The sequence below is a fragment of the Lysinibacillus sp. RS10 genome, from assembly GCF_041956855.1.
GTDB lineage: Bacteria > Bacillota > Bacilli > Bacillales_A > Planococcaceae > Lysinibacillus > Lysinibacillus xylanilyticus_A.
The window spans coordinates 807,399-865,069 of record NZ_CP167122.1 but is presented as its reverse complement, the minus strand read 5'-3'; the positions used below and the strand labels follow the sequence as shown (position 1 = coordinate 865,069).

Genomic DNA, 57,671 nt, shown 5'->3' with positions numbered 1-57,671 from the left:
TTATGCCAGATGTGTTTGAACTAAGAATTGTGCCAGGTTTACGTACTGCATCAATTTTTTCATATAGGCTTTGTTTAATCGCTAAATTTTCAACGACAACTTCAATGATCCAATCTACATCTTTTAATTTCTCTAAATCGTCCTCAAAGTTACCAACCGTTAGTAGTGATAAATTTTTCTTAGAAGTAAGTGGTGCTGGCTTTTGCTTTAATAACTTTTGAAGAGCCCCGTTTACAATACGATTTCTTACCGCAGGATGCTCTAAAGAAAGACCCTTTGCTTCTTCCTCTTTTATTAGTTCCTTCGGTGCAATGTCTAATAATAATGTTGGAATACCGATGTTTGCTAAATGTGCTGCAATCCCAGAACCCATTACTCCAGAACCTAGAACAGCCGCTTTTTTAATGTTATAAGTCACAAGCAATTCCCCCTTATTCTCCCATTGAATGAATAGCCATTCATTTTTTGTTCAAAAAAATATCAAGTTTACCTTAGTGTATATTCGTCCAGGTTTTGCATTGATCTAGTTCAATTCAAGTTTAACGCGCTGGCGCCTTCTGTGACATACGACTGAGGCTTATCTTCGTTCAGCTACCATTTTTATATCAGAGGTAAATATTTTCCGCTGAATGAAAATAAAACTACTTTTTCTGATTTTAGTGTAGATTATTTTGTTTAATTTAGCAATCTTTTTTCATCATTATTTTTTACAATTTACAACTTTTTTTGTTTTTCACGAGCGAAAACGAAACAATAAGTAGATAACAATCATACCAAACAGAAAACTTTCAGGTTGTGCAAAAAATGTGTAGAATGGAAAGCAAGGAGAGTGAAACACTAATGAAAACAATTACAACTGCTGAACAATTTAATGAGCTAATTTCTGGTGACAAAAAGGTTCTAGTGAAATTTTACGCTGGCTGGTGCCCAGATTGCACACGCATGGATATGTTCATCGATCCAATTATCGAAGAGTACAGCCAATATGACTGGTACGACCTTAATCGCGATGAGCTTCCAGAAATTGCGGACAAATATGATGTAATGGGTATTCCAAGCCTACTAATTTTCCAAAACGGTGAAAAATTAGCGCACTTACATAGTGCCAATGCTAAATCACCTCAGCAAGTTATTGAGTTCTTATCTGCACAACAATAATCAAAAAAGGAGCTGCATTTCTTATTGAAATGCAGCTCTTTTTTAGAAAGGAAATTATGATGCGCAAACAATTATCACTGCTCGGAAAATCACAATATGATGCATCGATTTCGCCAAACTATCGTAATTCTGCCTGTGGACCTACAACTGTACACGTAGTCTTAAACTATTTAGAAGATCAAGCTCCTTCGGTAAATGAACTTTATAAACTTCTTGGCGGCACAAAAATCGGGTTATTTAAATGGCGTCTAATTCGCAATCTTCGCCGGCTTCGTCCAACATGGGATATTCGTGATTGTACATTAAAGGAGGCAATGCAGGAAATCGATGCAGGTCGCCCTGTCGCCATACGCTTCGACCGCTATTTTAGCCTAAATTGGGGCGATAAAAAATCGGCCTTCGCCTATCATTGGGTACCTCTTATTGGCTATGAAATACGAAATGATGAGCTATTGTTAATATTCCATGATAATGGTGGCCGTGATCGTGAAAGTAAAATTCGAACGGCTCCTTTTAAAGATAATAAAAAAGTATTGAGCTTCGTGAAAATTACACCGAACTAAGTGAGAGCGTGCCTGCAATGTCTAGACACGTTCTTCTTATAATTCAACGCTTATTTACTTTTCTCAAGAATATCCTTTAAAACTTGTGCCAAAATATCTGTTGTTCTATACATTTCTTCCATCGTATTTTCTATACCTCCCATTTCTAATAATACTGAATTATCATGGAGCTCTTGATTATAGGTATTTGGGGGATTGCCCTCTTTTTCTATTACACCTATTGATAGTCCCGGATATAATCCTTCTAATTGTTCATGAAGCTGAGTTGCAAATTTTTTATTCACTTCATAGTTTCCATTCGTTTTCGATACGACAAATTTAATTCTTGCGTACTCTTTCCCTTTAATTTCAATTGTGGAATCCCGTCTTTTATTAGAATCTCGATGTATATCAAAAACCATGCGAATACTGTCATTTTCAGCTAAGACTTTTTGTAAATTTTCCCGTGACACTTTATATGAATCAGGAAAATGTAAACCCTTTTGTTTTAAGATTCCGGCTATATCTGTCTCATCATGAATGGATGGAACCTGTATTTCCTTTAATGCTCTACTTAATTCTTTTCCTACCAATGTTACATTTTTCGTATCACTATACGTCTGCCCTCTATACACCTGCTCACTATCCACCTCCTGTGTAGGAAGCTCTGGAATAAATGATTCTATATTATGCGAATGATATATATATACAACAGGTTCTTTTTCGTCCATTGCGTAGGAAGATGACGCCCCTCCAAAACTATGGATGACCTCTGAAACTTTACCATTTCCATTAAAGAAGATTAACCATGAAAAAATAAATGCACACACTAGAACGCTGCTTGAAATCACAGAGAACTTTGTTAAGATTCTTTTTTTCCTCATACTTCGTGCTCGTTGCCTAAGCGTATTCTCAGTTGCAGAAACAAATTCCTTTCTAGGATGTTGAGGGTACATTTCTTTCAACATATCAAATAAATCTTTTTCATTTTGCATTTGTCAAAACCCCCTCTATTTCAATATTCAGTTTTCTTTTAAGCTCTTTCAGGGCTCTGTGATAATCAACTTTTACCTTCACTTCACTACATTGAAGAATTTCTGAAGTCTCGATAATGGTGAACTCATTAATACCTCGAAGAATGACTACTGCTCTGTAATTAGGTTTTAATTTAGCAATGGCATCATGTATAAGTCGTTTTAATTCTGTTACTTCAAATTCCTCATCAGGCTTCTTTTCATTCGATGTTAACTGATTAAAAAAACCGTCCTTGAATAGAGAGGTAAACCTTTTCTTCCTATAGTGATCTATTGCCACATGTTTTGCGATCGAAAAAATCCATGTTTTTAAGTTATATTTACCATCAAAGTTCGATAAACCTTTTAAGACACGAATGAACACTTCTTGGGTCAAATCTTCCGCATCATTTTGATTTCCCGTAAAACAAACAAGAAATCTATAAACGTCTAAGTAATACAAATTGTAGATTTCAACTATTCTTGATTCCAAGTTATTTGAATCAATCAATCTTTCCCCTCCTTTTACTTATTTGCTTATAATTCGTTTGAGGTTAGGAAAAGGTTACAAAAATTTGTATAAAAAAGCAGAGCATATTTCTATACTCTGCGTTGATGACCATGATGTTTGTTTTTAAATGAGTGAATACAGTGAGCGTGCCTGCTTGGCGATTAATGTGTAGCCATGTTGTTCTATTTCTTTGAACGTTTGAGGTTCGTAATTAGGTAATACTAAGCTCGCTAATTCTGCCTCGATTGGTACGTTTGTTTGAATGGTTGCAAGCTCGTGTGACAATTTTAGCATGTCTAGATTTTCTTTAATTTTTGTACGTTGACCTGGCTTTAATTCATCTATTGATGTAAGAACATTTTCAATAGAACCATACGTTTGAATTAATGTAAGTGCTTGCTTTGGTCCAATTCCTTTAACGCCTGGATAACCATCACTCGTATCCCCCATAAAAGCTTTAACCTGTGCAAATTGAACTGGTTCGATGCCATATTCTTCTGTAAAGCGTGTATGCGTATAAACGTCATACTCTGTGTAGCCTTTTTTTGTAAAAGCAATTTCCGTAGATGGTCTTAAAAGCTGTAGTAAATCCTTGTCGCCACTAATTACCGTAATGTCAGCCTCATCCTGCCATTTCGTAATCATCGAGCCAATTAAATCATCTGCCTCCATCCCTTTAACACCGAAATTTTGCCAGCCGATTTGTTCAGATAAATTTTTCGCCATATCAAATTGTGGCAGCATTTCCTCTGGTGGTGCTGGACGATTAGCCTTATAGCCATCAAATAATTCGTTACGGAATGTATGGGCACCCATATCCCAACAAACAGCAAGATGTGTTGGCTTCATGATAGATTGTGCCGTTAATACATGACGCACAAATCCTTGGGCACCATTGGTCGGTGTCCCATCCGCAAGGCGAATATAATGCCCCATCGCAGCTGACGCAAAAAACGAACGGAATAATAGCGCCATACCATCAACAATTAATAATTTTGGTTTTGTAGTCATGATAAATAATCCTCTCTATAACAATACAATGATTGTAGTAATTCATTATTAAGCATTGTTCTATTATAGCAAACTATCATTAAACTTCATTGTAAATATATACAAACCATTATTCCACGTCCCGCTTCATCACTACCTAATACCAGTCTTGCCTTTCTTTGAAATACATGTATTGTGGTGATGAGCAAAATTGAAGTCAATTGCCCTGTGTTACTTTATCATCCACTTGAAATTACCTAAAGAAATACCTTCAACATTAATAGGACCATTCCATTTACCCCTATAACATAAAAAGTAGCAAACTAGGCAATGTTCTAGTTTGCTACTTTTTTTGCTTGGATAAAGTGAACACTAATCTAATCCACTCCACTTCTTTGCTTTCGATGAATGTTGAGATGGGCGTCTTGTACCTGACGTATCTCTTTCGGTACAAATAAATTACTGTCCGTTAATGCGAGACAAGTTTTGGCAAAGCTCCGCGACCTCGTGCATCGTATAACTTTGAAAGTTATATTGATGACGTAATTCCTGATAATACTGTAAAATTTCTTCAAGCATAGCTAAATTTTTTTCAATATTTTTGCCAAAATTATGAGGATGCCACCATAGATGATAAAAAGCTTCAGACGTTGCAGCTGCATGCATGCCCTCTTTAATACGTTTAATCTTGAAGCCCTCAAAAAAACGTAATGGGCTACAATATGGCCTTAAAAATGCACTTGAACGAATGTTAATAAATGAATCCTTTTGCATTTCAGCTAATGTTACTAGATGATTTCCTGTTACATTAACATAGCTATCCAGCCATTTCTTCGCACCTAATAGCCGACCTTTTTTCGTAAATTTTCGAGGATCGTACAACGGGTGTTTTTCATTCCCTCTATAGCAAACAAACCCCACTTCCTGACAAGCTGTGAAATACGCTTCATTCACTTGATTTCGTGGAAATACAATCGACTTCATCGGTGCGATATACTCTTCACAAATCATGGCAGTAGCATGTAAATCTGCACGGAAATTCGCTTCAGTTTGGCCAGCTTCTAAACAATAAAAATGTGAAAATGTATGACTTCCTATTTCCTGATGTGGTGTACATTTAATCTTCTCAATTAAGGAGTTGCCAAAATGTAAGAGGTCCTCCTGCTCATTTTCTCCTACTTTTATAAGTTGTGTATGTGCTGCATAGCGCATGTTTTTATATTTTACCGGGATACCTCGTAAGTAATGAGCCATTTCTGCTTTTGTTTCTGCAAACAATAAACCAACTGTTGCCCAGGTTGCATGAATACCGTATTGTTCAAACAACGCCAGTATTTCAGGCAATGCCTCACGTACACCGTATAAGTTTTTATTGTATTGACCGTATTTAAATACATCGTGGACACCCCAATTTAGCTCAAAATCTAAAGATATGACAAGACCCCCACGGTTTACTTTGATTGCTACTTCCTCCATTTTTGCACGCCCAGTAACAGTGCACTTATTTTGGATTGAGTAATGTAGCCGGAATAAACATTGACAACCTGTCCACCGAAGCCCAGTTTAAACTCACGAACATTTTGGTCATCTGTTAGCTTCCCCATATCATATAAATCAAAGCCTTGCTCCTTTAAATGCAATAAATTATGCCATAGTAAGAAACGATTTGCATAACGAACTGGTCGTTGTAAATCATCTGGCATCATTTGTGAATGACAAGTCGCTGCATAGTAGGACATTGCTTTTTTAGCGTGTACAATATCGAGTCTATAGCATAATGTTTGTCCACAAATACTTCGAATCTCGGACAACCATAGTGCCCCTTGATCCTTTAAGAGCGTAATGGCTTCCATTTGAGACTTACTAATTAGCTCGAGTTTTTTCCTTTTGGCAAAATTATTATAAAACTGCTGAAAGGCTCGTAAATTTTCTTCTGATGGTTCCTTATAAATAAAAACTTGATAGGACTCTTTTTGTGCACGACGAAGTATTTTTCGATTACTTTCTGAAAGTGCAAGATATAATGATAACTCACTTTCTGTAAGGTGAATATGAACCGTTTCACTTTTAACAAGTTTACGGCTAGGTACAAGTGAATGTGTATAACCAACAACCTTCATTGATTTTCTAAAATTAGCTGGCTTTTCTACAAAATAAAAATGCTGCATTGCGATATTCCATCGCTTACTTTTAATGGACAGAATGAACATCGCCCCCACTCTCTGTGTATTTTTCTACATGATTTCGTTCATAACGAGCACATTTGAAATGTTTCATTCGAGAAATACGTTTATAACCTAGCTGCAATAGTCGTTTACGCTTTCGCCATTGCCAAAAGCTTGCTGTGACCCAAAGTGTTTGTGCAGGTTTCATTTTTTGGAAAAAAGCTGTTATAATATCGATATTTTTATAAACATCATAGGTTAAAAAATAGGTCTGCTTCGGCAATGCTTCAACAATTTGCAATTCATCTACACGCCAGTTCACAGCATGTAACGCAAACGCAATTTTATTTGTTTCAGCAAAGGAATCTTTAAAAATGGTATACCCCTTATAAAATAGAGAAATAATTTCTTCATCATCGAGTTGCATCGCCTCCTGTATTGACAACTCCTCAAACAAATCTCCTACAGGTCGATGCGGTGTGACACTATCTGATGGGGATAATTCATATAAATCCACTTGCTTAAAACGAATAAATTTTTCTACGAATAGTTGTCCATATTCTAGCCAATCTTTTACCTTTCCATACTTTACTAAGTACCGTAATTGACCGAGCGTATTGCGTTTCCATTCAACAACACGATAATTGCCTTTTAACAATTCCTTTATTCGTGCCTTCAGCGAATAATGACCTACTAATAGCTTTGCCCGCTTCGTTCCACTGCCTACAAGCATACGCCTTGTAAAATCAATACTAGAGCGCCAATCGAACTTATAAGGCTCATAACCAATACTCATATCGAATAAATGATAGTTTTCAGAAAAGGTGCGCTTGATAATTTCCTGATTAACTAATCTACCAGGCCCAAATATATTAAATGTCGGCTCATGCGCAAGGGCGTAAGTGACATAACGTCCTCGACAGCAAATTCCATAGGTAAAGGCAATCCATTGGTTTTCAAAAACAAGTGCGTCTACCTCGACTTGCAATGCCTCCCCTTTAAGAAGTGTTAGCCGTTCGAAAAAATCTCTTTTCTTTCCTTTTGTAAAATCACTCGTATCTAGCTTTTTGGCCCATCGCCGATCAAACAATCTAAACATTTGCCAAAGCTCGTCCTGCGAAGGTACTGCCCTCGTTAATGAACCTAAATTCCGCAGCTTTCGTTCCCTTCTATCCACACCATGCATTTTTCTACGTTGATTAAAATGCTTATGGAAATCTATATCGTGAAAGGCAAGATACGGTGTCACTACACGAAAAATACTCGGGTGTAACTGCCTTTCAACAAAATATTGTTCAATCACCTTTGTAGACTCTTTGCTTTCCAATAATCCATGAAACGAAAATATGACATGTTTATGCCGTTCGATGAGCTGATCAAATACAAAGGTTATAGCGGGCAACAGCCATTCCTTTTTCGCTACAACACCTGAATAATTTGCAATATTTTCTCCCGTAAAGGAATAAATTCGTATCCCCCATCGAAGTCGAACTGTGAATGGGAAAAAGGCAATGATATGACCATTTTCTTCAACAGCATAGAGCTCAACACGCGCTCTTCGCCCAACTATTTGCCACCAGTTATAAAACCAAGCAAATTCTATAAATGGATTATCATTAACCTCAGTTGCTAAAATTTCATCCCAAATATCCTTGTACCACATGAGCTCATCATCTGTTCGAATGCGAATTAATTGCAAATCAATCACCTTTCTTAGCCGACTTTGATACAGCCTGTTCGTAGACAAATAGCGTTTTCTGATACATTGGTAGAAACGTAAAATTCCTTAAAAAGCAACGTTCACTGGCGTCCCCCATTTTTTGACGCAAGTTCTCATCCATCAACAATTGTTTAAGCCTTTTCTTTAGTAAATCTGTATCATCTCGGTTCATTAAAAATCCATTCTCGTGATCAGAAACTAGCTCATTGACGCCACCTACATTCGTGGCGATAATCGGAAGTCCTGCCCGCATCGCCTCAATAATTGAGATCGGTAAGCCCTCCCAATCGGATAGCAAGACAAATAAATGACTGTCCTCAAGCAAAGATGTGACCTCTAATTGGTTGCCTAAAAATGTGACACGATCCGTTAAGCCTTTATTGGCTACAAATGTTTCTAAATTAGGACGCAGTGAGCCATCACCTATCAATTGAAGGCGCCAAGGGATATCAGAAAGCTCTGCTAAAGCCTCTAGCAGTAAATCCTGTCTTTTTGGCACTTCAAAGCGAGCAACCATCACAATTAGTGGATGCTCCTCGTTCTCTCGATTAGGTGCTACTCGCTTATCTATTTGGTCAATGCCATTATGAATTGTGAGCATTTTATGGGCAGGAGCAATTCTTTTTGTTAGTGCTAGCTTGCGATCATATTCAGATACCGTAATAATTTTAGCTGTTAACGTCTGAACTGATTTTTCCATCCGACTATACAAAATCTTTTTTTTATGCGGTACGCCTTCTGTAAAACTCCAGCTATGGGCTGTAAAAACAGTTGGAATGCCTAAAAGACTACCTACTACACGTCCAATTGCACCCGCTTTTGATGAATGTGCCGCAATAATATCGGGTTTTATTTTTTTAAAAGCGGCTCTCAATTGCCACAAGGATTGTAAATCTTTTTTTAAATGAATCGCTCGTTGCATGGCTGGGATACTGATAACATCAATTTTTTCTGCTTGTAAGCGCCACAGTGATGGATCGTATAGGCCTGTTACAATAGTTACCTCATGAGCGTCTTGCTTTAATTTTATGGCAAGTGCCTCCACATGCTTTTGCGCTCCGCCAATCTTATCCATACGTGTAATAAGCTGAACAATTCTCAGTACCTAACACTCCTTATTTTTATCAATTGTGCCTTGGCATAATTGCGTCTGGAATCGACTTTGTGCTTAGGCCTGCGTGATGCAGGTCAGTTAGCCGTTATCGCATGGATGCGATGATTTTAGGCTAACATCCTTTAAGAACTCCTTTCCGATTCCATGACATCCGCCGGAGGCTTTGGGCCAACACGATGTTGGTTACTCAGTCGTTGCCACAGGACGTGGCGTTCTTAGACTGAGTTCCTCTCTTTCAGCAGGCGTTTGGCCCCCCCTGAAAACAGCTTAAATTCGCATCCATCTCACCACTTATAGAGGTAGGGGACTTCTGCTGAAAGAAGTTAATAAGCACCTGTTCTCGCTAACACTACGTAAAATGTTTTGATGATAATTCTCAAATCCATCCAAAACGAATAATTTTCAACGTATTCTAGATCATATGAAATTTTTTGCCCATGAGAAATATTAGATCGACCGTTAATTTGAGCAAGCCCTGTTAATCCTGGCCTTACTTCTAATCGTCGAGCCTGGACAATGTTATAAGCATTTGTGATGGGTGGAACTTCAGGGCGTGGTCCAACAATACTCATATCTCCTTTTAAGACATTAATGAGCTGTGGAATTTCATCAATACTTAGCTTTCGAAGAACGGACCCAACCTTCGTGATTCGTGCATCCTGTTCAGTTTTAAAATAATAATCCTCCGGAATCCCGTCTGCACACACAGTAGGCATATTCACTGGAACTGCCTGTATGGTCATTGTCCGTAGCTTCAAAATAATAAAGCGTTGATGAGCCAATCCAGTACGGATTTGTTTAAAGAAAAAAGGGCGGCCTGTACTAATGAGTAAAATGAGGAATACAGGTAACATGAGAGGAATGGTTATGAAAAGTAATAGGAGTGCCCCAGTAATATCAAAAATTCTTTTGCCGTACTGACTATAAAATGTGATAGTCTGAGCTGATTGCTCGTGCAATACATCATCCTTTGCATTTTTTTTGCACTTAACTTTATATATTCATCTGGGACATTTATAGAACTACTTTCGAAAAGCATTTACATAATAAAATATAAAAAGGGATTTTGTTTCGATAAAAGCTCAAATAGTTTCGATAAAATGAGATTTTGTTTCGATAAACCCTCAAATAGTTTCGATAAAATGAGATTTTGCTTCGATAAACCCTCAAAGTGAATAACCCTTATCTGTTCAGCCATTTATTGATCCTTGTAGAATTTGTACCTCGCATTCTATTTGAACGTTTCCTTTTAACGCTTTACTAATCATACAAGATTGTTCAGCCTTCTCAGCTAATCGATCAATTCGTTTTTGCTGTCGTTCAGATAAATCTTGCACAACAATTCTTGGCTTATGCACGATCTTCTCATAAGTAAAAATGCCATTCGTGACATCAACAAAACCTTCAGCTTGCATAGACAAATCCAACACAGCAATCTTCGAATTTTCAAGTAACGTAGCCAGTGTAATTAAATAGCAAGTTGCTGCAGCTCCAAGCAGCATTTCATCCGGATTTGTCCCAATCCCTGGTCCATCCATTTCAGTAGGGATAGAGATTTTCGTTTTTAAATTGTCCGCAATAATAGTACCTGTCCCATTTCTCCCCTCCGACCATTTTAAATTCATACTAAATAAATGTTGAACCATAAAAAATCCTCCTTTTGATGATGTAGTGTACGAGTTACTTTTTCACATGACTTTTTAGAGATACATATATTCTGAAGGGACAGATTGTATTTTGACCCTTCATAGCCGAGCGGTTGCTAGAGGACCCGATTACGTCTTTGGCTTACCCGGGCAGTTCGGGGCGCTACCTGATCACTTCCCTGGCTTACCCGAGCAGTTCGGGGCGCTACCTGATTACTTCTTTGGCTTACCCGAGCAGTTCGCGTTACTACCTGAGCGGTTCTATTCCTCACCTCTTATTAAAAATTAACAGAACAATAATGAAACATCAAAACTATAGAAAAACAGGAAAACTAATTTTATGGTAGAATAGAAAAAACAATTCTTTAGGAGATCTAAAAATGATTTTAACAAAGCAACAAGCAGTACAAGCACTAAAAAAGAACAAGTTTATCGGTTTTACTATTGCAACAGGAAATATTATTATTAAAAAAATGAATAAAACCGATTATAATATTTTCGTTTTTGAAGAAGGCAAAGACAAACCATTGCGTTATGTCGGTTCCATTATGAATGTAATGGCTACAATGAGCGATAAAGCTTCAAATAAGGATTTTGTCATTGTGGAACAGCTTCAAACTCAAAGTAAAGAAGAGGCTAAACCAGTAGTGAAAGACGAAGTCAAAGAAGCAGCTGAACCTGTAGTGAAAGACGAAGTCAAAGAAGCAGCTAAGCCTGTAGAGCAAGATAAAGTTAAAGAAGAAAAAACAGCTGACTTCGATGAAGAAAGACGTGCCATTTCAGGCTACGAGGGCCTATATGATGTTACAGCGAGTGGTCGTATCATTACAGTGCGTGAAAATCGTCCATTAGCTCGATGCAATGATGAATATGGTTTCCATATTGTTCGACTAACAAAGGACGGCTCTGCTTCAAGTCACAATGTGTTTGAACTTTGGAAACAGGCATACCCTGAACTTGAACAAACGAATTTTAAAGGTGCCTTAAAAGCAAAGTATGGCACAGGCTGTAAGCTTACTGATAAACCAGGTATACACTTTTAATTTCTTTCAGAAAAAAATCCTCAGCGCCGCTTCATAAACGCTGGGGATTTTTTAAATAAAAAAGGTAATAGCTCTAAATGTCAGAGATGATAAATACTATTCCCTTGTGATTGGAGATATTTTAACCAATTGTTTACTTGGCGATATACCTTTTTCTTTTTCAATACTTGAATTATTGTTATCCTCTCTACCCTTTGAAATCCTAACTGTACTAGCTCTCGTCGTCTTTTCCTTTCATACCAATGAACGGAAGTACAGACGGCTCTTCCTTCTTCCTGCATGTTAGCGACGATTTCAGACAGCTGATGATTATTGTCCTGAATGTATGAAACATTGGATGGAAGCTCGTGTGTAAATCCTGTCGCTTCTTCACGAAATATTTGATCATGTCTTAAATAAGCTATATCGTTCGTGCTATTTCTAAAGATCCGATAGCCCTTATGAAAGTTCGAAACGTAGTTAGCACGTCTTCTACTTACCATCACATCCTGAATAAACACTTCATTAAAGTTTGATGTAGTTTGACCTTGGCCATTCTCAGCAACATAAATATCAAAAATATGCACAGCTATTATGCGATTAATCCCCTTCTTGACAGAATGGAACCAATCCTTTGAACGGGCACTTTTTAAAAAATAGCGTAGCTCTCCTAATCGATCTCGTTTCAATTTCACGAGCTGATGATTATTCGTTAATTGACCTTTCAATCTATTAAACAAGACCATCATTAGCCTTAAAGTACGTTCCCTTTTGCCTTTCGTACTCATCACAAATTTTCTAGTAAAATCAACATGTGTATACCATTCAAACTTATAAGGCTCATAACCACTGCCTAAATCATAGAAGCGGTAGTTCGAAGCATGTGCTTTGAGCATATTTTCTCGCTCTATTAAACGGCCAGGCCCAAAAATATTGAAATCAGGCTCATGTCCCATCGCCTGACAAAAATTCCGATCTCTACAGCAAATATCGATCGTAAAGCCGATCCAATGCCCCTCAAACTGAAGACTATCTACTTCTACTCGTAACGCGTTACTTTTCTCCGTTGCCAAACGCTCAAAAAAACGACGCGTTTGTTGTTCTGTAAATCCACTTTTATCGATTTTCTTTTGCCATCTTCTCGTAAACAAGTCGAACATGTCAGCTAACCTTTCACGATGTACCTCTTGAAAGGTTACTTGACCAAGAGCCTTTAATTTTTTTTCACGCCGCTGAATCGTTTTAAATTTTTTTCTATGCTTATAAAGAAAATCCTCAAGTTTTATAGATTGAAAATCAATATAAGGAGTGACAGTACGAAAAATAGAATAAGGTACCTGATACTCTATTGCATATTTTTCTAGAATTTGAGATGTATGTTTACTTTCTAATAAGCCTTGTAACACTAAAATAAATCGTTTATATTTCCGAGAAAGCTCCTTTAGTAAGTATTCAATTGCAGGTTCCTTCCATTGCTTCTCTGCAATTACTTCCATATAAGTGGCAAACCCTTGTCCTAAAAAAACAAAATAATGTATACCACCAAATCGTACATAACGAACAAGTGGGAAAAATGCTACTGCTACTCCATTTTGCTCGACTATGTAAATCTCAACATTGTCATTAACACCTAACGTTGTCCACCATGTCGAAACCCATTCAAACTCAATGAACGGATTATCATTTTTTTCACGTTCAAGTATCTCTGACCAAGTATTTTTATAGGACTCTAACTCTTCCATCGTTGTTACGAGTCTATAAGATAGCACGTGCTGATTCACTCCTTTTTATGTTCCAATGAATTATCGATTTTACCGCTCATTACCATAACGTGTAGGCGCTTTGTTGCTGTCGCTTCGCTTTCGCACAGATAAAACATTGTTGCTGTCGCTTCGCTTTCGCACAGAAAACATTTGTTGCTGTCGCTTCGCTTTCGCACAGAAAACATTTGTTGCTGTCGCTTCTCTTTCGCGCAGAGCAGAGCTTCCTGGGGGCGTCCGATGAGCCACTTCGCCTGCGCTCCAATCAACCTATATATGGCATTCATTTTAACAAATGTCATTCACAACTTTTGGTGATGAACCAATTTAACACTTAATATCCACCATATTCCTAGCTCTTATCTTATAGAACCCTTTATTCAGTAAGGAATTGAATGAAAATAAGCAAAAACCTAAATCCAGTAAACTACTGAACTTAGGTCTACGAATAGCAACTTTTATTTTATTTATACCTCTAGCAGCGTTGAACGTTCCTTTTTAACTACATTTGCCATATGCGTTGTTGCAATATAGCTTAATGTCATACCCGGTCCTAATGTTGCACCTGGCCCTGGGTATGTTTCGCCCATAATAGAGGCCGAACAATTTCCTGAGGCATACAACCCTTCAATTACCGTACCATCTGCCTTTACAACGCGAGCATGCTGATCCACTACTAAGCCACCCTTTGTCCCGATATCTCCCGGATATAAGCGAAGTGCATAAAATGGAGCGTTCTTCAGTTCTGCTAGATTCGGATTCTGCAATGTGGGATCTCCATAATAATTATCATAGGCACTATCTCCTCGAAGGAAATCATCATCATGGCCATTACGAGCAAAAGCATTAAAACGTTCCACAGTGTCCACTAAATTTTCTGGAGAAACATTCATTTGCCATGCAAGCTCTTCAATTGTTTGTGCACTTTTCACAATACCACTGTCAAACCAACTTTTTGGGAAGGACTGTCCAGGGAAAAGTCCCGTGAAAATATAACGACTCTTTGCCGTTGCATCAATCAAGATCCAAGAAGGTATAGCATTGTTGTTTTTTTCATGGTGACTATGCATATTGTCTACAAATTCATGATAAGGTGCCGCTTCGTTTAAATAACGTTTTCCTGCACCATCTACAACCATCATATTAGGAACGCCTCGATCTGCAACTAGGAAGAAAGGATGTCCTTGTGGATCAATTACTGAAGGTGCCCCCCATACTTTATCCATTAAATCTAGTGACGCCCCTATCTTTACGCTTGGCTCGATAATGTCACCTGTTTGCCCTTCTGGTGTAGAAGTCCATTTTGTGTTTGTTGGAGCTGGCAAATATTTTTCGCGATATGCTTGATTATGAGAAAAACCACCTGCAGAAAGCACAACCCCACGCTTTGCTTCAATACGCATCTCCTGCCCATCTCGCTCAACTACGATACCAGTCACCCGATCATTTTCAACGATAAAATCTTTAAATGCAGTCGAGATCCACAACTCTCCATTCGCTTCAGCAAGTGACATTCGTAAACGAGCAATTAATGCTTCCCCTAATGCAATAGGCAAACTTCCTGTAACTTTCGACTTCACCAATCGCATGCCTAATTTTAATGCTGTCGTTTTCCCCTTTGTCGTACGTCTAATCATATTGACCTTATGAAATTCATAGCTATTCATCGTAATGCCTTTAGTGGACAAGGTCGAACGACGCATCGTGTCTGCTAATGAGCCCATGTTCTTCAAATCAAAAATACGTGGCTCAATCGACCGTCCTTGCGGTAAGCCGCCTGGTTTTTCAGGATAATAATCAGAATAACCTTTAGCATATTGGAAACGCATATGCCTCGTATGATTAGTTAAAAACCTTAACATTTCTGGTCCTCTTGTAATATAAGCCTCCTTTAAAGCCTCTGGCACACGATCACCAATGGTTGAATCTAAGTATAAACGTGCTAAATCATGTGTATCTGGAACGCCTTCACCCTTAATTACATGATTATTTGGAATCCATAATGCACCACCAGACAAGGCAGAAGCTCCACCATAACGATCTGTCTTTTCAATAACTAGTGATTTCATGCCCTGTAGCTTTGCTGTCAGACCTGCTGTTAACCCCGCTGCTCCTGAACCTACGACTACTACATCATAACTCGCATCCCATTTCATACTTATATTCCTCACCTTCATTAGTAGTTACTAAATCAATGAATCTGGTATTATCTAAAAAGTATAGAATTAAATAAATTTTCAGTCAATTAATACCTACATAGCATTCGATCATATAATAGCCTTTTACTACATTGAATCCTTTTCTTCTAAAACTTCCGCTTATCATATTCATTTCTATTTAGCATATATTTTGTAAAACGGCGATAGGGTGGAGGAAATTTTGCAGTTGAATGCAATGATATTAGGTGGATTTCTTTTGTTCAGTGTTAGCATCGGAGGAGCGATAGCCTGGGTATTTTCTAAGCTATTTCAGCATACAACTCAAGGATTATCATTATTATGTGGTGGATTTTTAGTTGGCTTACTTATATTAGACATTATTCCTTCTTCTTTTCATCTATACAAATCATTTGGTCTTATACTTGGAATTCTTATTGGCTATTTAATTTTTCAAATACTCAATAGTTTATTACACGCTTCCCATACACAAAACCCCTCTGTAACGCTACTTGCAATGGCTATAATTATCCACACCATTCCAATTAGTCTCACTGTCGGAAATTTATTAGGGAACTCTGCATTAGGTATTACCATTACAGCATCCATTATTCTACATCATCTGCCAGAAGGCTTTGCACTTTCAACAGCATTATTATCACAAGGAGAAAGGCTATGGAAACTCTTTCTCTATTTCATAGCATTTTCAATTTTCTTTAGTATCTTTATACAGATTGGTCAGGATTGGGAATTAACCGAGAAGGCACAAGGGCTACTAATGGGCATATCAATCGGGTTAATCGCAACCGCCAGTATTTCAGAATTTATTTTGCATCATTTTCGTTCAGTAACACGTAAATCCTTTTTAACATATATTTTATTAGGTTATTTTTTAAGTTATGTATTTCATATGCTAGTCGAATAAAAAAGCAATCCACCAAAATAATGTGGATTGCTTTTTTCATATTAAAGAAGAATAATATTATTCTTCTTCACCTGCTGCTAATAATGTAAGTGATAAAATTTTAGAGAATTGTGCACGTGTAAGATTACCTTTTGGATTAAATTTACCACCTGCTCCGTCAATAACACCTAATTGTTGTAATAAACCAATTGATTCTACAGTTTCTTTACGCATTTGATTTTTGTCTGTAAATGTGTTATTTTTGCTAGCCTTAGCTACATCAAATTCCATTGCTTCTAATAAGCTTGCTGTTACATAGGCCATTTCCTCACGTGTTACAGGTTTGTATGGCTCAAAATTAGCACCATCAAAAATATCGATTAAGCCATAATCCTCTAAAATCGCTACTTCTTTAGCACCTGGGTATTTTCCCAAATCCTTATATGTAGCAGGGCTTTCGTAATCTTCTTTCACATCTAATCCACCAGCACGGAAAATCATAGAAGCTAATTGTCCGCGTGTTACTTGTCCATTTGGATTAAATGTTGTAGCCGATGTTCCATTAATAATGTCAGCTTGGAACAGTAATTGGATATAACTCTCAGCCCAATGTCCAATAGTATCAGTGAAGTAACCACCTGGTTTTAAGTCTAAAAGATCATCGTTAATCGAATCTATGAAAGCATTTTTCCCTTCATCATCCAAAACCTGCCATTTCCCTTCACTAAACATCTCTGCTTTGAATGTATTTCCGGATGGAGAAAATTTCATTTGCATAGCGTCACCGAAAAGCTCTTTAAATTCTTTTTGGTCTTGTGCAGTTAGATCAGAGAATTTCATAAGTCCTTCCAAGGATAGTTTTAATGAAATACTATCCTTTGTACATACTAAGCTCATTTCACTATCGACGTAGCTTAACTTAGCAAGTACAAGCGTTTTGTACATATCTTGGTAGGACATTGATTGTGCTTGTGTAGTAGCCGCAACTACATTTTTCGGGTGGATGAAGCTAGAAATATCTATACTTTCTTGTGTATTAGCTTGTGCATTAGCTTGTACACCAAAGCCTCCTGTTAAACATGCGATACTAAGTGCTCCAGCAATAATTGTTTTCTTCATGTTTCTTTCCCCTTTCAATTCATAATTTTAGTGTACTAAAACAACTGTTAGTAAATCTATAAAAATATGTAATTTAATCAAAATTATATAAAAGTCCTATTTTTCACAACAAAAAAAATTACTAAATCTTCATGTAAAACCAGAAAATACATTACATGATTTCTACAATAAATTAGGTAATTTTTTTCAATAAACCTAATAAATTGTATCGTTTTCTCTAATTCTGAATAAAAATACTATCGCAAATATGTTCATTTCTATTTTGGATTTATAGAAAAAAATTAGTAAATTCGTTCTTACCCTTCTAGGTATAAAGTAGTCATAAAGATCTAATCATGTAGTATTGTTCTATCACTAGAAAGTGATTAGAAAGTTCCATTAACTTGTTTAAAGGTATTTTTATTCCAGTTAATACATTTTGCTAGTAACGTTTACCCTCAATTTTGGTTCAGTCAAAATCGTCTGTAGTTCATATCCACAAAAAGAGCAAGTAGAAGCTTGCCCTTTTTTCTGTCGTCCTGCTTGAAGTCAGGTATATACCTTCGACGTTCTTTTTTCATAAGAATTACAAGAAAAAATCCCAAAAACTAGGTGCATTCTGAAACTTTACTGTCGCCAGCTTTTCTATAATCTTCAATTTGATTTCTTGTTCTAAATCTTCCCTTTCTTGATAGTCTGTACTGTGTAAACATTGTTTAATTTTAGGTGTGAAATTCTCTATAATTGTAAGCGTTTCTTCGTTAAGTTGGTTTTCTAAATTTGCCATATAAATTATTCCCCCTTTTTTCTGAGTATATGATTAAGCTTATTTAAAGCTTTGCGATGAAGATTGGATATATTCTGTGGTGTTGTTCTTAATTTTTGAGCTATTTCTTTTGTAGTAAGATCTTTTACATAAATCATCTCTAAAACTTGTAGCTGTTTAACCGTTAGTTTTTGCAAGGACTTTAAAAGCTGTTCATCCTCAATATTGTCTAATAACCCTTCTCCAACTATATTTTCAAGCTCCTTTTCATTGCTTGCATCTTCTATTTGCTCTTTTGCAGTCGTTCCACCTTCTTCTGATAAGCCCTTATCTAATATTAATAAAGTATGCTTTTGCAGCTTTCTCCTTTTTTTATCAAAATCTAAACTGAAGAAATAAATTAAATTACTGACGTATTTGATCTTCCTAACATTTATATAGTGAGATTGAAAAGATTCATCCACGAGTTTTTTATTACTATCAGTTGGATATAAGATCGCTTTTTGTACCAAATAAAGATTTTCAGAATCCGACAAAAAGCTTTTTATAATTGGATTGTTTACCTGTTTATTATTCCTATAGAAGAATTCCTCTACTTTTTGATTATCTTTCTCCATTTAATAATCCCTCCTATATATCCGCCTTCTTTCTATATAAAGTGAATGTAGTATCTATATTATAAACCAAAATAAGAACAAACGTTCTTAAAAAGAGAATAAAAAATCACCTTTTATACAAAAAAGGTGATTTAATCCAACTTCTTCAACTATCTAAAATAGCTTTTATTTTCTCTGGCTGATAGCCTATAATTTCCTCCACTTTATTATCAGCGACTACTAAAGTAAATGGGATAGCGCTACTATTAAATTGCTTAAACTCCTGTAATACGTGTTCTTCATTAATGTCCTTATTAATATAAGTAATATTATTTGCTTCTAACCATTCCTTTAACCTGACACAATATTGACATCCATCGCTTGAATAAACCGTTAAATCATACTTCATCTTAGAGACCTCCTTTTTTCTATAAAGAGGATTAAAACATAAGATATGAAACCATAACAAAATAATACTTTTTTTAACTGGAAGGTTGTTTTTATGAAAGAAGGATTCACTTTACATAGTACAGTTACAATTTTGGTGATATAGCCAAACGGTAAGGCATGGGTCTGCAAAACCTGGATCCTCGGTTCGAATCCGAGTATCACCTTATAGTATTAATTTAGAGTAAGAGGGAGGATGATTTATAGTATGACACCAGAAAATGTTCCAATGTGGATTAGCTTAATAGGAAATTTTGGATTCCCTATTGCCATAACAGTCTATCTGTTCATTCGCTTTGAAAGGAAAATAGATAAATTAGAAGCTGTCATCATGGAGTTATCTGAAGTTATAAAATCTCTTAATTACAAAAAAGGAGGGTAATCCACATGGAAATTGAAAAATTAATGGCTTGTTACTGTAAAGCAAGAGAAGTTCAATCATTTTATTCAAGTTGTTTAACGAATGACAGTCTTTCTCCAAAAGAACGCGATTTACTAATAAACCTTATTAAAAATGCCAGTCTTTCTTCTAAATTATTGAAGGAATATTGTCAGATTCATGCTAATGATAAATGATCTTTTTACAAATAAACCAACCAAATAATTTAGGTTATAGACTACCTAATGTTATTTGGTTGGTTTTAATTTTTAATGGAATTATTCCATTACCAATTTCCTTATATCTTTCATCTAATTAATGTATGATTTTATGAACTGGAGGGGAATTTTATGATAGCCTACAAGAGAATAGCTATACTATATCTTCTTATAATAATCTTTAGTATTTTTATTGCTACACAGATGAACAGTATATTAGCTGGTATGTTGGTTCTTGCTTTATTGTATGTGTTATTTATTGGCCTTCCTTATTTATTACAAAAAAAGGTGAAGTTTTTCGGGATATGTTGGAGTTGGTTAATAAAAGGTGGGCGAATAGGTCCTAAAAATTAAAGAGATGAATCCATGAGTTAATGAATATTGCAACTTACAATACGTATCCTGTACTCCCCCGAAAATGTTAGACCTTTCCTAACATTTTCGGGGTATTTTTTTCTTTAAATTGCGAATTTCACTTTATTATCATCGTTCTTTCTTCACTTTATTATGTAAAAGGAGATGAAGATAATGAACACTGAAATCATTTTAAAACCAGTAAAAATTGTTAAGTTGTTTAAAGTTCAAAACGTAGTTCCCGATAACTTAGATAAAATCAGGGCAAGAGAACTATGGGATGAAACAGATCAAGGTTCAGGATCTGTTGTTGCTGTATTAGATAGTGGCGTTCAGATTGACCACCCGAGTTTAAAGGAAAATATTATTGATGGCTATAATTTCACAGATGATGATGAAGGTAACCCTTCCATTTATAAAGACTACCTCGGTCATGGGACACATGTGTCTGGGATTATTGCTGCCGTTGATAACGGTAGAGGCATCGCAGGCGTAGCGCCCAAAAGTAAAGTTCTTATATTAAAAGTGATTAATCATATGGGCAGAGGTAGCTTTGAGAATTTAATTAAGGCAATTATGTATGCCGTTGATTGGACTGGGCCTAATGGAGAAAAAGTAAACATCATGAATATGTCGCTAGGTAGTCCTGAACCACAAGAAGAATTGTATAAAGCCATAAAATATGCCCGTTCAAAAGGTAGCGGCTGCTGGTAATGAAGGCGATGGAGAAAGCGAGACTATCGAAATATCATACCCTGGATTTTATAAAGAAGTCATACAAGTCGGCTCCATATCTGAAGCAGAAACACCCTCAAAATTTTCTAATACGAATGTAAATTTAGATTTTGTAGGGCCTGGTGAAAATATTTTATCTACACATTTAAACAGTAATTATGTAGAGTTGACTGGAACATCTATGGCAGCGCCTTTTGTTGCTGGTGCCGCTGCTCTTATTATAAAAACAATCAATCGTTCTGAATCACGTTTGATTCCTATGTATGTGTATGATTACTTACTATCCCATGTTCTTCCACTGGAAAACTTCTCGATCAATCATATTGGTCATGGCTTTATTCAATTGAAATAAACCATGCTCCCCCCCATTGCCCCAAATATGTAAAAACATATGATGTACGTAATCAAAACCATAATAACCACATTATTTTTTCTAGCATACTATAAATAAAAGGATCGCAAATTTATAGATTGGAGGGAATTATGATGAGCAATAATAAAATCGCATCGAGCAATATCGCGCTGACATTTTTACTTATTCTCAGTATCGCCTATAATTATTTTTACGATCAATTACCAATTCAAATTGAGTTCCTAGGTAATCTGGGTTTTTGGCTAGTATTCCCATTATCATTAGTCATTATAGCGCTGAGCGTAAAGCTAATAAAAAATAAAGCAAGCAACGTCAGTCCCTACATCACTTTCATCATTGCTGTAGCTATTTTAATCATTTCTTTATATTCACTATTTCCTTGGGGCTCACCTTAGAAATTGAAATACTCCCATTTGATAGACAGATGAAAAAGCTGCTGATCTAATGGGAGTATTTTTAGTCCATCTTATTTATTTGTACTTTCTTTTTGCCATTTTTGTATAATAATTAGGAAGAGCTTTTTATTTTTGAAACATTTAGAGTTACGCTAAAACTTATTTAAACAAGGCAAAGAAAGGGATGGGATAAGAAAATGGATATTCTAATTCCAATTGGGATAGGTTTTTTTGCTAATGTGGTAGTATTTGTGATAAGTATGTTAGTCGTTAAAAATAAAAGAAAAGCTACCCAAATCACACTTATTTTTTGGGGAATCACTGTTCTTCTATCTTTTATTATCGGTAGTTGGCGTGGAATGGGTTTATTTGTCATAAGCTTAGGAATGTTAATACTTTCTATATGCTTGTATTTATATATTTACATTGAACGTAACTTTATACAAAAAGACGTCTAGAAAAGCCTTTGAAGGGTTCATTCCTTCAAAGGCTTTTTCTTTACTACTAACAGAGTAATGCTTGTGGTCCGAAGAATGCGCGAATTCCTGCTGCAGCTACAGTAGTATGACCTGAAACACATGAAACCAACTCTTTATCGCAGCAATTATCTCCATATCCAAAGACGTCATAACATCTGTCATGTGACACACAGCAAGTATCTGTTGCATTAATTGGTTTCCCTCCACCATGAGTTGAACCATAACCACAGTTGCCACCACAATGCTGATACCCTCCTGGTAAGCACCCATCAGACGTCCACCATGCTAGTAAACTAACTTCATTATCGATTGAAATATTTTCCTCAACAAATTCAAATTGAACAAGATTTGTTTCATATTGCTTTTCAATCACTTCTTCCTGTTCAAATGTAAAAGTGACGATATTATTAGAATCCCCTTTTTTTAAAACTTGTCCAAAGTAATGATCCTGATGAATTGGCAATTCATTAAATAAGATCGTAACGGTCTTATCCTTATTTACCAGATTAATAATAGTTGAATTAAACTGAATTAGGCCTTTCGCTTTTTGCCCTACAGCCGCTTCAAAAGTATAGGCTTTTTCCACTTCTAATTCTTCTACTTTAAACATTTCCTTCTCTTGCATTTCTTTCACTATTTTTTTGAATTTCTCTTGTTGATATAAAGAGGTTAGTTTAATTTGCAAATCCTTGCCTGTTAAATCTACTTTAGCTAGAACTTTTACTATCATGCTAATTCCACTCCTTTTCATATAATGATGTTTAAGTAATAACGCCGCCTCCGCCTTTACACCCGCAATGATCAAGTATCCATGTAGATCCTGTTAGAGGAACGAATGTACCTAAACAACCTTCGTATAGGCAACAACTCCGAATAGGACTACAGAAACTTTGAGCTACTACCTTGTCGTTTCCTTCTGTCGACTTTTTTTCCTTCTCACTCATGTGATCCCCACCTTTCCTGGCTAAGTAAGATACATTTTTGTATCTCTGTAATATAAAGAGAGCCCTATCGAAAAAAATAAAACTTTTATTGAAAAATTTTAAGAAAAAAATTATTGAATATTGCCAAGACATAAAAAGACCTCCTCATCGTTTTGATTAGAAGGTCCATACTGTAGGTTTATGACAAGGTCAGACACTATAGCTTTTGAATAATGTTTGATTAATAATCACTCTAAACCCTTGATTTTACTGCAAATAAAAAGCCATCGTTTTGTAATAAAGATTGAACTTTTCATTTTGATCGACAATGCCTAATCGTGTTTAATGTACTTTTATAAAATAGTTGCCTAAAATGGAAATAACAGCATAAAGGAGAATCAATACTATGAAATCGAACAGTATGGCAACCCATTTTCACACTTTACAGGAGCAGCGAGCTCATTATCTGCCCTCTATTCAATCACTCACGCAAAACCAACTATGGCATCGAGAAGTGGAAGGTAAATGGTCAATCGGGGAACACTTTTATCATCTTTATTTGATCCTGAAAATGCTTAAAACCGCAACAAAATGTTCCTTACTACTAACCCCTTACGCGAAAATACGAAGAAACAAGCCTTTCGCCACTGAAATACATGATGTTTACGAAGAATTTAAAAACAAAAAAGGAAGAGGCATGAGAGCTCCTGCAATATTAGTGCCTCCTAAAAAGATACGCTTTGTGCTAAACAGCGACGAAATCGAACAATTACTAGTAACCGAAACAAGCGCAATGAAAGAATTGGTAAAAGATATTGAGGAGAATATAGCCGGGCATATCGTCTTTCCCGACCCACTTGCCCACTATCCTAACCTTATTCAATCCATTCAGCTACTTGCCATCCACGAAAAACATCATTTTAGGATTATGGAGCAACAATATCAGAGGTTGATTGCGTCTAGCTAAAATCTTAATCTAAGCGTTTTTGAAAATCGGAGGTTTTGAAATGCCAAAACTATTGAATCGAATAGGAGGGGGAACTAACCGCTGATCTCTCACATGGCCAAGTTTGCAGACTTTTGAGCCCTTGATAATTCCATTGAGGCTACGGCGGGGAAAGAGGACTTCTATAACAACTTTTTCTATTTTATATAATTCTAGGGCACACCCCTTATTTAGTATGGTTTAGTTTCGTCGCTACCACCACACCGAATTTGGGAGGTGCCCGTTTGTTATTGTTTTAAAACCCTTGTTACAAAGGGATTAGAATTATGAAATTAACGCCAATCCATGCCATGGTAATCGGATTACCAATAAATATAGGCTTATTAGCAGTTATTTCAATTTCTCCTGGATCAAAAGTCAAGTAGTACTATTGATTATACTTTAAAAGAGAAATTCAAATCTTCGACCACAAAGGAATAATCCTTCTTTTCTCAAAGTTTGTTTAATTTACGGAAAAATCTGATTTTGAAACTCTTATAGCTAATGCTATGTTATTCACATAACAATATATAGTCAAAATAGATGAAAAGGGAAATCATCTATTTTAATAGAGCAAGTGAAAGTGAAAAAAACAAACCTACATGTATTTATTTTGATTCTCAACAATTAAAAGGCTAGGCGACTCTTTGGGGATGCCCCTAGGAAAGCTCCTAGTCGGAACGGAAATCAACCACATGTTATGGTGATAAGCCTATTTATTGTAAAAAAATTCATAAATCTAAAGGAGTTAAAAATGAAGATAATAAAATTAATAATCTATTTTATCATGATTGTTTTATCTCTTATAATTGCAGAACGTGGAATCATATATTCTTTGATGTCGACTCCAAAACCTGGACCAGTAAATCCATATCCGTTATCTGAAGTAACACCACATGTGCGCTATTCTATCGCGGCAGTTATTGTGCTAGTAGCTCTTTGGATTACAAATAAAACAATGCATTTTTTCTCGTTTATAAAAACGAAATTAATAAAAAATCCTTCATAACAAATGACCACCCGCCATGGAGTGGTCATTTTCATGTCTTATTTAATTAACTATTTTATAGTGCATTTTTTTCTTCTGCCCAGGTCTATTACTTAATGATCTTCAATTGTAGTAAACTCTTTTAGCCATTCCGTCATTCTGCTCTTAGCATAATTCTGTTCAAATTCGTACCAATGATTTTCGATGCCTAGTTCATTAATTTTTTGCTTAAAAAATCGAAAAGGCTTGTTTCCATTAAGTACGTCGATTAAATGAACTTTAATCGAATCTGGTTGCTTTTTAGCAAAGCTGATCATGACATCATACATTTCAGACGATGAAACGCTTGGAATCATCACTAAATCCACAGCCACTTCCTCATCATCCCAATCAATCTCGGGCTCGCCAGTTAAAGCTTCCAGCGCATCCAAAAGCACTTCACCCGTTCGACGGTTTAACACATACGACATTTCCTCATCATTTCCATATAAAAATACATCCACAAGTTCATCTAGTCGTTTCAATTTTCTCACCTCATATAAGTACAATTCACATGTTCATATTACAAAAAATGCCCGCAACCATCAATTGTGGCTACGGGCTTCCATCTTAAGTTCAGTCGTAAACTGCATAAAAAAGAACCGAATAGATTCGATTCGGCATTTATTCATACATTCCTATACTGAGCTCCCTACAAAATGATTCTATCGTGTCACGCTCTTCCTTTGGCAATGCTTCGTACTCAACCAGATATTGTGCTGAAAGATCTTCTAGCTCCATATAACTGACTTCTCTTGTCAGGACGATCCCATTGATCTCATTAGCCAACTGGTTTGCAGTTGCAATATCCTTAAACGCAAAGGCCTGTTCTTCATCATCCGTAAATGTAAGAAAGTCAATTTTCCCCTCGTAATAACGATCATCTACTTGCACTACGTAATATCTAATTGAATCCATTATACACCTCCCCTATTTTGGATTTTACCTTTTCAAAGCAGTCCGAGATTTCTAAAGTAGCATTCGTAAAAACTTTTCAAAATTCACGCCTGCCTCGCGCGGAATTTGCCCCTTCGACGTTGCTTCAATCGAAGCGGCTAAAAACGCCTCCGCAAGCTTCATCGATTCAACTAGATCCTGCCCACGCATCATGCCACCCATAATAACTGATGCAAACAAATCACCTGTGCCAGAATAGCTCTCACCGTTATAATCGCGGATGCTAGAAAATGAACGATCTGCATCGACATACATATTGCCGACATAACGCTTGTTAGCATCTGTTGGCGGTGGATTTAATCCAGTAATAATGACATTCGCCCCAGTAGCCTGCTGTAGCTGATGGCCCGCTTCTTCTAGCGCCTGAAGATAATCTGAATCTTCTTGATAGCTCTGTAGCTTCTCATACGACAAACCTGTAAGCAAACAGCACTCTGTAATATTTGGCGTAATAATGTCTGCACATTTCACTAGCTCTTTCATACGATCAAGCAACTCGCCCGTAAACATTTTATACACTTCGCCCAAATCGCCCATCACCGGATCGACAAGCAGCGTTGTGTTACTCGAATGAAACACGCTTAAAAATCGAAAGATATTATCGATTTGCTCTTTTCCTGTCACAAAACCTGTATGAATACCATCAAAGGTAGTACCTAGCTTGCTCCACTCATCCACAAAGTAATCCATTTTTGACGTTAAATCCTCACAATAAAAGCTTGAATACCCTGTTTGCGCCGTTAAAATCGCAGTTGGCAATGGCACAGCCTGAACCCCCATCACCGAAAGTACAGGCATCGCAGCTGTTAACGAGCACTTCCCAAAGGATGACATATCTTGAATTACAGCAACTTTTTTCATCATACTCTCCACCTATATCCTGTATGTACTCACTTCATCGTATCATAATTAGAAAGATGCGAAAATGCACACAACTTAAATTCGAGAGATGAACAATCATAAATAAACAATCTGACCTTTAATAATTTTATCAAATTGACACTTTTACCATAGTCAGTCCTTTGTTAAAGTTAAAATTATCAAAAATTTCATCTTAGTGAGGAAGATACAGATGCAAAATATACAAGGGCAAAGCTATACAAGAACACGCACAAAAACATTTGATTTAGTCATAACATCAATTTTAGCAGCACTTGTTTTTGTCGCAACAGCGTTCATCAATCTTAAACTACCATTCGGGCAAGGTGGACTTATTCACTTAGGGACATCTATGCTTTTCATCTCGGCGATTTTATTTGGTCCTAAAAAAGGGGCACTTGCTGGAGCAATAGGGATGGGCTTATTCGATATTACAGGTGGTTGGTTAATTTGGGCGCCAACTACAATTATCTCCCGTGCATTACAAGGTGCCATCGTTGGGAAAATCGCTTGGTCTAAAGGTCATAAAGGCGACAACGTTGGATTAAACATTTTAGCAGCAGTTGTTTCAATGCCCGTGATGATTGCGGTCTACTATATCGGGCAAGCCATTATGTTCAAAAGCTGGATTGCCCCTATGGCATCCATTCCAGGAGACGTCATTCAAAACGTTGTCGGTTTACTGATTGCAATTCCAGTATGTATCGTGCTGAAAAAAACACCCTATTTTAAAAAGAATTTTTAACTTCTTTCAAAAGAAGTTAAAGCCTCCGGCGGATGTCACGGAAATCGGAAAAGAGTTCATAAAGGATGTTAGCCTAAAATCATCGCATCCATGCGATAACGGCTAACTGACCTGCATCACGCAGGCCTAAGCACAAAGCCGATCCCGGACGCAATTAGGCCGAGGCATACTTGATTACTACAAAATAAACACGCCATCTTGCTATTTTACCATTAGCATAGATGGCGTGTTTTTAACATTTTCTAAAATTTTGGACATAGGGATAAAGCAATCATTTACATGAAACTGTTCTCGATATCGAAAAAAACTTCGAATCTACTCAAATATCATACGTATCCTCCCCTTGTCCGACTGAATAATTTTAGTTTTGGGGAGATTTAAAACTTCAAATGACAATAATGTACGCTTTTTTACATACGATATGGTGGAGGTGAAAAAAATGCCAAGAGCAAAATATCGAGATGCAGACGTTGACTTAATGGCAAGGATGATGAGAGCCGAAGCTGAAGGTGAAGGAAACCAAGGCATGTTATATGTTGGAAATGTCATTGTGAATCGTCTTGTATCAAATTGTTTAGACTTTAAAGATTTAAGAACAGTAGAAGATGTTATTTATCAGGTACAAGGAGGAAATTATTCGTTTGAAGCTGTTCAAAAAGGGAATTTATTTTACCAAAGGGCGAGGTCTTCTGAAAAAAGATTAGCAAAAATGAATTTGGATTATTGGAGACAACATCCAGCAAAATTCGCACTTTGGTACTTCAACCCATATGCCCCATGTCCTCCAACATGGTATGGTCAACCATTTACTGGTCAATTTAAAAATCATTGCTTCTATGAACCAGCACCTGATACATGTGAAGGTGTTTATGTCGGATAGGTAGCTATTATGCGTTTTGGTGCTACGAATACAATATTATTAGTCGCAGGTACTTATAGCCAACAAAATTTATTCGATGTAACTCTGCCAAGCTAACACTTATTTTTTGTATTTATTTACATTGAACGTTCTTAATTCAAAAAGCATTAAAAATTATTTGGACATAATAATCCCCCTGTTCGTTCAAAACAGGGGGATTATATTTTAAATTTCTCTTCTACTACGTCGTAATAACAAGTATGCTAGCGCTACTAAAATCAAACCGAGTACTTGGTATAGGGTTGTATTACTTTCCCCTGTTTGAGGTAAGCGTTTCGCTTGATTTGGCGTATCTTGATCATTTTTGTCAACTTTTTGATTTTGAACCACGTTGTTAGCGTGCTCCTTTGATGACATTTCTACTACATTACGCTCATTTTGTGAGTCACTTGGTTTTTCACTAAGTTCCACCGATGTTTCCGGTTTCTCTTGAGTCTTTGGTTCCTCTACTACATTACCCTCATTGTTTGGGTCTTTTAGTTCTTCACTTGGTTCCACCGGTTTTTCTGGTGTTGTCGGTTTTTCATTTGGCCCCATCGGTTTTTCTGGTGTTATCGGTTTTTCACTTGGCCCCATCGGTTTTTCTGGTGTTGTTGGTTTTTCATTTGGCCCCATCGGTTTTTCTGGTGTTGTTGGTTTTTCACTTGGCCCCACCGGTTTTTCTGGTGTTGTTGGTTTTTCACTTGGCCCCACCGGTTTTTCTGGTGTTGTTGGTTTTTCACTTGGCCCTACCGGTTTTTCTGGTGTTGTTGGTTTTTCACTTGGTTCCACAGGTTTTTCCGGTGTTGTCGGCTTTGTTGGTTCAGCTTGATTCACTACTTTTAACTGAATAACAGATTCTTTGTCTACCAAACTAACTTCAAAGTCGATTGGTTTTGCATCCAGCTGATAACCTTTTGGTGCTTTTGTTTCCACAAACGCATATTTACCCGGACGTAAATTATCTACTTTAATTTGACCGTCCTTATCTGTTACTAATTTTATTACTACTTCTTTACCCTCTTGATTAATGAGTTTGAATTCTGCATCAGGTAATACTGGACCTTGCTCATCTTTAGCATGCTTTGTCAATACTACCGTTGTCTTGTTATAGGAATTTTCTACTGTTACTTGAACATCTTCTTTTTGATCGTTTTCAATTGTAAATTCCATTTTTTCATGTAAAGGTTTATATCCATATAACGCTTTTGTTTCCACAAACGCATATTTGCCGGGAAGTAGATTGTTAACTTTAATTTGGCCGTCTTTATTAGTTACTAATTTTTCTGCAATAACTTTGCCTTCATCGTTAATTAACGTAAATTCAACGCCCTCTAATTTGTCTTTAGTATCAGCATTTATTTTCGTTAAAACAATCGATCCTTTAGGGATTTTTGTATTTACAATATTATAACCTTCAACTTTTGACTCATATCCCGCTACCGGTTGCTCTTTCACAGCATATTTTATTTCTTTACCGTCTACTGTGTATTGGTCTATGTTTTCAAAGCTATACTTCCAACCATTTTCTGCTGTTACTGTTTTTGTAGCAATAACCTGTCCATCTTTGAGTAAATCTACTTTGATTTCTGAAGGACGATCTTGTTCACGATCGTTGCTCCAAGTTTTCGTTCCTTCAATCGAGGTTTTTTTCAAACTGTTAGCAATTGGTAATTCAATACCTTTTGCAGCATCCGTTTTTATTGTAAATGGAATTTTCATACTTGCATCAAATGTTACATATTCAGGAGCTGATACTTCTAGTACATAGTAGTCACCAGCCTTCAAGTCTGGTACTTCTACAATTCCTTTGTCATCGGTTTTATACTGATCGCCAATTTGTTGACCACCTGATGTGAAAACTTTAAATTGAACATTTGGAATGACTTGTTCTTTATGACCATCTATATGTTTCAGTATTCTTAATGTACCTTTGGCTGGTAAATCTCCTATAGCCCCACCATTGGCTGAAATATTTTTTACTTGAGCTACCTTGTTCTCATGTACTTCCTTTTGGTTGTTAACTTTGTAAGTCAAATCATATTCATTCTTAAAATATTCTTCATTTAACCCTTCAGCTGTAATAGTTGTTTCATAACCTACAGTGAACTCTGAAAAACTTGCATACTCACTATAAATCACTACATTAAATGAATTATCATCCGTAAAACTTACAGATCCATATCCTTTACTTTCAAACTCTTCTAGTGTCAACCGCTGATTGCCTAGTTTGCCACTTGTGTTGATATAGAAACTATCTTTCTGTATTTGTTGACCGCCTTTTGAAGAATCTTGTAAAACGATATCACTTTCAAGGGATTCCTTCTTACCGTTGAAGACTAGAAACCACCGAACTTCATCAGCATTTTCTGGTATAATATCGCCTGCTTTATAGAAAAAGATTCTTGAACCATCACTAGTTGGGTGAGTAACTGTTACAGCTTGTGCACTTAAATCTGTTCCAAAGCTCGTATTAACCGTTTTTGTAACTCCATACTCTACATTCGTCGCCATTATAGTGAAATTAAAGTAACCTTTTATATTTTCACGTTGATCTACTTTATTATTGAACGTACATACAACTTGTTCGTTAGTCACATTACATGAACCGTAATCATCTAGAGGGATATTCTTATTAAAACCTCTTAATTCAGGTGGTAATGTCATCGTAAGTGTATCGCCTGATTTTAATTTCAGACCAGGCTTTTCACTAAATGTTACAGAGACTCCTGTTTGTTCACCGTATAATAAATTTGTTTTTGTAATTTGCACACTATCGAGAAGTCCTGTATTGCTGTGTTCTTGTACTTTTTCTACAGGAGGTGTATTTGTTTGAGTTTGTTCGGGTTTTACTGCGTTACTATCTTCTACAACAGTTTTAGATTCTTCTGCAAGAGTACTTGACTTGTCTGTAGGAGCATTGGAGTTGTCTGTTTGAGTGCTTGAGTTATCTATAGGAGCACTTGGACTGTCTATTTGAGTGCTTGAGTTGTCTATAGGAGCACTTGGATTTTCTGTTAGAGTACTTGAGTTGTCTATAGGGGCACTTGGATTTTCTACTTGTTTAGGCGAATCAACGCTGTTATTTTTTTCTACTGCCCCATCACTTACACCAGCACCTTCAATAGCATTCGCTCCGTTTCCTTCTACTGCTGGTGCTTCTTTTGTTTCAGTTGCTCCAATATTAGCATCCGCTTCAATCGCAAACGCTGAGATTGGTGATAGTACTGTTTGTAATACGATCAGCAATAAGATTGCTACTATGTTTAATTTTTTCATGTTTTTCTCCTTTCTAAATCCTGAGAGATACCTATTGGTGTTTGCTGACAACTTAATGTCGGAAGAATGTCACAAACAATAAGTTGGTACCTCTATCCTTCCATTCACTTCTTGTCATAAATGAATACATTGCTAATAAATTCTTCAAAGCATAGGACAAAATCGCATGTATAGGTCCTATTTTCACCTCTCCTCAAATAATGAATCTCACTTTATAATCATTACAAAGTAGGTCGCTGAACAAATACTAAATGATTCCAGACTTTTTGTCTACATAAATTTTAAAAAATTCTCCATTTTTTTTATTTATCTTTAATAAACAAAGAAAAAACAGTAAAAATTTACTTGCAATGAGTATTTTTTTATCATTTTTTATTATAAATATAATAAAAATCCACCAAACAGCTCTTACTTCAAAAACATTTTATTTAAATAGGAAATGATATTATATTGAGAAAATATTAGTTGAATTGATATTCACAATAAGTAATTATCATGCATGGTGGGCTAAACTAAATGTAAAAAAACGTCCATATATAAAACCACACATTTAACTGTGCTAAAGTCACAGAAATGTGTGGTCTCGTTATTCACTATTCTTCAATTAAACCCATTGGCATGGCTTTTATAAATTCTTTCACTTCACGAATACTAGGGAATTTACTTTCTACAAAGTCCATCCTACTAGTATTTTTTCTAATTTTTCTCAACTTTTGTTTAATTTATAACAAAAATTGATTTTGTACTATTTATAGCTACTGATATGTTTATAATATCCCGGGGAAAGTAAAGAAGAGAGAGTTTTTCATTTGTGTTTTCGATTAAGATTTATCTCCTTGTAGATAAAAAAGAGAAATTTCTAATGACTTTATCGTTTAACATCCAGGTTGGAGCGAATACCAATACAATATCTCGTATTATTTCTTTAGCAAAGATCCTATGTCATGTAGTGCACGTGTTGGATATGGACCTTTTTCTATTTCTGCTACGAAAGCAGAATCTAATGCGCAAGTTATTAAAGCTGGTCCAAAAAACGGACAAGACCGGGTGTTTATGGAAATGTAGGTGTGACTAAATACAATGTGGAGAAATATAATGGAGCAGGAATATACACTGGTTCCACGTCAAAATATATAAGCAATGCATCAAGTACGTATGTTAAGAGTAGAAATAAATAGAGAGTAGTATGCCGTATGAAAAACAAAAAAACATTTCGGATTATTAGTATAATGATACTAATAATTGCCTTACTTATAACTGCTTATAAGTTTGACGAGAGCAAAAACAATCTTGTGGAGATGCTGAAAATTCAAGATACAGTCTATGTCGTAACCGGGGAACCAGTTGAAAAATCCCAAGTAGTAAGGAAATTAGGGGAGATTAAGCAAAAAATAGATAGAAATCAAGTTCCGAATGCTAATTTTGAGTCTAATTCTTTAAATGAGGGTACTCCTATATATGAAAGAAAAAATGGAGATGAGTTTCCAAAATCTGTAGTGTATAAACGAGAGGGTAAATTTTATATTGCTACTCAAGTAGTAAACCTAAACCGTAGTGATTGAGCAACAACCTCTTTTTTAGAAATAAATTGTAATAGTAGCTGACTTTTTTGAAGGTTAGCCTCTGAAATACTTGTACTACGTATTTCAGCGGTTACTACTTGAAGTGATGAAAAGCATTTTTGATTTAAAACCATAGTTAAAGTAAGTTACGAAATATCTTTTTTCACCCTAAAAAAAGAAATCCCACGGAAAAGTCATCAACCTTTCCGTGGGATTTTGTGTGATTGGATATTCACTACTTCACTATTCTTCAATTAAACCCATTGGCATGGCTTTCATAAATTCTCTCACTTCTCGAATACCAGGAAGTTCACTTTCTACAAGCTCCACCCCGACAATTTTTGCTAGTGGTTGAAGCATCGGTTTTACCTCTCTAGAGACAAATATTTTACTTGGTCTTACCTCTAAGCTTTGTAAATATGCCCATAAAATACTTTGTGCGATTGGTGGCGTTTTGGGCATCGGGAACATTTCGTGTCCAATAACCAAATTGCTTCCTCTTTCAACAAGCATACCAACAATCGGATAAACAGTGCGGTTCGTCAGTTCCGTTTCTACGCCAAAAGGCATGTAAAACACATCATATTCTAATTGTAACGCACTTTTAGGCTTTTTCTTATATTGTGCTTTTTCAAACATCGAAATTTCCTCGTAGCACTCATACGTTGGCTTCGGTATATTTATCTGCAAAATATAGATTTCTTGTAACTCACCATCCATTTGTACTTTAAACGTTGGATATTGATGTGCAGCTACCTGTGGATATTCCCAGCCATCCTTCCTAGCTTCTGTAATATTAATCATCCTACTTACAACATCAATTAATAACTCTACCTCTAGATAATTTGGTCTTTCAGGATGCGTTCCTTCTTGATAGCTACGGAATTGAATCCAATTCTTCTTCCCTCTATACGACAGCCCACAATCTTTAATTAGCAGATAATCTGCTGGATCTAACTCTTCTCTATCAACAAAACTCACAGTTAAAGCGTTTAAACTATAGGAAAAATCACTCGATATATTTTTCTCAAAAAGTATTTTCGCTAAGCTGTCATAGCCATTTTCCATATCAAAAATCATTAATCCAAACTCTTCACCACCAGCTCCCATTACAGAAACAAGTACTTTGTAATCTATATCCGCAAAGTGAATGACAACGACTTCATCATCCTTTAAATATTGCCATGGCTTTAGTTTTTTCAGGTCATTAGTAAGCTCCAATAAAGTAAGATAATCTGGCTCCAGGTTTTCTAGTAAACTATTTGCCTCTTCATCCTCCCGTATCAGTTCATTAATTTCCTCCAAATTAATCTTGTCCATTTTACCAGTATGAATATTGCCTGCTCCAGCAATACATATAGGCGTTTCAGAGTTCATCGGTAATTCCTCATTGCTCTCGAATCGAATAGTAAATGATTCACTATTATCAATTACATGAGCAATGGCTTCATCACCCGATTTTCGAAGCCATTCATCGACCAACTCTTCATCTGTATCTAAATCCGTATCATTTTTAGGTAAAAAACAAATCTTCTCTTTAGATACTCGTCCATCTTTTTTAACCATTTCAAAATTAAAATAGTCCGAACCATCCAAATCAAAACTTAGTAATATCATTTCATCTAGCATGGAAAAACTACTGTTCTTCGGTAACAATAACTTTCGATAAATCTCCGGTTTTTTCTTACTTTCAATATGCAACTGGATCATTGTTTTACCTCCTACTTCTACTTGTTATAGCTATTCTGATGAGTTCGGTATAATCTTCACTCATATACAAATGTATTCATCTCTTGCGCTATCTCTTTATTGATTTCAACTTTGTAGCTATTCCATATGCGAATCACTCTTTATTCACTTTACTGGCAATCTCTTCATTCTGCAACACTTCAAACTTCATCCCAACCAATTGCTACACATCTCAATATCTGTTGCATTAATTGTACAAAACACCCTAAGTGTTGTGCTAGCAACAGCTACGTATTGTAATTACAATATTCACATTTTAGAAAGCTGAGATTAACCTTCCGACTTTTCTCAATTTTTGTTTAATTAATAACAAAAATTGATTTTTAAACTTTTACAGCCAATGGTATGGTACTAATAGTAGGGGAATTTTATATTATACCTTTCCAAATTCACGGAAGAAGAGTAGGAGGAAAAGATGAAAAAATCTTATAAAATGATCGTTGCTATTCTTTTGAGTATTTTCACTTTTACTTCAATTACATTTTTAGGAACTATTGCTATTGTGTTATCTAATGTTGAATTTTTTAATTTTCAATCTACGTTTTTTGGTCTAGATATTGTTTATGTTCATATTCAAGATAGTGTATTTAAAGCTAATGTAACATGGACAGGTGTACTAATATTTGGTCTTTTAGGAGGTGTTATTCAACTTCTTATTAATAAATTTAGTAAATCAGCTAACCACGCATATTGATTAAATAAATCAGCCAATCTTCATTCGTAATAAAACGCCAAAGTTTCATTAATACGACAAGCGCCATTACGAGAAGGATTACATGTCGACTATGACTATAAATAAGAAAAAGTTGAATGAAACTGGAGTTCTAATTTACCGAGTAAAATAGGTCCATTCGGTGCTGCTTTAATATTATATCCATATGAATAGGAGTGGTTAGAAGCACAAGATAATAATAGAAAAATTTAATTCTATAAAAAGGGTATCAATTCTTTGATATCCTTTTTTAACCTTTTAAAAGAAGGTGAAAACTTTGGGTTATGTGTTAATAAATACATTTATTTTATTACTTATTATTTTATTTGCTGAATCATTAATGTATTTAATTACAATAAAAAATACAAAATTAAAAAGCATTTTAACTTATATAGTAATGGCAGTAATAGCGTTTATCACCAGTCAATATATACCTAATGATTTTAAGGAATTTACAAAAACGTTTGCTAAAGCATTTTTAATTTTAGCAATAGTATCTTTATTTTACAAAAATACCAATATTAATTAAAATGGAAGGACTAAATATCGACTATGACTACTAACAAGAAAAAGTTGATTGAATCCGGAGTTGTAGGTCAATGGAGTAATGGATTTTATGTAGCATTAGCCTATGGAATGTTATTCGTTTCTTTAATGCTCGTAACAGACAAAGAGCTTACAATTAATGTTTTAGCTATACCCGCTTTAGTTTTATTTTTAGTTGTTAGCGTTACTGAATATTTGTGACGAGAGACGGAAAAAAAGATATGCCTCAATGGATTATAGTGGGAGCATTTGTTATTGCTGTTCTTACTGCAATAGGTATGACGGTTATTTCAAACTGAGGGAGTGAGAAGATGCTACATAATAAAATAAAATATATCGGATTTTTAGCTATGCTTATATTTGGAGGCATTTTTATTTTCAGATGGTTTCTTCGAGATGAATTATTATTAGATCAATTAATTGGTTTTGTGGTAGGTTCTATTCTTTTTATAGTGTCTTTTTTTGTTAAAAGAAACTAAATCAGTCTAGTCGTCTCTACGATTACTATTGAGCTTTTTAAATATATCTCTTTACAATAGATGATTACTTTTTTTTGCTTCACATTTTCTATACCTTCAATTTCTGCAAATGCACCTACATCTTTGTCATTCTCCTGTATTAACAATCTAATTGCCTATCGTCGTGATAGATGGTTCTATGATTACACCAATATTTTTAACATCTTAATTTAGCACTTCATGAATCGCTCCTCTCTTTTTTTACCATAGTCGCCTTAAAGCGAATTTTCTTTCTTAAAAAAATGTTTTTATGTTCTCTGAAATAGTATTTAATTAAAAACATGTTGCAAATATAGATGTTTTATTATAGTATTTCATTATTGTGCAAAAAAATAATATATTTTTTCTTCTTATCAAGAGAGATGGAGGGACTGGCCCTATGATATCTCGGCAGCGGAACTTTGTGATTAAGTTACTGTGCCAAATCCAGCAAGCAATGGCTTGATAGATAAGAGGAGTGTTTTATAAATATAAGACCTCTTCTTGTTATTTCAAGAAGAGGTCTTTTTTTAGAAAAAAAATGGACAAGGATGTATCCATTTTTAAATTTTGGAGGTAGAACAATGAAGAAAGAGAATCCATGGGCGCTGATCCCATTTGTTGTTTTTTTAGTTTTATTTATTGGTTCAGGGGTTATTACAGGTGATTTTTATGCCTTTCCTGTCATTGTAGCCATTGCCATTTCGGGCGCTGTGGCTCTGGCGATGAATCGAAAAGAATCGTTTTCGCGGAAGGTTGATATTTTCTGCAAAGGCGCAGGAAATTTAAATGTCATGCTGATGGTTGTTATTTTTCTTTTGGCTGGGGCCTTTTCAGAGGTAGCAAAAGGTATGGGGGCTGTGGACTCCACTGTTAACTTTGCTTTATCGGTCATTCCGCCAAACCTGCTTGTCGTAGGCTTGTTCATCATTGCCTGCTTTATCTCCCTGTCAATGGGTACATCGGTGGGAACGATTGTTGCACTGGCGCCGATTGGAGTTGGGATAAGCGAGCATATCGAACTTTCCATGGCTTTAGTAATGGCAGCGATTGTCGGCGGTTCGATGTTTGGCGATAATTTATCCATTATTTCAGATACAACCATTACTGCCGTTCGTTCACAAGGCGCACAAATGAAGGATAAATTTAAGGTGAATTTTTGGATTGTGTTACCGGCAGCTGTTGTAACGAGCATTATTTTAGGGGTTATCACAATGGGGGAAACCGCACAAGTAGAACATTTAAGCTATAGTTGGGTAAAAATTGTTCCCTATGTTTTAGTTATTATTTTAGCGTTAGCTGGCATGAATGTTTTCTTTGTTCTGGCATTTGGGATTGTTCTCGCCGGTGCTGTGGGCTTAGCGGATGGCAGCTATCACTTAATGAGCCTTATGCAAACGATTGGCGAAGGAATGTCAGGCATGTATGAAATGGCATTTCTTGCAATATTAATCGCTGGAATGGTGGAGGTTATTAAGTTTAACGGAGGAATCGACTTCCTGCTTCACCTTGCGACACGAAGAATTAAATCAAAAAAGGGTGCTGAATTTGGGATTGCCGGCCTTGTGGGTCTAACTAATTTATCTACAGCCAATAATACGATTGCTATTTTAATTGCTGGTCCACTTGCAAAAAATATTGCTGATCAGTATGAGATTGAGCCAAGAAAGTCCGCAAGTATATTAGATATTTTCTCCTGTACGGTCCAAGGTCTTCTCCCATACGGAGCCCAATTCCTGGCAGCCGCAAGCGTAGCCGGAATATCGCCAGTGAGCATGCTACAATACTCTTTCTATCCGATCTTGATAGGAATTTGCGGGATCATCGCTATCCTTATTGGATACCCGAAACAAAAGAAAGCCTGAGCTTCATCACTTTAGAGTGACAGGTGTGGCTTTAGAAAATATTGATTTTACATTGAAAATAATCCAATTGTTTTGAAAGAAAGATTAATCAAAACGATTGGATTTTTTTATTTAAGGCTATTCTTTTTTGATAAAAAATTTTAATAAGGTTGATTAAATGATATTCAAGAATTTTACCCCTTAATTTCCTCGTATTTAAGAGAAAAACCCGAAGCAATTAGTTCACTTCGAGTTTAACTTTCATTCATCTACTAAATAACGGTAGATATCATAATGTACAGGTTGCTCTAGTACCAAATTCATCGTAACGACTGATAGATTATTTCCTTTTCCATCAGGCATTTTTTCGTTTTTTGCACTACCATCTGCAATGTCTGCTTGGCCCAGGTAATAAAAATCTGTGCCTTCACCGTCATCTTTTTTCGTAAATAGATGAATTTTCATCCCTGACTCTTTATAAGTTAAGATGTTCTTTACTTCAACGGAATCCAGCGTTAAACGATTACGAGTGAACCATCTAAATAGTTCGGGTGCTAAAAATTCATCACCATAAGCTTGGCTTGTTTCGACTTCATCCTTTTTATGATACGTAACAAAGATTGGACAAGTGTTATGTTTTGAGCGGTAACCGTAAATAGTTGATGAATCATCATGCGGCCAGTTCAATAATCGGCAAGCATCTCTACGGGAATATTTCTCATATAACGTCATTGCTTTTGATTTATCATACTTTTGATTTTTAACATAAGCACATTTTACAATATCCTCAATATATCCTTTAAAATTTGAATCTCTCACACTCTCTTGAATTTCCTTATTAAATTGATAGTGTCCATCAACGATTTCAATAATAGGCTTAAATTTATACTTTTTCACATCATTTTGAACATGGAATTTTAGTGAGAACATGTTTTCAACGGATTGAATTGTTGCATCATCTGCATATGTTCCAAATTCTTTTAATCTTTGAACGAAAGACTCTCTGGAAATTGATTCATCATAAAGTAACGTTTCAATTAAAAGAATTTCGTGTACTCGTTTTCCATTCAAAAACTCTTTTGAAAACATTCCCAAAACAGAAAGTTCATATTCAGTGAGAGAAGGAATTGACTCCTTCATTTTCAATAAGAAATTATAGTAGTTATCGGAATAACCTACAATAACTTCAGGGTCGATTGAGTTTTGCTCAATAAAGTCAATGAGGAAAGGGATTCGACCCAAACGATTTTTCATTTCTGTATAAGCATCCCTTAATGTTTTTAATGTCGATAAATTTGTATTGTTAATAGCATCAAAAATCTTCTTTTTGGCAATTTCCTCAAAATTTATCGTTGACACGCCTTGTATATAGTCTGTATTTACCGTTTTTCGGCGGACGTTATCTTTGTTCATAGTTTGGTCCCCAGAGAGGGAAATAGGAATCAGATAGTTATTTTTATAGTTTCCGATAAAATCAATAATTGTTACATAATCTTTAGAATCGTGTTTACGTAGACCACGACCAAGCTGCTGTATAAATATAATGCTCGATTGTGTTTGGCGAAGCATTACTATTTGATTTAAGAATGGGATATCAATACCTTCGTTAAAAATATCAACCGTTAAAATGTGTTCGAGTTCTCCCTTATTCAATTTTTGAATTGCTTCTTCGCGCTCATTCTGTGAATTGTCACCAGTTAACCCAATCGTTTTTAAACCTTCACGGTTTAAAGCAGTAGAAAGTTCATGAACTTCCTCCTTGGACCTACAAAACATTAATCCACGAATACGATCACCAGAATAGCCATAATAATTAATCTTCTCAATAATGTGTTTTACACGTTCAGAAGATACTAATTTTTGTAGCTCTGTTGCATCATCAATAGTTAATCCATCTTTTTCATAGTCCAAAACACCAAAATAATGGAAAGGACAGAGCATCTCTTCTTCAAGAGCTGCTTGTAGACGGATTTCATAGGCGATGTTGTAATCAAACAACTCATAAATGTTGAATCTATCTGTTCGTTCAGGTGTTGCGGTCATACCAAGTAAAAAATTAGGAGTAAAATAATTGATAATTTTTAAATAGGATTCTGCACCTGCTTTATGTACTTCGTCTATCAACACATAATCAAATTGATCTTTTGCAAATTGTTGAAAGTAGCCATCTCTTGAAATTGTTTGTATCGTTGCAAATAAGTATTTAGCATGAACATCTTTTGAGGTACCGGAAAGAATGCCAAAATCATCTTCATGTCCACCAAGAATTTTCCGATAATCTTGCATCGCTTTCTTTAAGATTTGCTCACGGTGTACAATAAATAGCATTTTTTTAGGAGAAAAGCTTCGAACATCAAAAGCAGATAAATACGTTTTACCTGTACCTGTTGCAGAGATAATTAATCCTTTTCTAGCTCCTGTTGCACGAAGAGCATTTAATTGTTCCAGCGCAGCTGTCTGCATTTTATTTGGTTGAATGGCTAAGCTTTCAGCAAGCGCATTTGTTAAATATTCAGCATTTAGTTCTAGTGTTTTTGAAGTAGTATATTTAACAAAAGGTTGTAGCTCGTAATATTGTTTGTAATTAGCAATCCATTCTTCCTTTAAAGGAATCGCTTCATCCCAAGCATCTTCAAATTGGTTTTTAAAATGATTAATAATTTCTCCACTTTCTAATGAAGTTAAAAATACATTCCACTCATAGTTTGCTTTTAAAGCACTGTCAGTTAAATTGGAGCTTCCGACAATTAAAGAGTAATAGTCTTGATGTTCAAAAATATAACCTTTTGAATGGAAACCTTTTTCACTAGTTACACGCACTTCAACGTTATCAAGTTTAAGAAGCTCTTTAAACATTTTCGGCTGGTTAAAGTTTAGAAACGTCGAGGTTAAAATGCGTCCATTTATCCCTTTTTGTTTTAAGTCGTAAAGCATTGTTTTTAAGGTTGCTAAACCACCTTCAGTAATAAAGGCGACAGAAAAAATAAATGTTTTACATGTTTTTAATTCTTGAAGTATTGTCGATAAGACATTTTCATGATGCTTGTTTGTTAAAAGTTTTGGTTTAAATTGTGCTGAGACTGTCTTGTTTTGATCGATAAAACCTTTGTAAAGGGAGTTCTCGATTTTTCGAATCAGTTGCTGTTGCTCCACTTAAATTCACATCATTTCATTTATTTATTTTTCTTCATTTGAAATCTTCTCTACTGCAGGGACATCTGCAGGGGCGAAATTCAGTTGTGTAAGTTTGTCTCGCGTAACCCATTTCGTAGCAGCATGTTCTAATGCGTTCGGTTGTCCATCTACTAATTTCGCTTTGTATGTTTCAAGTCGTACAATTACTCTATCATATTCATATGTTGTATCTTCTACTTTTGTACCTACTTGAATCGTACAAGTAAATTCCTCTTGAATTTCTCGTTTTAACGCTTGTTCAGGTGTTTCTCCAACTTCAATTTTACCGCCTGGGAATTCCCAATAATTCGCCAAACTCATTTCTGGGCTTCTTAACGCACAGAAGATTTCATTTTTTTCGTTTTCGATAATTGCACCAACAACATGGACTGTTTTTTTCATAATAGATCACCTTTATTTTATTTTTAATTTTAGTTTAGCTTATTTTAGTATAGGAGTTAAGTAAGGAGTTTAGTGAGAGATTCGAAGTATCAATATTATCCGGTCTTTTTGCCCACCTCATTAGCCCTGTAAGGACTTCCCAAGTAGCTTTGTGCCGTTTTTAAATGATGTGGCAGCATGCTTACCATTTCCTTTTAAATATCCCTTGTAAATTGTCATCACCTACTTCCAATGGTAAGATATACTAAAAAAGAGAGGAGTTATTCTTATTTGTTAAATACAATAGGTATTATTATGGGAATTATCGGTGTAATAGCAACGATAATTCAAACTGTAAAATCATTTATTAAAACAGAACACACTAGTAAAGTTCAACAGACAAATCAAAATGGAGATAATATTTACATAGATGCTCCAACAAATGTAGATAATAGTCAAACGACTACTGTCAATGTAAATACTAAACAATCTAATGCAGACGTTTCTTCAGGATTAGCATTTTTTGCAGGTATAATTGCTCTTGCTATTATGTTATCAGCCTACCAAGCAACTTATATTTTTATTCCAGCAATTTGCCTACTCTTACTAGCAATTAATGTTTATAGAGATACTAAAGTATCATTTGAAAATAGTTTGGCTAAAAAGCAATGGGCAATTAAAAATATAATATTCCTAATGTTAATTCTTCTCTTAATGTTTGTCCCAAAAACAATATTGAATATCATAAATCAATTACCTGAATTTCATTATGAATCTTTACCTAGCACTTTAGAGTCTATTGGGTATAACATAAAATTTATATATGAATATAATAAAGAATCTAGCCTGCTAGCCTTTAATCTATTTGGTCGTATACTAGTTTCATTTCTATTGATTATTTTCTTGCTTCAATCAAGTATTCTTAAAAGAAGCAGTAATAAGAAATATAAAGGGAATGACACACTAATATTCTCTGTCGTGATTTTATTAATGATATTTGGATTAAATGTCGAGTTTTTTTGGAACTTTGCTGAGCCATACCGCAATAGTATATCAACCTGGCTTAATCCTCCCCAATAAACGCATCAATTCGCTCATTCTTATATCCTCATTTACGATAAAACAAATATCCAGAACATACGGTATCTTTTCAGAGGTACCGTTTTTTACTTTTTTCAATTCTTTGTCGTTCTGATCCACACTAGCGAACACTCGAAATACTTTTTCATTCATTCGTTTTAAACCATATCTGGCGTAATCATATTTATTACTGATTTTCACTATCTTTTGGAATTTGATAAGCTCGGTACATTCGAAAATAGTTTCTTCCGGATCGATACCTTTTACAAACCAGTTCACAATCGCTTCATTCACTATTGGTAAATCATTGTCTGATGGATTAAGTTTTTTCACATACGCACCTTTTGCTTTATAGTTACCATCTGCATCAACGAGTAAGCAAGAACGTAGAGGATTTAAAACAGAAAAGGCTGCATTACTTGCAGAGGCGAAATTAGAAACAGAAGCCTTTGCAGAAGAATTAGTAACATTTGAATTTGTTGCAAAAGAATATCTAAGTTGGTATAAAAAACGGCGCAAAGAATCGTCTTACATTAAAATAAGCAGCATCATTGATGTTCATTTAATACCTCATTTTAAACGTAAAGAATTGAGAAGTATTAAACAACGTGACATTATTAAATTCCAAGACAAATTGATTGAAAGTAAAATGGCTGCGTCCCATATAAAGAAGATCCACACAACTTTATCTACAAATGCTAAGATCTACATGTACAAACGCACTCACTTAAAGATGTACACTTTTGATTCACTTTCTCGCATACTAATCATGAGGTGATTAGTGTGTACATAACGCTAGATGTTCAAACGAATTTTGAGATTAACAGTCTTTCAGACTTATGAAAATTAATAAGAGTCAGTTGGCAAAAGAAATGGGTGTAGATCGACGTACTGTTGATAAATACTTAAATGGATTTACACCAAAAGGAACAAAAGAAAAGACATCTATTATAGATGATTATTATGAAGTGATTGCAGCTTTACTATCAGAAGATTCGAAGCAAGTCTTTTATTACCGCCGTGTTGTGTAATGCAAAATTAAAATACAGAGTTTTGCAATGAGTTCGATCGAAAATTGCAAGCTGAAAGTACATAGACATTTAGACCTAGATTTGACATGGAGTGGTGCGCATAGTAGCCTCTCGTTGGCAGAGCCAGTGTATTGATACAACTGGCTTCTTGGCTCTAGGACTATGCGCACAGAGGCTCTATGTCAAATCGTTTTGGCCCTATGTAAATACCATTGCAAAACTCTGCCACTATTTTTTTGCAAAATACACGTGTACTTTGGCAATATTTGAAGGATAATCATGGCTTAGGGTGTGGTAGTTCTACATTCCGTCGCTATATTGCAAAAACGCCTGAGTTCGCAGCTTATTTTACAGATCAAGTACGTATCCCTTCACCAAAAGGAACTACAAGATTTGAAACACCACCTGGTCAACAGGCTCAATTTGACTGGAAAGAAAGTATGGTGAAAAAGTAGAAGTATCATGTTATTCACTCTATTAACAATTCTTATAATTTGGCTTTACTATCGGTGGGCTAATTCGCTTTGAATACGATGAAATTATGGAGTACTTACGTAAAGGAGACAGTAACATATGACGTACACAGTAGAACAAGTAAGCCGCGTATTAAACAGGCTAAACATGGGCTTTACAACAGATGCTGCTAAACGGTTAGTGGAAAGCAAACTTAAAAGAGTAGCACGTCCTAGCCACCACTACAACACTAGCTTTGGATGTATTATAGATGAGTGGACATACCTCGGTTAAATCAATAGAATTGAGTATAAGAGAGGACGTGTCCGACCATGAGTCAAAAAAAGTACAATAAAGAATTCAAACAAACAGTAGTCGAGCTTTATCGCGCGGGTACACCGGTCAATCAATTAGCTAGCGAATATGGTGTGTCAGAAGTCACAATTTATAAATGGATTAAACTCCATTCTCCAATTGAAGGAACTGGGGAGTTAACTGCAGCTGAAGTAGCCGCCATCCAGAAGGAAAATCTTCGATTAAAACAAGAGGTAGATATCCTAAAAAAGGCTATGACCATATTCGCGAAAAAATAGATGACCAAGAGCTAATCGACCACATTACGAAAGAAAGCGAACATCAACCCGTTCAATTGATGTGTCGCATTTTAAAGATGCCTAAAAGTACGTATTATCAATCATTTCATAAAAAGCCGAACAGCTATCATGCTGCTAATGAAAAGCTACTCGCACGCATTCGCGTCATTCATAAGGAAAGTGACGGTCGTTATGGTGCACCGAAAATATTTCAAATCCTTAAACAAGAGGGCTATACAGGTAGTATTGATCGCGTTCAACGCGTTATGAGAAATGCAGGCATTCGTTCAAACATCACAAAAAAGTACCGTCCGACGCCAACACAGAAACCCGTGGAAGAGCGTGAAAACGTGTTGGGACAAGACTTTACAACCGAAACTATCAATGAAAAATGGGTGGCAGATATTACGTATATCCACACAGTACAAGATGGTTGGTGTTATTTGGCGTCGGTATTAGATTGTCACACCAAGAAAATTATTGGGTATAAATTTGGTCGTAAAATGACGGTTGACCTAGTTTTAGAAGCCCTTGATAACGCAGTAGCAGCGCAAAATCCAGCACCAGGACTAATTGTACACACTGATTTAGGCTCTCAATATACAAGTGAAGTTTTTGGTGAACGCTTAAAGAAATACGAAATGATCCCATCATTTAGTCGAAAAGGATGCCCGTATGACAATGCATGCATCGAATCATTTCACGCAACACTCAAAAAAGAAGAAGTATACCGAACACGTTACGACCGCTTTGAAACCGCACGCGTAGCTTTATTTAAGTACATCGAAGGCTGGTACAATCGCAAGCGAATCCACGGTAGCATTGATTATTTCACACCCGATGCGTATGAGAAAATGTGTCGAGCAGCAGCGTAAAAAAGGGGTACAAAGAAATCTACCCCTCCACATTTTTCGGGCGCAACTTCCATACATTTTCCGCTCTACATCCCGAGTAGGCGGTCAAAGGCTCTTTTCACTTTGACGGGCTACTCGGGATGTGGAACACTCCAAAAATGGACGTTGCGCAACACAAAAAAAATTAACTTGAGTGTGTCTATAAACTTGACGTAGATCCAAAGCTTGGAAGAATTTTTAATTAATGAATGTAAGCTAGATGTAATTCCATGTAAACAATTATCATAACCCCATCGATTACTTCGTAGGACACTATATTAAACTTTACTACTTTTCTTAATTTATCTTTTTTATAAATACTTTCAACAACGTTTTCTAACCAATTGATTTTAGAGTACTATACCCACTCAATCGTAGCAGGTGGCTTACTCGTAAAATCATACAGTACGCGGTTAACCATTGATATATAAGGATTTTACGCTTTTTATCAAAACAGAAAAATCCGTTCAAATCATGTAATTCTTGTCCTCGATTGTAGCTGGTACCCCCCCTTGCTCACAACGTTATTATTTTGAATAATGGCTATGTCGTTGCAATGTCAAAATCAATTAATGAGGAATGGATATCTAATGACGAGTTTTTTGTCACCGAATCTAAATTTAGGAGAGTAATAAACTCTATCATCAATTGAAAAAAGAACTTCGAATAAGAAAAACATAGGGGAATTTTAGTCTCCCTATGTTTCCATTCATACTATTTATCTGTTTGTTTTTGCTTTTTTTTCAAATACTCTGCACGTATTTTTTCAAGTTGCTGCTTTTTATCAAATTTGGCAGGCTTGTGTTTTTCATGATACTTTGCCACGGCCACTTGACCTTTGGTATCCAATTGATATTTCCCCACTTTGTTCACCTACTTTTCTTGTCTTTAAAGAGAATCTATTCAACAAATATAATATACCTTATTTTACTGAAGTAAACCTTTTTTCTTTATTAGTGTACTGCCTAACCTTGCAATTATACTTATCTTGACGACCTTAAATTTGCTGATTCATTTTAAAGTCATCAATTAATTTGGTCTTTCAAACTCCTCAAGTACCGAAACCGCTTCACAATTAAGTCAGTTTTAGAAATTAGCAAACCTTTTTTTACTAAGTTTTGGCGCACTAAATCATATTGTTCATAAGTAATTTTATGTTTGCCTAAAACATCATCATAACTCATCCATAATTTCATCATTTAAATAGTAACGACCATATAATTTTAATACGGTTAATTCGAATAATAGTAATTCACTTAGTAAATCATAAAAAATTAAAACAAAATCCTCATTTATTGTTTCACATTGTGCAATATTTATAAATGTGTTCAAAAAGCATATTAATATCATTTTACGTTCGATTGATATTTAATGAAACTATATGAAATAGGGCAAAAGAAAAAACCCTTGTATATCAAGGGTTTTGACGTTTGTGATTTTAAGTATATCTTTTCCAATTTCTTAGCGATATATTTGCCAACACAGTAATACCAACCCTTTCAAGGTGCTTGGTTTTAATACCCAATCAAATTAAAAGTGTTATATTGATTTAAATTGAATTTACCTATAGCTTTTGGCATTATTTTGATTAATTTTTTTACTTTTGGCATATGTATGATTAATGATTAACTATTTACATTAACAACGAGTAAGTTCATTTGTCACTTTTGAAAAAAGATTGATTAAAATTTGCTGGCAATCCTCATTTTCCTGATTAAATAATACCTCGTATTTTGAACAAAGTTTGATCAAAATACGAGGTTTTATATGTTTGTCACTATTCATTTTTATAATAAAGATTGATTATTCTGGAACGCTAATCTTCATACAGATAGGTAAGCCTTTGAAATTATCGCCAGCTTTTCCCCCTGTTCACACCGTACGTGCGACTTTCATCGCATACGGCGTTCCAACTAATCCAATTTATTCTTTCTATGTCTTAAGCAGACGAGTGCTTTTCTTCCATTATTAGATTATTTCATTGTTACATTTCAGTCGTAAATTATTTACTTTTTCTATTTGCTTATTCGAAAGCTTTACAGCTTTTAAGAGTGTTTTAATTTTTGCCTTGTCTTTCAAATGTATAAGTTGATGTATAGTCTTATTCAAAATTATTAAGTTCGAATAACTATCATCTTTTGAAATGTTCAACGGATTGATATGATGACAATGCCAATCATTAATACCTAATTCTTCACCTAAAATGGCACATTTGCCATACTGGGCAATGAACTTACTGATTCTGTTGTCGTTGTACTCAATAGATCTATTTGGAATGTAGTTTCTCATGATGTAAGAAAGAGTATTTTTATTGATAGCCTTTAAGCTATTATGAATTTTCGCTCTACCTTCGACTGTAAAATTACAAATTATTTGTGAAAAACCTAGTGTCTTTCTCCATCGTTGTGCATGGATAGGGACAAAAACCATGTTCTGTATCTTATACAGTTTAGCCTTGTATCCCTTGTACCTCTTCTGTAAAGTCTTAGTCATCTCATGGAACCTTGCCTCGGTTCTAATATTCTTTAGTTGATTGTATAACGTCTTGCGTAGGTGGAGATTTAACTCATTCAGATTAATTGTAATTTGAGTTGCAGCTGAGTAATAGTTTTGTATTCCCATCACAACGGTATTAAAATTCCAAACTGTCTGAATACAAGGCTTTCTCTTGATAACCCTTATGGCTTCTTTTATCTTTTGGAAAGCATTTGCTTTAGCTTTTTTAGACATATCAGACTTTGCTACATAACCAAATCTGGTCTTACCCTTTCTTATGGCTTTTATTGAAAAGCCTAGAAACTCCGATGAGTTTTTCTTTAAATTAACGACCTTTGATTTTTCTTCACTTGACTCCAAATGAAGCCTTTTTCTCAAGAAGTCTTTCAATGCGTAGTTCATTTTTATTGCGTTTGACCTAGTTCGGCACATTATTTTAAAATCGTCCGCATATCGGACAATGAAGCACTCTTTTAAAGCTGTTTTCTTTAAATGCTGATATTTACTGCCATTAGTGGAGTATGTATATCTGCTTTCAAACGTTTCCCATTGGTTACTAACCCACCAATCCAATTCATTTAATACAATGTTGGATAATAACGGTGACAAAATACCTCCTTGCGGAGTACCTTTTGTAGGAATACCCTCTCCTTCAATCTCTGCTTTTAGTAGCCTAGATATAATAGAGAGGAGTGATTTATCTCTTATGCCTAGAGACCATATTTGTTTTAAAAGCTTACTATGATTAACATTATCAAAGAAACCCTTAATATCTACATCAACACAATGATGAAGCCCAGTCTGATTGATAAGGAACTCAAGTCTAGCTTTGGCATGATGAGTGCTCCGATTCGGTCTAAACCCATAACTATGTTTATGGAATTTTGCTTCACAAATTGGCTCTAAAATTTGCAGTATGGATTGTTGAAAGATTCTATCCCAAATCGTTGGTATCCCTAAAGGTCTAGTTTTATCCTTTCCTTTAGGAATGAGAACCCGTCTTACTGGTTGTGATTCATACCATTTAAACATAGCTTGAACTCTTGCTATTACATCTTCTACAGTTAAATGCAAGATATCATTGATTGTTAATTTATCGGTTCCAGCAGTTTTGCTACCTGTATTTCTTTTGATGTTTCGGTAGGCTAGACGTATATTGTCTTTAGAACTCATTAATTCTGTTAAGTCATAGAAGTGATGACCACTGACACTTTGAGCATAAAGTGTATCAAAACAATCTTGCATACTATAATACTCATTATGCCTCAATTTCTTCCGTTTCAATAAGTTGGTGACCCCTTTCGGAGTTAAACCTCTTTTAGTCTCACGAGAACCTTATTAACCGATAAAGAACTGCCTTACTTGGTTGAATAAATCTTTATTAGTCTAGTGGCTATCCCTCCACGTTCATTACACGCTTCAACGGTACTGTGCCACCACTTTCACTGATATTAAGACAAGTTATACAGTAACTATTATCATTAATATTTTCCTTGCCACCGTTTCAATGGAAGTAAGTCCTCCACGTTATCAGCTTACAACGTTGAATTATATCTATTATGGAATGAACTTAGGTGCTTCCTCTAAGCCTGTTAGTATTCATACGCCTGTAACGTATCATGGATTTTCATATTAGTTAGTTTTACTCACCCACAACTAACCTCACAATTTGGTGATATACACATTTCTATGTATCGTGCTTATAGACCCGTACATTCAGAAGTTCGTCAGCTTAACCTTTTCTTATAGGTTTATAATTAGCATTCTCACCATATTCATTCAACTCAAGCACCATGAATTACACCACTCCATCGAGGTAGGCTTTCGTCAGCCGAACTGGTACGGTAATTTCTCACACCTTTTCGCCGAGCTTATAACACCATCATTCTTACTAAATCAAGTGCTATTCGACTAAGAGAGAACCATTTCAGGCGTTACCCTGTCATTTGATTCTTCGATATAACCCTTCAATTCCGAAAGGAACTGCCTAGCCTTTACCAGATTGATGTAACCATCATCCATTTGAACTAGGAACATTTCGCACAACTAAAGCACCCCGTTAGTTGAAGAAGAACAGCGACGCTTACTCCACAATCGCGCCCGATTGTTGAATAACGATATTTACTTGAAATAAGTAAGTTTAATAAAACAACCGATATTTAAAGATAAGCTATAAAATTATACTACTGTTATAATTGCTAAGAGTAACTAAGATAAATTTAAAAAAGCAGTAGAAACCTATTCCACTGCTTTTTTTCTTATTTTTTGTATTGTTAAAACATATGTGAATTGTATTGCGTATTCGCTTGCGAATTAGTGTTTTGCACCTCTGAACCGAACCCGTTAGTTTAAGTGGTGTCCTTTTTTATAGGTTAGAGATTTGGATCTACGTCAAGTTTATAGACACACTCAAGTTAATTTTTTTGTGTTGCGCAACGTCCATTTTTGGAGTGTTCCACATCCCGAGTAGCCCGTCAAAGTGAAAAGAGCCTTTGACCGCCTACTCGGGATGCAGAGCGGAAAATGTATGGAAGTTGCGCCCGAAAAATGTGGAGGGGTAGATTTCTTTGTACCCCTTTTTTACGCTGCTGCTCGGCACATTTTCTCATACGCATCGGGTGTGAAATAATCAATGCTACCGTGGATTCGCTTGCGATTGTACCAGCCTTCGATGTACTTAAATAAAGCTACGCGTGCGGTTTCAAAGCGGTCGTAACGTGTTCGGTATACTTCTTCTTTTTTGAGTGTTGCGTGAAATGATTCGATGCATGCATTGTCATAAGGGCATCCTTTTCGACTAAATGATGGGATCATTTCGTATTTCTTTATGCGTTCACCAAAAATTTCACTTGTATATTGAGAGCCTAAATCAGTGTGTACAATTAGTCCTGGTGCTGGATTTTGCGCTGCTACTGCGTTATCAAGGGCTTCTAAAACTAGGTCAACCGTCATTTTACGACCAAATTTATACCCAATAATTTTCTTGGTGTGACAATCTAATACCGACGCCAAATAACACCAACCATCTTGTACTGTGTGGATATACGTAATATCTGCCACCCATTTTTCATTGATAGTTTCGGTTGTAAAGTCTTGTCGCAACACGTTTTCACGCTCTTCCACGGGTTTCTGTGTTGGCGTCGGACGGTACTTTTTTGTGATGTTTGAACGAATGCCTGCATTTCTCATAACGCGTTGAACGCGATCAATACTACCTGTATAGCCCTCTTGTTTAAGGATTTGAAATATTTTCGGTGCACCATAACGACCGTCACTTTCCTTATGAATGACGCGAATGCGTGCGAGTAGCTTTTCATTGGCAGCATGATAGCTGTTCGGCTTTTTATGAAATGATTGATAATACGTACTTTTAGGCATCTTTAAAATGCGACACATCAATTGAACGGGTTGATGTTCGCTTTCTTTCGTAATGTGGTCGATTAGCTCTTGGTCATCTATTTTTTCGCGAATATGGTCATAGCCTTTTTTAGGATATCTACCTCTTGTTTTAATCGAAGATTTTCCTTCTGGATGGCGGCTACTTCAGCTGCAGTTAACTCCCCAGTTCCTTCAATTGGAGAATGGAGTTTAATCCATTTATAAATTGTGACTTCTGACACACCATATTCGCTAGCTAATTGATTGACCGGTGTACCCGCGCGATAAAGCTCGACTACTGTTTGTTTGAATTCTTTATTGTACTTTTTTTGACTCATGGTCGGACACGTCCTCTCTTATACTCAATTCTATTGATTTAACCGAGGTATGTCCACTCATCTATAATACATCCAATTGTTATTGGAAAAGTAATTTTTATTTAACAACTGCTTTTCTTCAACTAGTTGTAATAAATCTTTTAGGTTCTCCACTAATTGTTTCATACCTTGCTTTATCGCGTAACCTTTACTTTGATATGAATTTCCTCCATACTTTAAAAATTTATAAATTGAATCATACACTTTTTTAAACTGACGGAGTTCCTCAATATTTACTATATCGTTTAGTACCAAAAAGTATTTTTCAAATGCACCTGTTTTTAATTCATTACAGATTGGATAAAATTTGTTTTCTTCGGTATCAATTCGAACACCTGGAAGAGTTAAACCCCCACTAATTATGCCGTCTTTGTGTATTTTTTTACGGTTATAAATAAAAATTCTAGTTATATATAGATTGTATTAATTTCGCCCGACTTAAATTTGGGTGTAATAAAAAACAACCTATAATTGTAAAAATGCTAATAATGAATTAAAATCTTTTTAATGCTTTTATTCCCAAAAGGAGGATTATAATGGAATTTACTCAGGAGTTAATTTTAGGAATTCTTGCTTTAGTAGCTGTAGGTGGAGTTTTTGCAATTACAGTTTCTTTCTCAAAAAACAAATCTGTTAAATCTATTAAACAAAGAGGCAAGAATTCTCATGCTTATATCGATTCTGATGTTCGTATAAACCAGAAGGATGAAAAAAATGAAAAGTAAAAAATTTATTAAACAAACAGGCGATAATAGTATTGCTGCGATTAATTCTAATATTTTCTTAGTTAATAATTTTCCACAAAATGACATTCGTAATTTCAAAAAAATAATTAATAATGATCAGACTCGGAAAAGAAACAGTTTTTTCGAACCTTTTTTTAGTAAGTTTGCTAATTTTTTTAAATCAGAACCTGCAATTTCTTTTGAAACAGATAAAATTATAGAACCTAATTTAGCTGTAATGCTAGCTAAACGTGAAGATGCAGTAGAATCATTAGTAAAAGTATTAGATAATAATACTTTACTTAACTTGTATGGAGGAACTTTAACTGGTAAAACACATTTGATTTACTTAGTAGGTAAGTCTTATACAAATCAAAATAATTCTCAATTATTTTGGTTTGAATGTGGTAAGGGTTTAAAAGATAATATCTCAGAGCAATTATTTAATGAAATGAAATCTCTATTTGAAATTAATGAAATAGATGAATTAGAAGGTGTGTTAAAGACTTTACCTATTAACTCAGTATTCATTTTCGATGATTTTCCATTTAATAATTCTAGTGAAAATGACAAACAGTTTATTTTAACTTTGCTAAATATTTGTGAACGGTTCAGTTTTAAAATTATCTCTTCTAGTGCGACTGATATAAATTTTAGATTCAAGTCCCTACTCAAACCTAACTCTTACCAGTCTTCTAATATTCCATCTTTTAATGAAAATGACGTATATGCTATATTAGACAGGTTTTCTAATCTAGATACAAAATCCAAAAATCATATTAGCAAACTTATAGCAGGATTTTCTGGTCAAAATCCTGCAATTTGTGCTGCACACATTCAATTATTAAAACAGCATAACTGGATTATTGACGATTTTGTAACTACATTAATTCAAAAGAGTTTTACGATAGAAGATCTAGAAAACTACATTCAAGATATACTTACATCGACACTAGTTGATCAAGAAACAAGAGAACTACTATATCGACTTTCATTAGTAACCTTTAAATTTGATTCTAATTTAGTTCAGAAGCTTTCATCTATAAATCCAGAAATTTCATTTTATAACGAAAAATTCCGTAATGTAGAGGGATATTGGGTAGAATCTTTTGGTAGCCTATATATGTGCAATCCTTTAATAAAAAATTTAGGAGAAAAAAATATAAATTTGCAAACCTTGAGAGAGGTGCATAACACGTTAGCAGATACTATTTTAAACAAAAAGAATTTAACACCCAAAGAGTTTATAAATGCTTTTGTTCATCTAATTGATTCTAATAACCACAATAGAGCTGCATTTTTACTAACACATATATTAAAAAGCCTAGAAGAATCTGATGTTGATAGAGATTATTGGTCATTAACATCTATCTGGATTGATACAGGTTTACCAAAAGAATTAGACGAAGATATAGCTTACTTACTAAAAGCACAACAAATAATAACACGTGCTAAGTTCGATAAACCTATTGAAAAGTTATTAATTGAATTTCTCAAAATGACCGAAGAACATGATAAACATGCAAATGAGATTGCCTTTTATCTAACATTCTATTTATCTAATTACAATATTGATATAACTTTAGATTTTTTCCTTGAATATAATTTATTTAAAAATGCTCCTTCTGAATTATTAGATGAAAATAATTGGGAAGTTTTTATATGGATTATTGCTAGTAAAATCCGAGGAAATGGACCTGCGCTTAGAAAATTTGTTGATATCCTTCAGCTAATGTCCATTCAACAATTCCAAAATTCTTTGCAGGACGATATAGGATATTCTTCAATTCAATATTTAACTACTCAAACTTATATAAACTTAAAGAAAGATCCTATTGATTTAACTGATGTTAATAACACATTAGATATTCTAAATAAACTAGAAGAAATAGGGGAAAAATTCCAATCCAATTATTTTAAGATAGATGTATTATCAACCAAACTGATTATTTTTAATGAATATGAAAAAGACTTCGAAAAAACTATAAAAACCTATTCAGAAATTCAATCAATGGTTGAAAGTACCGAAAATATATTCCTCTTAAATTATAGAATGGGGAAATCATTGTACTTTACGGACAAAAAATCTGAATCAAAGCCTTACTTAGAATTAGCCAGCAAAAACCTAACAAATCATTACGAATATGAATCTATCGACACATTAATGTTATTGGCAACAATTGAAGATGAAAATACACTAGCTTTATTAAAATTAGCGGAAGATAAAGCTGTTAGTTCTGAGTTTCAATTACCGATGCTACTTACTAGATTATATGCAGAATTAGGTACTTACTATTTCCTTAATAACGGCAACATTAATTGTTATAAGTATTATAAAAAATCATGGGAATCCAAACTTTCAGATGACCCTGAAAGTTCTAATTACAAAATTGCAGTTTGTTTATTAGCTCATTGTACAGGTTACGTATCATCAATTATCAAAGATGGAACTCCACCAGGACCTTTGGAAGACGGTGATTATGTAAAACCCTTCATTGGAAGTAATTGGATTCACAACGAAAAAGTTGCTGAGTTATACAAATATACAATACATGAACAAGGAATGTGTTTTCATTTAGCTTCGATTTCTGAAAGTTTAGAAATCTATGATGATGCCTATTTGTGGTTACAAGAAATTTGTAATAACAAGAATTCAAGTAGATTATATATGTTAAGTGCGTATGAAATATTGCCGTATTTAATTAATTTAAAATCTTATTCTACTGCACTAAAGTATTGTATTGAAGCTTCTCTAATACTCTATACAAGTATTGACTTAACGGAAAATGAAAGGAATTTGTTTGATTCTATTGAGGTTAATTTACAGTCTATAGAACAAAATTACTCTAAGGAATTTTATGAAAAAGTTTTAGTAGAATCAGTAATTCCAATCATTTCAAAAGTTTTTTCTGATAATCAATTAAACGTCAATGAAAAATTCCAAATCATTCAAAATTTATTAAAAGATATTGATATTAATAATGTTCAACTAAATTCTACCTTCATAGATTTAGACAATTATATAAAATTAATTAGAGATCAAGAATTTGCTAATGATAGTCAAATATTAGATTCTAAATCATCTAATGAAAAGACTATCTTTTATATTATGAATGCTGAATTTGTAAGTATTAGGCAAGCAGCGATTTATCACATCCAAATAATTAATATCTTATCAGAGAATTATTCGAAAAAACCCTTTGCCATTAATGAAATTATAAATAAATACTTTGTTACTTTCTGGGTAAATAAATTTATGAATAATTGGTCAGATTTTAAGAATCCAGATAAATTACAAATGATATTAGTCGACATGTCAAACAAGACACTCTTAAATCCAGCAAAGAGTATTTTAAACACCCTTTCTGAAATGTATCAATTAGTCTTGCCTGCAGAAATTTTTCATTTCTTAAATAATGAAGCGTGAGCGTTCCTAAGAATCCGTGAGACAATTCCCCTCAATAAATGAGGTACTTATATTGCTAATACAATTTCAAACAATAAACAAGGTCTTTCTTATAAGTTCGTAACTTATAAGAAGGCTCTTTTCTCAAAGATTGTTGCAATGAAGAAAATCAATCTTCAACAATCGCGCCCGATTGTTGAATATAAGTTAGCATGAACCACAACCACTGAGAATGGAAATTAATTACGTTATGCTATTTGGATATGAGCAGGAAAAAATGATATAAAATAGTAATTGTCATTTCAAGGTTTATTCACTTTTAACTAATAAAAAATAAAATGAAATTATATACCGTTATATATGTTTCGTGACCAGAAAGTGACTAAAAAGATAATAGCACCTGACTAAAATAGTTAGGTGCTACCACCACTGTTCCCACATTCAACATGTGCGGAGTGTATGTGGCAACACATGAGGTGCTGGTCGGTTTAAGTAATTGGCTAGGTCCTACCACGGTAGAACCTAGCCTTTTTTTTATAT

At 35.0% G+C, this 57,671-nt stretch carries 56 protein-coding genes, 1 tRNA gene, 3 pseudogenes and 1 riboswitch (1 of these 61 only partly in view); of the genes and pseudogenes, 28 read left to right on the top strand and 32 right to left on the bottom strand.

What is annotated here, in order from left to right; genetic code table 11:
* Positions 1 to 418 carry the 5' end (the start) of a 3-hydroxyacyl-CoA dehydrogenase NAD-binding domain-containing protein gene (locus ACB089_RS04385; protein WP_374965452.1) on the bottom strand. The gene continues 1,967 nt to the left of window position 1, outside the view, so 418 of the gene's 2,385 nt are visible here — the first part of the coding sequence; the start codon lies at positions 416 to 418; its stop codon lies beyond the left edge, outside the window.
* Between the two features lie 386 nt (positions 419 to 804).
* Between ACB089_RS04385 and ACB089_RS04380 the strand changes: the two genes are divergently transcribed.
* Both ACB089_RS04380 and ACB089_RS04375 read left to right on the top strand, forming a co-directional pair.
* Positions 805 to 1,158: a thioredoxin family protein gene (locus ACB089_RS04380; RefSeq protein ID WP_374965451.1), complete on the top strand. Its 354-nt coding sequence runs from the start codon at positions 805 to 807 to the stop codon at positions 1,156 to 1,158.
* Positions 1,159 to 1,217: 59 nt separating this feature from the next.
* On the top strand, positions 1,218 to 1,721 hold the full coding sequence (locus ACB089_RS04375) for a C39 family peptidase (protein WP_374967510.1): 504 nt from the start codon (positions 1,218 to 1,220) through the stop codon (positions 1,719 to 1,721).
* 50 nt (positions 1,722 to 1,771) lie between these two features.
* Here the strand turns inward: ACB089_RS04375 and spoIIP are convergent, their stop codons facing one another.
* The 9 genes from spoIIP to ACB089_RS04330 all read right to left on the bottom strand — a co-directional run bounded on the left by spoIIP (position 1,772) and on the right by ACB089_RS04330 (position 10,859).
* A complete protein-coding gene (gene spoIIP, locus ACB089_RS04370) occupies positions 1,772 to 2,695 on the bottom strand; it encodes a stage II sporulation protein P (RefSeq protein ID WP_374965450.1) in 924 nt (307 codons plus the stop codon).
* Positions 2,685 to 3,224 carry an RNA polymerase sigma factor gene (locus tag ACB089_RS04365; RefSeq protein ID WP_374965449.1) on the bottom strand — a complete coding sequence of 180 codons (540 nt, stop codon included), beginning with the start codon at positions 3,222 to 3,224 and terminating at the stop codon, positions 2,685 to 2,687. The genes spoIIP and ACB089_RS04365 overlap by 11 nt, the downstream gene beginning before the upstream one ends.
* 123 nt (positions 3,225 to 3,347) lie before the next feature.
* On the bottom strand, positions 3,348 to 4,235 hold the full coding sequence (locus tag ACB089_RS04360) for a 5'-3' exonuclease H3TH domain-containing protein (RefSeq protein ID WP_374965448.1): 888 nt from the start codon (positions 4,233 to 4,235) through the stop codon (positions 3,348 to 3,350).
* A 438-nt stretch (positions 4,236 to 4,673) separates the two neighbouring features.
* Positions 4,674 to 5,690: a polysaccharide deacetylase family protein gene (locus ACB089_RS04355; RefSeq protein ID WP_374965447.1), complete on the bottom strand. Its 1,017-nt coding sequence runs from the start codon at positions 5,688 to 5,690 to the stop codon at positions 4,674 to 4,676.
* The gene (locus tag ACB089_RS04350; protein WP_374965446.1) at positions 5,678 to 6,424 is read right to left on the bottom strand and encodes a hypothetical protein; all 747 of its coding nucleotides are present in this window, start codon (positions 6,422 to 6,424) and stop codon (positions 5,678 to 5,680) included. Before ACB089_RS04350 ends, ACB089_RS04355 begins: the two co-directional genes overlap by 13 nt.
* Positions 6,405 to 8,087, bottom strand: a complete 1,683-nt coding sequence (locus ACB089_RS04345) for a GNAT family N-acetyltransferase (protein WP_374965445.1) — start codon at positions 8,085 to 8,087, stop codon at positions 6,405 to 6,407. Before ACB089_RS04345 ends, ACB089_RS04350 begins: the two co-directional genes overlap by 20 nt.
* Positions 8,080 to 9,174, bottom strand: coding sequence for a glycosyltransferase family 4 protein (locus ACB089_RS04340; RefSeq protein WP_374965444.1), 1,095 nt, complete (start codon positions 9,172 to 9,174; stop codon positions 8,080 to 8,082). Before ACB089_RS04340 ends, ACB089_RS04345 begins: the two co-directional genes overlap by 8 nt.
* Before the next feature lie 362 nt (positions 9,175 to 9,536).
* The gene (locus tag ACB089_RS04335; protein ID WP_374965443.1) at positions 9,537 to 10,172 is read right to left on the bottom strand and encodes a sugar transferase; all 636 of its coding nucleotides are present in this window, start codon (positions 10,170 to 10,172) and stop codon (positions 9,537 to 9,539) included.
* 231 nt (positions 10,173 to 10,403) lie between these two features.
* Positions 10,404 to 10,859 (bottom strand): SACOL1771 family peroxiredoxin, encoded by a 456-nt coding sequence (locus tag ACB089_RS04330; RefSeq protein ID WP_374965442.1) that lies wholly within the window; start codon positions 10,857 to 10,859, stop codon positions 10,404 to 10,406.
* A 380-nt stretch (positions 10,860 to 11,239) separates the two neighbouring features.
* Here ACB089_RS04330 and ACB089_RS04325 point away from each other — a divergent pair, with 380 nt between their 5' ends.
* Entirely contained in the window at positions 11,240 to 11,902 is a 663-nt protein-coding gene (locus ACB089_RS04325) for an NUMOD4 domain-containing protein (protein WP_374965441.1), read from the top strand.
* A gap of 80 nt (positions 11,903 to 11,982) precedes the next feature.
* Here ACB089_RS04325 and ACB089_RS04320 read toward each other — a convergent pair whose 3' ends face one another.
* From ACB089_RS04320 to ACB089_RS04310, 3 genes are all read right to left on the bottom strand, one after another.
* Complete coding sequence (locus ACB089_RS04320; protein ID WP_374965440.1) at positions 11,983 to 13,650, bottom strand: GNAT family N-acetyltransferase; 1,668 nt, start codon at positions 13,648 to 13,650, stop codon at positions 11,983 to 11,985.
* Positions 13,651 to 13,658: 8 nt separating this feature from the next.
* Positions 13,659 to 13,943 carry a hypothetical protein gene (locus tag ACB089_RS04315; RefSeq protein WP_374965439.1) on the bottom strand — a complete coding sequence of 95 codons (285 nt, stop codon included), beginning with the start codon at positions 13,941 to 13,943 and terminating at the stop codon, positions 13,659 to 13,661.
* Between the two features lie 165 nt (positions 13,944 to 14,108).
* The gene (locus ACB089_RS04310) at positions 14,109 to 15,797 is read right to left on the bottom strand and encodes an FAD-dependent oxidoreductase (RefSeq protein ID WP_374965438.1); all 1,689 of its coding nucleotides are present in this window, start codon (positions 15,795 to 15,797) and stop codon (positions 14,109 to 14,111) included.
* A gap of 259 nt (positions 15,798 to 16,056) precedes the next feature.
* Here ACB089_RS04310 and ACB089_RS04305 point away from each other — a divergent pair, with 259 nt between their 5' ends.
* On the top strand, positions 16,057 to 16,722 hold the full coding sequence (locus ACB089_RS04305; RefSeq protein WP_374965437.1) for a ZIP family metal transporter: 666 nt from the start codon (positions 16,057 to 16,059) through the stop codon (positions 16,720 to 16,722).
* 57 nt (positions 16,723 to 16,779) lie between these two features.
* On the opposite strand, the gene ACB089_RS04300 is transcribed toward ACB089_RS04305, so the two are convergent.
* From ACB089_RS04300 to ACB089_RS04285, 4 genes are all read right to left on the bottom strand, one after another.
* Positions 16,780 to 17,820: an S-layer homology domain-containing protein gene (locus tag ACB089_RS04300; RefSeq protein WP_374965436.1), complete on the bottom strand. Its 1,041-nt coding sequence runs from the start codon at positions 17,818 to 17,820 to the stop codon at positions 16,780 to 16,782.
* A 565-nt stretch (positions 17,821 to 18,385) separates the two neighbouring features.
* A complete protein-coding gene (locus tag ACB089_RS04295) occupies positions 18,386 to 18,586 on the bottom strand; it encodes a hypothetical protein (RefSeq protein WP_374965435.1) in 201 nt (66 codons plus the stop codon).
* Between the two features lie 5 nt (positions 18,587 to 18,591).
* Entirely contained in the window at positions 18,592 to 19,182 is a 591-nt protein-coding gene (locus ACB089_RS04290) for a sigma-70 family RNA polymerase sigma factor (RefSeq protein ID WP_374965434.1), read from the bottom strand.
* A 145-nt stretch (positions 19,183 to 19,327) separates the two neighbouring features.
* A complete protein-coding gene (locus tag ACB089_RS04285) occupies positions 19,328 to 19,570 on the bottom strand; it encodes a glutaredoxin family protein (protein WP_068985383.1) in 243 nt (80 codons plus the stop codon).
* A 134-nt stretch (positions 19,571 to 19,704) separates the two neighbouring features.
* Between ACB089_RS04285 and ACB089_RS04280 the strand changes: the two genes are divergently transcribed.
* From ACB089_RS04280 to ACB089_RS04250, 7 genes are all read left to right on the top strand, one after another.
* Positions 19,705 to 19,775: transfer RNA gene (locus ACB089_RS04280), tRNA-Cys, on the top strand.
* Positions 19,776 to 19,816: 41 nt separating this feature from the next.
* On the top strand, positions 19,817 to 19,990 hold the full coding sequence (locus tag ACB089_RS04275; protein WP_083227054.1) for a YvrJ family protein: 174 nt from the start codon (positions 19,817 to 19,819) through the stop codon (positions 19,988 to 19,990).
* 5 nt (positions 19,991 to 19,995) lie between these two features.
* The gene (locus ACB089_RS04270) at positions 19,996 to 20,184 is read left to right on the top strand and encodes a hypothetical protein (protein ID WP_374965433.1); all 189 of its coding nucleotides are present in this window, start codon (positions 19,996 to 19,998) and stop codon (positions 20,182 to 20,184) included.
* A gap of 549 nt (positions 20,185 to 20,733) precedes the next feature.
* Positions 20,734 to 21,273 carry a S8 family serine peptidase gene (locus ACB089_RS04265; RefSeq protein WP_374965432.1) on the top strand — a complete coding sequence of 180 codons (540 nt, stop codon included), beginning with the start codon at positions 20,734 to 20,736 and terminating at the stop codon, positions 21,271 to 21,273.
* Positions 21,242 to 21,646 carry a S8 family serine peptidase gene (locus ACB089_RS04260; protein ID WP_374965431.1) on the top strand — a complete coding sequence of 135 codons (405 nt, stop codon included), beginning with the start codon at positions 21,242 to 21,244 and terminating at the stop codon, positions 21,644 to 21,646. Before ACB089_RS04265 ends, ACB089_RS04260 begins: the two co-directional genes overlap by 32 nt.
* Before the next feature lie 134 nt (positions 21,647 to 21,780).
* Complete coding sequence (locus ACB089_RS04255) at positions 21,781 to 22,062, top strand: hypothetical protein (protein ID WP_374965430.1); 282 nt, start codon at positions 21,781 to 21,783, stop codon at positions 22,060 to 22,062.
* A gap of 197 nt (positions 22,063 to 22,259) precedes the next feature.
* The gene (locus ACB089_RS04250) at positions 22,260 to 22,520 is read left to right on the top strand and encodes a hypothetical protein (RefSeq protein ID WP_374965429.1); all 261 of its coding nucleotides are present in this window, start codon (positions 22,260 to 22,262) and stop codon (positions 22,518 to 22,520) included.
* 46 nt (positions 22,521 to 22,566) lie between these two features.
* On the opposite strand, the gene ACB089_RS04245 is transcribed toward ACB089_RS04250, so the two are convergent.
* Complete coding sequence (locus tag ACB089_RS04245) at positions 22,567 to 23,271, bottom strand: hypothetical protein (protein ID WP_374965428.1); 705 nt, start codon at positions 23,269 to 23,271, stop codon at positions 22,567 to 22,569.
* Positions 23,272 to 23,302: 31 nt separating this feature from the next.
* Positions 23,303 to 23,485, bottom strand: a complete 183-nt coding sequence (locus ACB089_RS04240) for a hypothetical protein (RefSeq protein WP_139114450.1) — start codon at positions 23,483 to 23,485, stop codon at positions 23,303 to 23,305.
* 385 nt (positions 23,486 to 23,870) lie between these two features.
* Between ACB089_RS04240 and ACB089_RS04235 the strand changes: the two genes are divergently transcribed.
* Together ACB089_RS04235 and ACB089_RS04230 are read left to right on the top strand one after the other, a co-directional pair.
* Positions 23,871 to 24,431, top strand: a complete 561-nt coding sequence (locus ACB089_RS04235; protein WP_374965427.1) for a DinB family protein — start codon at positions 23,871 to 23,873, stop codon at positions 24,429 to 24,431.
* Positions 24,432 to 25,203: 772 nt separating this feature from the next.
* Positions 25,204 to 25,458 carry a hypothetical protein gene (locus ACB089_RS04230; protein ID WP_374965426.1) on the top strand — a complete coding sequence of 85 codons (255 nt, stop codon included), beginning with the start codon at positions 25,204 to 25,206 and terminating at the stop codon, positions 25,456 to 25,458.
* A 92-nt stretch (positions 25,459 to 25,550) separates the two neighbouring features.
* On the opposite strand, the gene ACB089_RS04225 is transcribed toward ACB089_RS04230, so the two are convergent.
* From ACB089_RS04225 to ACB089_RS04215, 3 genes are all read right to left on the bottom strand, one after another.
* Positions 25,551 to 25,961, bottom strand: coding sequence for a UPF0158 family protein (locus ACB089_RS04225; protein ID WP_374965425.1), 411 nt, complete (start codon positions 25,959 to 25,961; stop codon positions 25,551 to 25,553).
* Positions 25,962 to 26,100: 139 nt separating this feature from the next.
* The gene (locus ACB089_RS04220; RefSeq protein ID WP_068985394.1) at positions 26,101 to 26,394 is read right to left on the bottom strand and encodes a hypothetical protein; all 294 of its coding nucleotides are present in this window, start codon (positions 26,392 to 26,394) and stop codon (positions 26,101 to 26,103) included.
* A gap of 51 nt (positions 26,395 to 26,445) precedes the next feature.
* Entirely contained in the window at positions 26,446 to 27,294 is an 849-nt protein-coding gene (locus ACB089_RS04215; protein ID WP_374967509.1) for a pyridoxamine kinase, read from the bottom strand.
* A gap of 211 nt (positions 27,295 to 27,505) precedes the next feature.
* On the opposite strand from ACB089_RS04215, the gene ACB089_RS04210 reads away from it, so the two are divergent.
* Both ACB089_RS04210 and ACB089_RS04205 read left to right on the top strand, forming a co-directional pair.
* Positions 27,506 to 28,057, top strand: coding sequence for an ECF transporter S component (locus tag ACB089_RS04210; protein ID WP_068985396.1), 552 nt, complete (start codon positions 27,506 to 27,508; stop codon positions 28,055 to 28,057).
* Between the two features lie 439 nt (positions 28,058 to 28,496).
* Positions 28,497 to 28,937, top strand: a complete 441-nt coding sequence (locus ACB089_RS04205) for a cell wall hydrolase (RefSeq protein WP_374965424.1) — start codon at positions 28,497 to 28,499, stop codon at positions 28,935 to 28,937.
* Positions 28,938 to 29,141: 204 nt separating this feature from the next.
* On the opposite strand, the gene ACB089_RS04200 is transcribed toward ACB089_RS04205, so the two are convergent.
* On the bottom strand, positions 29,142 to 32,234 hold the full coding sequence (locus ACB089_RS04200) for a SpaA isopeptide-forming pilin-related protein (RefSeq protein ID WP_374965423.1): 3,093 nt from the start codon (positions 32,232 to 32,234) through the stop codon (positions 29,142 to 29,144).
* 1,193 nt (positions 32,235 to 33,427) lie between these two features.
* Between ACB089_RS04200 and ACB089_RS04195 the strand changes: the two genes are divergently transcribed.
* Complete coding sequence (locus tag ACB089_RS04195) at positions 33,428 to 33,796, top strand: hypothetical protein (RefSeq protein ID WP_374965422.1); 369 nt, start codon at positions 33,428 to 33,430, stop codon at positions 33,794 to 33,796.
* A 243-nt stretch (positions 33,797 to 34,039) separates the two neighbouring features.
* On the opposite strand, the gene ACB089_RS04190 is transcribed toward ACB089_RS04195, so the two are convergent.
* Positions 34,040 to 35,506 carry a hypothetical protein gene (locus ACB089_RS04190; protein ID WP_374965421.1) on the bottom strand — a complete coding sequence of 489 codons (1,467 nt, stop codon included), beginning with the start codon at positions 35,504 to 35,506 and terminating at the stop codon, positions 34,040 to 34,042.
* A 454-nt stretch (positions 35,507 to 35,960) separates the two neighbouring features.
* On the opposite strand from ACB089_RS04190, the gene ACB089_RS04185 reads away from it, so the two are divergent.
* The 4 genes from ACB089_RS04185 to ACB089_RS04170 all read left to right on the top strand — a co-directional run bounded on the left by ACB089_RS04185 (position 35,961) and on the right by ACB089_RS04170 (position 39,165).
* Complete coding sequence (locus ACB089_RS04185; protein ID WP_374965420.1) at positions 35,961 to 36,239, top strand: hypothetical protein; 279 nt, start codon at positions 35,961 to 35,963, stop codon at positions 36,237 to 36,239.
* Between the two features lie 295 nt (positions 36,240 to 36,534).
* A complete protein-coding gene (locus ACB089_RS04180; RefSeq protein ID WP_374965419.1) occupies positions 36,535 to 36,786 on the top strand; it encodes a hypothetical protein in 252 nt (83 codons plus the stop codon).
* Positions 36,787 to 36,809: 23 nt separating this feature from the next.
* Entirely contained in the window at positions 36,810 to 37,004 is a 195-nt protein-coding gene (locus tag ACB089_RS04175; protein WP_374965418.1) for a hypothetical protein, read from the top strand.
* A gap of 664 nt (positions 37,005 to 37,668) precedes the next feature.
* Positions 37,669 to 37,776, top strand: a riboswitch (SAM riboswitch).
* Between the two features lie 108 nt (positions 37,777 to 37,884).
* A complete protein-coding gene (locus ACB089_RS04170; protein ID WP_374965417.1) occupies positions 37,885 to 39,165 on the top strand; it encodes a Na+/H+ antiporter NhaC family protein in 1,281 nt (426 codons plus the stop codon).
* 240 nt (positions 39,166 to 39,405) lie between these two features.
* Here the strand turns inward: ACB089_RS04170 and ACB089_RS04165 are convergent, their stop codons facing one another.
* Positions 39,406 to 42,297 (bottom strand): DUF3427 domain-containing protein, encoded by a 2,892-nt coding sequence (locus tag ACB089_RS04165; protein ID WP_374965416.1) that lies wholly within the window; start codon positions 42,295 to 42,297, stop codon positions 39,406 to 39,408.
* A 24-nt stretch (positions 42,298 to 42,321) separates the two neighbouring features.
* Positions 42,322 to 42,720: an 8-oxo-dGTP diphosphatase MutT gene (gene mutT, locus ACB089_RS04160; protein ID WP_374965415.1), complete on the bottom strand. Its 399-nt coding sequence runs from the start codon at positions 42,718 to 42,720 to the stop codon at positions 42,322 to 42,324.
* Between the two features lie 270 nt (positions 42,721 to 42,990).
* Between mutT and ACB089_RS04155 the strand changes: the two genes are divergently transcribed.
* On the top strand, positions 42,991 to 43,779 hold the full coding sequence (locus ACB089_RS04155) for a hypothetical protein (protein WP_374965414.1): 789 nt from the start codon (positions 42,991 to 42,993) through the stop codon (positions 43,777 to 43,779).
* 21 nt (positions 43,780 to 43,800) lie between these two features.
* Here the strand turns inward: ACB089_RS04155 and ACB089_RS04150 are convergent.
* Positions 43,801 to 44,157: pseudogene (locus ACB089_RS04150) on the bottom strand (hypothetical protein); the annotation flags it as partial.
* Positions 44,158 to 44,305: 148 nt separating this feature from the next.
* Between ACB089_RS04150 and ACB089_RS04145 the strand changes: the two are divergent.
* The 5 genes and pseudogenes from ACB089_RS04145 to ACB089_RS04125 all read left to right on the top strand — a co-directional run.
* Positions 44,306 to 44,557 (top strand): annotated as a pseudogene (locus tag ACB089_RS04145) (site-specific integrase); the annotation flags it as partial.
* Positions 44,558 to 44,562: 5 nt separating this feature from the next.
* A pseudogene (locus tag ACB089_RS04140) lies at positions 44,563 to 44,807 on the top strand (IS21 family transposase); the annotation flags it as partial.
* Between the two features lie 215 nt (positions 44,808 to 45,022).
* Entirely contained in the window at positions 45,023 to 45,265 is a 243-nt protein-coding gene (locus ACB089_RS04135; protein ID WP_374965413.1) for a hypothetical protein, read from the top strand.
* Between the two features lie 118 nt (positions 45,266 to 45,383).
* Positions 45,384 to 45,557, top strand: a complete 174-nt coding sequence (locus ACB089_RS04130) for a hypothetical protein (RefSeq protein WP_374965412.1) — start codon at positions 45,384 to 45,386, stop codon at positions 45,555 to 45,557.
* Positions 45,558 to 45,595: 38 nt separating this feature from the next.
* Positions 45,596 to 46,731, top strand: a protein-coding gene (locus ACB089_RS04125) for an IS3 family transposase (protein ID WP_374965411.1) whose coding sequence is annotated in 2 segments (ribosomal slippage) — positions 45,596 to 45,821 and positions 45,821 to 46,731 — 1,137 coding nt in all. Because the reading frame shifts where the segments join, the coding sequence is not laid out codon by codon here.
* A gap of 376 nt (positions 46,732 to 47,107) precedes the next feature.
* Here the strand turns inward: ACB089_RS04125 and ACB089_RS04120 are convergent.
* The 5 genes from ACB089_RS04120 to ACB089_RS04100 form a co-directional block, all read right to left on the bottom strand.
* Complete coding sequence (locus ACB089_RS04120; protein ID WP_374967661.1) at positions 47,108 to 47,176, bottom strand: hypothetical protein; 69 nt, start codon at positions 47,174 to 47,176, stop codon at positions 47,108 to 47,110.
* A 287-nt stretch (positions 47,177 to 47,463) separates the two neighbouring features.
* Positions 47,464 to 47,613: a hypothetical protein gene (locus tag ACB089_RS04115; protein WP_016429071.1), complete on the bottom strand. Its 150-nt coding sequence runs from the start codon at positions 47,611 to 47,613 to the stop codon at positions 47,464 to 47,466.
* A gap of 309 nt (positions 47,614 to 47,922) precedes the next feature.
* On the bottom strand, positions 47,923 to 48,081 hold the full coding sequence (locus ACB089_RS04110; RefSeq protein ID WP_374965410.1) for a hypothetical protein: 159 nt from the start codon (positions 48,079 to 48,081) through the stop codon (positions 47,923 to 47,925).
* Positions 48,082 to 48,717: 636 nt separating this feature from the next.
* Positions 48,718 to 50,490: a group II intron reverse transcriptase/maturase gene (ltrA, locus tag ACB089_RS04105; protein ID WP_374967547.1), complete on the bottom strand. Its 1,773-nt coding sequence runs from the start codon at positions 50,488 to 50,490 to the stop codon at positions 48,718 to 48,720.
* Positions 50,491 to 51,825: 1,335 nt separating this feature from the next.
* Positions 51,826 to 52,961, bottom strand: a protein-coding gene (locus ACB089_RS04100; RefSeq protein WP_374965409.1) for an IS3 family transposase whose coding sequence is annotated in 2 segments (ribosomal slippage) — positions 51,826 to 52,736 and positions 52,736 to 52,961 — 1,137 coding nt in all. Because the reading frame shifts where the segments join, the coding sequence is not laid out codon by codon here.
* A gap of 575 nt (positions 52,962 to 53,536) precedes the next feature.
* Between ACB089_RS04100 and ACB089_RS04095 the strand changes: the two genes are divergently transcribed.
* Both ACB089_RS04095 and ACB089_RS04090 read left to right on the top strand, forming a co-directional pair.
* Complete coding sequence (locus tag ACB089_RS04095; protein WP_374965408.1) at positions 53,537 to 53,725, top strand: hypothetical protein; 189 nt, start codon at positions 53,537 to 53,539, stop codon at positions 53,723 to 53,725.
* The gene (locus tag ACB089_RS04090) at positions 53,715 to 57,152 is read left to right on the top strand and encodes a hypothetical protein (RefSeq protein ID WP_374965407.1); all 3,438 of its coding nucleotides are present in this window, start codon (positions 53,715 to 53,717) and stop codon (positions 57,150 to 57,152) included. The genes ACB089_RS04095 and ACB089_RS04090 overlap by 11 nt, the downstream gene beginning before the upstream one ends.
* Positions 57,153 to 57,671 lie beyond the last annotated feature (519 nt).

Excerpts from the sequence above, each read along its gene's own strand:
- ACB089_RS04355 (WP_374965447.1), bottom strand. The coding sequence starts at position 5,690 with ATGGAGGAAGTAGCAATCAAAGTAAACCGTGGGGGTCTTGTCATATCT.
- ACB089_RS04095 (WP_374965408.1), top strand. The coding sequence starts at position 53,537 with ATGGAATTTACTCAGGAGTTAATTTTAGGAATTCTTGCTTTAGTAGCT.
- ACB089_RS04230 (WP_374965426.1), top strand. The coding sequence starts at position 25,204 with ATGAAGATAATAAAATTAATAATCTATTTTATCATGATTGTTTTATCT.
- ACB089_RS04285 (WP_068985383.1), bottom strand. The coding sequence starts at position 19,570 with ATGAAGTATGATTTAACGGTTTATTCAAGCGATGGATGTCAATATTGT.
- ACB089_RS04350 (WP_374965446.1), bottom strand. The coding sequence starts at position 6,424 with ATGTTCATTCTGTCCATTAAAAGTAAGCGATGGAATATCGCAATGCAG.
- ACB089_RS04265 (WP_374965432.1), top strand. The coding sequence starts at position 20,734 with ATGAACACTGAAATCATTTTAAAACCAGTAAAAATTGTTAAGTTGTTT.
- ACB089_RS04295 (WP_374965435.1), bottom strand. The coding sequence starts at position 18,586 with ATGGCAAATTTAGAAAACCAACTTAACGAAGAAACGCTTACAATTATA.
- ACB089_RS04215 (WP_374967509.1), bottom strand. The coding sequence starts at position 27,294 with ATGAAAAAAGTTGCTGTAATTCAAGATATGTCATCCTTTGGGAAGTGC.
- ACB089_RS04325 (WP_374965441.1), top strand. The coding sequence starts at position 11,240 with ATGATTTTAACAAAGCAACAAGCAGTACAAGCACTAAAAAAGAACAAG.
- ACB089_RS04245 (WP_374965428.1), bottom strand. The coding sequence starts at position 23,271 with ATGATAGTAAAAGTTCTAGCTAAAGTAGATTTAACAGGCAAGGATTTG.
- ACB089_RS04210 (WP_068985396.1), top strand. The coding sequence starts at position 27,506 with ATGCAAAATATACAAGGGCAAAGCTATACAAGAACACGCACAAAAACA.
- ACB089_RS04260 (WP_374965431.1), top strand. The coding sequence starts at position 21,242 with ATGCCCGTTCAAAAGGTAGCGGCTGCTGGTAATGAAGGCGATGGAGAA.
- ACB089_RS04340 (WP_374965444.1), bottom strand. The coding sequence starts at position 9,174 with ATGGATAAGATTGGCGGAGCGCAAAAGCATGTGGAGGCACTTGCCATA.
- ACB089_RS04200 (WP_374965423.1), bottom strand. The coding sequence starts at position 32,234 with ATGAAAAAATTAAACATAGTAGCAATCTTATTGCTGATCGTATTACAA.
- ACB089_RS04235 (WP_374965427.1), top strand. The coding sequence starts at position 23,871 with ATGAAATCGAACAGTATGGCAACCCATTTTCACACTTTACAGGAGCAG.
- ACB089_RS04275 (WP_083227054.1), top strand. The coding sequence starts at position 19,817 with ATGACACCAGAAAATGTTCCAATGTGGATTAGCTTAATAGGAAATTTT.
- ACB089_RS04175 (WP_374965418.1), top strand. The coding sequence starts at position 36,810 with ATGACTACTAACAAGAAAAAGTTGATTGAATCCGGAGTTGTAGGTCAA.
- ACB089_RS04170 (WP_374965417.1), top strand. The coding sequence starts at position 37,885 with ATGAAGAAAGAGAATCCATGGGCGCTGATCCCATTTGTTGTTTTTTTA.
- ACB089_RS04190 (WP_374965421.1), bottom strand. The coding sequence starts at position 35,506 with ATGATCCAGTTGCATATTGAAAGTAAGAAAAAACCGGAGATTTATCGA.
- ltrA (WP_374967547.1), bottom strand. The coding sequence starts at position 50,490 with ATGCAAGATTGTTTTGATACACTTTATGCTCAAAGTGTCAGTGGTCAT.
- ACB089_RS04185 (WP_374965420.1), top strand. The coding sequence starts at position 35,961 with ATGAAAAAATCTTATAAAATGATCGTTGCTATTCTTTTGAGTATTTTC.
- ACB089_RS04375 (WP_374967510.1), top strand. The coding sequence starts at position 1,218 with ATGCGCAAACAATTATCACTGCTCGGAAAATCACAATATGATGCATCG.
- ACB089_RS04270 (WP_374965433.1), top strand. The coding sequence starts at position 19,996 with ATGGAAATTGAAAAATTAATGGCTTGTTACTGTAAAGCAAGAGAAGTT.
- ACB089_RS04195 (WP_374965422.1), top strand. The coding sequence starts at position 33,428 with ATGAAAAACAAAAAAACATTTCGGATTATTAGTATAATGATACTAATA.
- ACB089_RS04380 (WP_374965451.1), top strand. The coding sequence starts at position 805 with ATGTGTAGAATGGAAAGCAAGGAGAGTGAAACACTAATGAAAACAATT.
- ACB089_RS04290 (WP_374965434.1), bottom strand. The coding sequence starts at position 19,182 with ATGGAGAAAGATAATCAAAAAGTAGAGGAATTCTTCTATAGGAATAAT.
- ACB089_RS04090 (WP_374965407.1), top strand. The coding sequence starts at position 53,715 with ATGAAAAGTAAAAAATTTATTAAACAAACAGGCGATAATAGTATTGCT.
- spoIIP (WP_374965450.1), bottom strand. The coding sequence starts at position 2,695 with ATGCAAAATGAAAAAGATTTATTTGATATGTTGAAAGAAATGTACCCT.
- ACB089_RS04300 (WP_374965436.1), bottom strand. The coding sequence starts at position 17,820 with ATGAAGAAAACAATTATTGCTGGAGCACTTAGTATCGCATGTTTAACA.
- ACB089_RS04220 (WP_068985394.1), bottom strand. The coding sequence starts at position 26,394 with ATGGATTCAATTAGATATTACGTAGTGCAAGTAGATGATCGTTATTAC.
- ACB089_RS04205 (WP_374965424.1), top strand. The coding sequence starts at position 28,497 with ATGCCAAGAGCAAAATATCGAGATGCAGACGTTGACTTAATGGCAAGG.
- ACB089_RS04315 (WP_374965439.1), bottom strand. The coding sequence starts at position 13,943 with ATGACATTTGTTAAAATGAATGCCATATATAGGTTGATTGGAGCGCAG.
- ACB089_RS04330 (WP_374965442.1), bottom strand. The coding sequence starts at position 10,859 with ATGGTTCAACATTTATTTAGTATGAATTTAAAATGGTCGGAGGGGAGA.
- ACB089_RS04310 (WP_374965438.1), bottom strand. The coding sequence starts at position 15,797 with ATGAAATGGGATGCGAGTTATGATGTAGTAGTCGTAGGTTCAGGAGCA.
- ACB089_RS04360 (WP_374965448.1), bottom strand. The coding sequence starts at position 4,235 with ATGACTACAAAACCAAAATTATTAATTGTTGATGGTATGGCGCTATTA.
- mutT (WP_374965415.1), bottom strand. The coding sequence starts at position 42,720 with ATGAAAAAAACAGTCCATGTTGTTGGTGCAATTATCGAAAACGAAAAA.
- ACB089_RS04255 (WP_374965430.1), top strand. The coding sequence starts at position 21,781 with ATGAGCAATAATAAAATCGCATCGAGCAATATCGCGCTGACATTTTTA.
- ACB089_RS04240 (WP_139114450.1), bottom strand. The coding sequence starts at position 23,485 with ATGAGTGAGAAGGAAAAAAAGTCGACAGAAGGAAACGACAAGGTAGTA.
- ACB089_RS04250 (WP_374965429.1), top strand. The coding sequence starts at position 22,260 with ATGGATATTCTAATTCCAATTGGGATAGGTTTTTTTGCTAATGTGGTA.
- ACB089_RS04130 (WP_374965412.1), top strand. The coding sequence starts at position 45,384 with ATGACGTACACAGTAGAACAAGTAAGCCGCGTATTAAACAGGCTAAAC.